The sequence below is a fragment of the Micromonospora sp. NPDC050495 genome (genome assembly GCF_040655175.1).
Taxonomy (GTDB): domain Bacteria; phylum Actinomycetota; class Actinomycetes; order Mycobacteriales; family Micromonosporaceae; genus Micromonospora.
Window position 1 is genome coordinate 633,814 of the sequence record NZ_JBFAJK010000001.1, and the last position, 53,623, is coordinate 687,436.

The following is a 53,623-nucleotide window of genomic DNA, read 5'->3' on the forward strand; positions in this document are numbered from 1 at the left end:
CGGTCGGCGTGCCGGTGGGGGAGGTGGTGGGCGATCCCGTCGGCTGCAGGCAGACGGGGGCGTTGATGGTGTTGGTGTCCAGGGTGACGGCGCCGGTCTGGGCCAGCGCGCGGCCCTGGAGGGTGGCGCCGGTGTTCATGGTGATCGAGGTCTGGGCCAGGATGTTGCCCATGAACCGGGTGCCGGTGCCGAGCGTGGCGGAGCTGCCCACCTGCCAGTAGACGTTGCAGGGGGAGGCGCCGTTGATGAACACGACGCTGCTGTTGGCCGCGGTGACGAGGGTCGACGCGATCTGGAAGATGAACACCGCAGCGGGGTCGTTCTGGCTGTTGAGCGTGAGGGTTCCGGTGAGTTGCGCGGCGCCGATCCGGTACACGCCAGGTGTCAGCGTGGATCCGCCGAGCTCGCTGGGGAGGTTGGTGAACGGGGTCCGGCCGGCAGCATCGTTGTAGGCGGTGGTCAGGTCGTTCTTCGCCTGCAGGGCGACGGCGTCGCCGAGGTGGATCTCGCCGCCGACGATTCCGGGTGGGAAGCCCGGCGCGGTGTTGCCGGGGTGCACGCCCAGGCTCTGAGCCAGGAAGCTCGGGCCGGTGTTGGTGGCGGTGGAGCCGGCCAGCACGGAGAAGTTCGCCGCCGTCCCCAGACTGACCGGTGCTTCGGCGGCGCTCGCGCCCGTGCCACTGATGACGAGTACGGCGACGGCTGCGCCGCCGGCGGCGACGGTCGTCAAGGCTGACAGGAGCGCCCGTCGACGGCGGCGGAACGAATTGAGTGTCACGACATGGCCTTTCGCGAATGCGTCTCACCTGCCGTGGCATGGCATGGGAGAATCGCACCTGCCTGAGAGTGTAGTTATTCGGACCTTCGCACATTTAACGCTCGAAAAGGGCATAACGGCGTAAGTGCATGAGTGCATCTGTTCGAGTCCGGATCGCGGCGGCCGTCCAGACTCCCGCGGCCTGTCGTCCGCACTTAGTGCACCGCTCGCCTCACCTGAAGACGTGGCCCGTGGGCCTTTCCGTGGGGCGCGAGATCCGAGGAGTCCCCATGTCGAGCGCGACTGCCTGTGCTCCCGTCATCGAATCCGCCGACACTCCGCCTGTCCGCCCGGGGAAGTCATCGATCAACTGATGGTGGTGGCATTGATGCTGGCGGCTGGGGAGACGGCGTTGCGGCTGGTCTGAGTGTCCTGGGACCCCCGGTGGTCGCCGCCTTCCTGGGTGTCGCGTTCTCGCAGGCGGCTCTCGTGGCGCACGATCTCGCGCACCGGCCAGGTGTCCGCACCAGGAAGCTCAGCGAGCGGGCGGGCCGGATCGCGGCGAACGTCGCGGTCGGGATGAGTTGCGGCTGGTGGATGGAGAAGCACACCCGCCACCACAACAACCCCAACCATGACGAGCTCGACCCCGGATGTGGCACCGGAGGTGTTGATCCGGGCCAGCGGGTCGGCCCGGGGGCGACGCGGGCTGAAGGGCTTCATCACGCGAAACCCGGCGAGGCGGATCGCTGCGGTTCGCCCGGTCACGTTGGCCATCGAGTGGCGTTAGCGCATCGGGGTCGCCGGGCGGTAGCATCCGAACACGGCCTGTTACAGGTTGTTGCCCCAGCCCTCGGCATCACGTCATTCATGCCAGGGTGAAGGCTGTGGCCCAGGTGTCCGGCGCGGATTTTGTCATCACCCTACTGACCTCCCCTCGACGCCTCACCGCCCTGGTCTGCCTGGCGGGTGAGGCCGGCATGGAGGCCGGCCCGGTGCGAGCAGCCCCGCTGCGCGGACCTGCCGGGACAGGTCGGCGTATTCGCTGCCCCGCTGGCGGTCGGCGTCCAGGCTGATGTCGCTCATCGATGGCTCCCGCTGCTCCCGCATCAGGTCACGGCCCCGCTGGCTGTCGTGCAGGCCCTTGATCCTCACCCGCCGAAACCGATGTCACGGGCGCACGCGCCGATCACCGAGGTGCTGCCACCTTCGTTGTCCCACACCGCGTACGTGTCGGAGCCGGTCGCCGCCGCAGCCCTGGGCGGAGCCAGTGCGCCGGCCAGGATGTCGGGGGCGCGCCTGAGATTGGTCGGGGCGGCGGCGGTCGCCATCGCCCACTCGGCCGCTGCGGTTGGGGTGGCGGGCGGTACCACCAGCAGGTCGACCTGGAGATCGCGGCCGGTGGTGGCGACCAGCAGGGCGGGGTCGAGGGTGTCGAACCAGCCGATCCGGATCAGGTCCGGTCCGACGGTCAACCGGCGGATCCGGCTTTTCCAGGTGTGCATGTTGAGCATGAGATGCCGGATCCGGCCGTGGCGTTCGGACAGGGCGAGGACCAGGCCGGGGAGTTCGGTGGCCGACTCCCAGGAGCGTGGCCACCACCCGCCGTCCAGAACCGCCCGGTCGTGGGGGAGGGCGAGGACGAGCCGGGGCGCGGAGATAGCCGATACGGAGGTCGTGGTGACTGGCGTGGTGACGGACATGGCTTAACCGTCCTGATTCTCTGGGCGCGGCGGCAGCGGGACGCTGGTGACGCCGGTAGCCGGCCGGTTAGTCGCACGATGCTCGGGCGCGCCGGCTTCCTGCGTGCCGCGACGGCGGCCCAGCATCCTGAGTTGCACGATCCGGGCGGTGCCGGGGAGGGCGACGAGCAGGACCCCGGAAACCGCGGCCAGCAGCAGCGCCACCCCCATCGGCAGGGTGCCGTGCGCGCCGAGGAACGACACCTCAGCGCGTTGCCCGTTCTGCAGTACGAAGACGAGCAGCAGCAGGAGGACGACCGCGAACACCACGGCGGCGACCCAGAGACCGCCGGCCCGTGAGCGCTTCACCGCCGGCCGCGGGGGCATCGGACGAGAAGCATCGGTGCCACGGTGACCGTCGTTTGGGAAGAATCGAACATGACTGTTCCGGGGTGCGGTCATCAAGAACCGCCGCCTTCCGAGAAGCATCTGGCCGGCCTGAGCGCGGGGGTGCACCGGCGCGTCCGTTGGTTGCGGACCCGTGACAGAGCGTCACGGTCCGACGTGCGGTGGGGAGGTACCTGGCCAGGAGACCCGGCGACCTGGCCGGTGGGGATGGCGTTGGCGGATGGCCGCCATGGTGACCTCGATGGGTGGGGGCGTCCGCCAGCGGCGGGCTGTCAGCCACCGGGGTCCCGAGCGACACTGTCAGCGTACGCCTCCGCGCCTCGACCGGCTCGGCAGCCGCAAGGGCCGTCGCGGTCGGGTGCGCAGCCGGTCGCGGGTCGGCGTCATCCGGCGTAGGGTGCGGTCACCGCACTGGATCTCAGTGCCCTACCGTGACGTCCGGTGCGGATGGTCCGGGTCGGAGCCAGCAGTGGACGAGGACAAGCCGCGGCGCGGCGATCCGATGACCTCCGAACGCCGGCTGCGGCTGTGGACCGTTCTCGGCGATGCCGCCCGAGGCGGCGCGATCACGATCGACCATGTCTGCGCGACGGCGGTCTCGGTCGCGGGCGTCGATTCCGCCGCCGTCGCGGTCGTCCTCGAGGCCACGCCGCGCGAACTGGTGTACGCCGTGGACCGGACCGCCGTGGAGCTGGAAGACCTGACCCTCACCCTCGGTGAGGGGCCCTGCGTGGACGCCACCACCGGTGGACCTGTCCTGGTCGCCGATCTGAGGGTGCCGGAGTGCCGGAACCGCTGGCCCGCGTTCGCGCCGGCCGCGGTGCTCGCCGGGGTCCGTGCGGTGTTCGCGTTGCCGCTACGGGTGGGTGGGATCAGCCTCGGTGTCCTGGACCTCTACCGGGCTCGCGCCGATGATCTCGCCGCGGAGGAACTGGCCGACGTGCTGGTCCTGGCGGACACGGCAGGCGCGGTGCTGCTGGACGGCGCGCTGCGCCACGGGGTGGCCCGGGACGATCAGTGGCCCGAGGGGACCGGCCTGCACCACCCCGAGGTGCACCAGGCGACCGGCATGATCATGGTCCAATTGGGAGTTCCCGCGGCGGTGGCGCTCGTCCGGTTGCGCGCCTACGCGTACTCCCAGGACCGGCGGCTGCGGGACGTGGCGACCGACGTCGTCGCCCGGCGCCTGCGTCTCGGCCAGGACACGTGGTGACCGGGATGGGTAGAACAGGGGATTGGCGCCGGGCCGGCGCCGCACGGACCACCCCGTCGGGTGACCGGTGGAACCAGCGATTGACGAGGTGACTGACATGGCCGAGCCCCAGCTGGCCGACGTGTTCGTGGAGATGGCCGACACTCTCGTCGACGACTTCGACGTTATCGAGTTCCTGCACGTGCTGACCGAGAGGTGCGTCGATCTACTGGGCGTGTCGGCGGCCGGGCTGCTCCTGACCGACCAGCGGGACAACCTGCAGGTGGTCGCCGCCTCCTCCGAACGCACCCGGCTGCTGGAGCTGTTCCAGCTGCAGACCGACCAGGGGCCCTGCCTCGACTGCTTCCGGACCGGCCAATCCCTGTCGGTCACCGACCTGAACCTGACCACTGCCCGATGGCCGAGGTTCGCCGCGGCGGCTGCCGAGGTCGGCTTCGCCGCGGTGCACGCCCTGCCCATGCGCCTGCGGTCCGAGGTCATCGGCGCGTTGAACCTCTTCGAGGTTCGGCCGGGAGCCCTCGACGAGGGTAAGCTCCGCATCGGTCAGGCACTCGCCGACGTGGCCACCATCGGACTGCTGCAACAGCGGGCCATCCACCGACGCGACATGCTGACCGAACAGCTGCAGACCGCCCTGAACAGCCGCATTCTGATCGAACAGGCCAAGGGGATCCTCGCCGAACGCCTCCAGGTGGACGTGGGTCAGGCCTTCGCGTTACTGCGCGACGGCGCCCGCAGCCACAACCGGCGGCTGTCCGAGCTGTCCCAGGCGATCGTCGACGGCTCCGAGCAGTTCGTGCCGCCACTCACCGGCTGACGACCGGTTCGACACCCGAGTGCGCTTCCCAGCGCCCGTCCGGGTGTCGGCCGGGAAGATGAGGGCGTACGGTGGCGGTGTCGCCCGGGTCCCCGGTGGCCGCCGGTCTCGCCGCCACCAGCCCGTTAGGGGCGTTGGAAAAAATGGTCACCCCCACCGTGACACCCACAGCCACCTCCTCCCCTCCGACGCCGAGCCCGGGTGTGGGGCACAGCGAACAACTGTTGCGTCAACGCGCAGCCCTGAATGTCGATGACCCCAACCGCGCACGGCTGCGGAACCAGATCATCGAGGCGAACCTGCCGATGGCGCGTCGACTGGCCCGCCGGTACACCGGTCGCGGGGAGTCCTACGACGACCTGGCGCAGGTCGGCGCGATCGGCCTGATCAAGGCCGTCGACGGGTACGACAGCAGTCGGGGCGTGCCGTTCGCCTCCTACGCCGTCCCGACCATCCTCGGCGGCATCCGGAGGCACTTCCGCGACACCGCCTGGACGATCCGGGTCCCGCGTGCGGCCCAGGAACTGGGTGCACAGGTGCCCGAGGCTCGGGGCAGGCTGGCGCAGCAACGCGGTCGCCAACCGACGGATCGAGAGCTCGCCGACGACCTGGAGGTGACCGTCGCCCAACTTCTGGCCGCCGTCGCCGCCCTCGGTGTCTATCGTCTGCCGTCGCTGAGCGAGCCACGACCCGGGGCCGTCGGCACCGATCGCCACGCGCTCAGCGGCGCCGCCGATGCGGGATACACCGCCGTGGACGATCATCTCGCCCTCACGCTGCTCCTCGCGGCGCTTCCGCCACGCGAACGCCGGATCCTGACCATGCGGTTCTACGGCGATCTGACCCAGGCGGAGATCGCCACCCGGGTCGGGCTGTCCCAGATGCACGTCTCCCGGCTGCTGACGCGCTCGCTGGCCCAACTGAGAACCGGGATGCTCCGCTGACCCGCTGCCGGCCGGGAACCGCCCGGGCATCCGCGCCGAGCCGTCGAGATCACCAGGAGGACCTCATGGCCGCCCGTCCGATCACCGCCGCTGGGCCGGCGCCACCGCCCATACCGCCACCGGTACGCACGACCATCCCGCACGACTTCTCAAGGGGGCAGACGATGAGGATCGCCAGGTACCGGATCGTTGCGGCGCTGCGCGACCGCGACCAGCAGCGCAGGGCCGACTGGGTCGAGCGCGAACTGCCGGAGCGGGTGGACCCCGCCAAGCACGTGGGGCTGCTCGCCACCCTGCGTCTCGATCCGGCCGACCTCGCCGACGCGCCGTCCCCGTGAGAGTTGCCCTGCTCGGGCCGGTCGCCTGGCGGACACCTCCACACCACTACGGTCCCTGGGAGCAGGTGACCGGGCTGCTCGCGGAAGGGCTGGTCACCCGGGGCGTGGACGTGACCCTCTTCGCGACGCTGGACTCGGTCACCTCGGCCGCCCTCGACGGCGTGTGCCCCCGCGGGTACGCCGACGATCCGGGCCTGGACGGCCGGGTGTGGGAGGCGATGCACGTCTCCCATGCGATGGCCCGCTCGTCGGAGTTCGACCTGGTACACAGCCACCTCGACTGGCTGCCGCTCGCCTTCGCCGAACACTGCCGTGCTCCGCTGCTCACCACCGTGCACGGCTTCTCCGGCAGGGGGATCCTTCCGGCGTACGTCCGGGCCCGCTCGTCCTACGTGTCGATCTCCGACGCCGACCGGAGCGCGGACCTCGACTACGTCGCCACGGTGCACCATGGGGTCGACCTCACCGGGCTGCCCTTCACCCGGAACGCCGGTCCGGGACTGGCCGCCTTCGGCCGGATCCATCCCGACAAGGGCACCCACACCGCCATCGAGATCGCCCGCCGCGCCGGCCGGCCGCTGACCATCTGCGGCATCGTGCAGGACGAGCGGTACTTCGCCGAACAGGTGGCCCCGCACATCGACGGCGACCAGGTCGTCTTCCTCGGCTCGGTCGGCCCGCGACGGCGCGCCGAGGTGCTGGGCGCGAGCACCGCCCTGCTGCACCCGATCGCCTTCGACGAGCCGTTCGGGCTGTCGGTGGTGGAGTCGATGGTCTGCGGCACGCCAGTTGTCGCGTTCGCGCGGGGGTCCATGCCGGAGGTCGTCGACGAAGGGGTGACGGGGTTCCTCGTGCAGACCGTCGAGCAGGCCGTCGACGCCGTCACCCGCGCTGCCGGGCTGGACCGGGCCGCCTGCCGGTCCCGGGCCGGGGAGCGCTTCGGCGCGGACCGGATGGTCACCGACTACCTGGCGGTCTACGACCACCTCACCCAGCGATCGTCCCGCTGAACCCGGTCACCCCCGCTGAACCCGTTCCGCCGGCCACACACGCTGGCCGGCGTGCGCCGACACCGCGTGAGGTCGTCCCCGTGTTCCGGGGCCGGCCGACAACCGGAAGGCCCGACACCCATGCTCAGCTACGGATTCCTCAGCACGCACCCACCGACCCGGTGCGGGCTGGCCACCTTCAACTCAGCGCTTGCCGCCCAGCTGACCGCCGACGGCACGGGTGGCGGCATCGTCCGGGTCACCGACCGCGGCGACGACCTGCGGGCCGGACCCGGGGTCGTGCACACCTGGTCGACCCGTACCCAGGCCGGGTGGCGGGACGCCGCGGCGGCCCTGAACGCCTTCGACGTGGCCATCGTTCAGCACGAGTACGGCATCTACCCCGGCGCCGACGGCGAGGACGTCCTGCCGCTGCTGCGCCGGCTCACCGTGCCGAGCATCGTGGTCCTGCACACCGTGCTCCGCCGGCCCACGGCCCGGCAGAAGTCCCTGCTGGAACAGATCGTCACCGCCGCCGGGGCGGTCGTCACCATGACCGATACGGCTCGCGACCGGCTGCTCGTCGGCTACACCGTACGGCCGGACAAGGTCACGGTCATCCCGCACGGCGCCGCCGAGCATGTCCGCGTACCCGCCGACCACCGTGCCCGCCCGCACCTGCTGACCTGGGGACTGCTCGGGCCCGGCAAGGGCGTCGAGTGGTCCTTGCGGGCCCTCGCGCGGTTGCAGGACCTCGAACCGACCCCCACCTACACGGTCGCGGGCCGGACCCACCCGAAGGTGGTCGAGCACCAGGGCGAGGCGTACCGGGCGGGACTGCACCGGCTCGGCGCGCAGCTCGGCATCGCGCACGCCGTGGACTACCAGGACGTCTACCACGACCAGGCCACCCTCGGCCGGCTGATCTGCTCCGCCGACGTGGTGGTGCTGCCCTACGACTCCCGCGAACAGGTCACCTCCGGGGTGCTCATCGAGGCGGTGGCCGCCGGGGTGCCCGTCGTGGCGACGGCCTTCCCGCACGCCGTTGAGCTGCTCACCGGCGGCCCCGGTCTCGTCGTACCCCAGCAGGATCCGGCGGCGTTGGCCGCCGCGATCCGGCGCATCCTGACCGAACCGGGCCTGGCCGCCCGGCTGGCCGGCCGGGTCCGGCCGCTCGCCGCTGACCTGCGCTGGCCGGCGGTGGCGGCCCACTACGGCACCCTCGCCGAACGGCTCGTCGCGGCCCGCGCCGCCATGGTCAGCGCGGCGCCGGCGTGACCGCGACCACCGGTATCTCCAGCGTGCCGGGCAGCGGTCGCCGGCACCCGACGCCCCGACCGAGCTTCGCGCACCTGAGCCGGTTGAGCGACGACACGGGCCTCTTCGAGCACGCCCGGCACGCCATCGTCCGTCGCGAGCACGGCTACTGCACCGACGACGTCGCCCGTGGCCTGGTGGTCACCAGCCGAGAGCCGGATCCGGCCGCGGCGGTGCTCGGGCTCGCGGAGCGTTACCTCGCGTTCCTCACCCACGCGCAGGACGGCCGGGGCGCCTTCCACAACCGGCTCGGCCACGACCGACGCTGGGCCGACGAGCCCGGGCTCGGCGACTGGTGGGGTCGCGCGCTGTGGGGGCTGGGCACCGCCGCAGCCCGGAGCCCGGCGTCCTGGATCCGGGAGGAGGCGCTGGTCGCGTTCAGCCGGGGCGCCACCAGACGCGCCCCGACCCCGCACGCGATGGCCTTCGCCGGGCTCGGCGCGGTCGAGGTGCTACGCCGGCACCCCGGCCACGCCGACGCGGCCGCGCTGCTGGGGGACGCGGCCACCGCCATCGGCATCCCCGGAGCCGATCCGCGCTGGCCCTGGCCGCAGCCACGGCTGAGCTACGCCAACGCGGCCTTCGCGGAGGTCGTCATCGCGGCCAGTCAGCTGCGCCACGACGGCCCACACCTCGGCGACGGACTGCGGATGCTGACCTGGCTGCGCGACGTCCAACTGCGCGCCGGGCGGCTGTCGGTCGTACCCGCCTGCGGTTGGGAACGCGGTGCGCCGCGGCGGCGCCACGACCAGCAGCCGATCGAGGTCGCCGCGTTCGCCGACGCGTGCGCCACCGCCGCCGACGTCACCGGCGACCCCGGCTGGGAAGCCGGGGTGCGGCAGTCCGTGGGATGGTTCCTCGGCGAGAACGACGTCGGCACGCGGATGTGGGATCCGGCGACCGGCGGCGGCTACGACGGACTGACCGCCCACGGGCCCAACGTCAACCAGGGCGCCGAGTCGACCCTCGCGCTGATCTCCACCCTGCAGCACGCCCGGCGGTGGTCGTGACCGGCACCCTGGCCGCCCGGCACGGCACCATCCTCGCCCCGGATCCACGCCGGGTCGTGGTCAAGCTCTTCGTCCCGGGTGAGGATGCCGCTCTGGTACGCAGCCGCGCGAGGGCGCTCATCGCCCGCGTCGCGCACCTCGACGACGAGGAGACCGGCCGCCTGCTGAGGGAAACGTTCGACCGCTTCGGTGCCCGGCACCGCGACCTGGACGACACGTTCCACCATCACTACGACCTGGTCCGGCACCGCATCGCCCGCGCCCGGGACCTGCCCCCCACCACCCGGCTCCTGATCGGCGCCTACTTCAGCCACGAGTACGCGGTCGAGGCCGCCGCGCTGTGCAACCCGTCGATGATGGTCCACCCGGATCAGGGCGGTCTGGCCGCCGGGCAACTGCGGGTCGCGATCAGCCTGCGCCAGATCGGCGAGGGGCACCTGTCGTCCATCGGGTTCGCCACCGCGGTCCTTGGACCCGGGCGCCGGCTCGCCGTCGCCGACCGGTCCGGCCCGCTGGTGGTCGGGCAGCGGATGGCCGTACGGCACCGCCGGGATCTGCTGGCCGCCGGCCTGACCGAGGTGGACTGCGACAACGAGATCACCGCCACCGTGCTGGACGCCCTGCCCGATCGCTACGACGAGGCCACCTTCGAGCGGGTGCTCGGCGAGCTGCCACCGGACCTGCTCTCCCGCAGCACCGGGTCGGACACCCTGGAACACGTCCGCCGCACCGACGCGGCCAGTTACGCGACGACCTTCCCCGCCGACACCGCCCTGCACCAACGGGTGCTCTGGCCGGCCGTCGCGGCGGAGAGCAACGGCATGGAGGACGCCCGGTTCGTCAGGTTCACCGACGACTCCGGCTCCGGGTACCGGGCCACCTACACCGCCTACGACGGACGGCACATCGCCACCCGCGCGCTGGCCAGCGGGGACCTGCGCCGGTTCGAGAGCACCCCGATGCGCGGGCCGGGCGTCCGCAACAAGGGCGTCGCGCTGTTCCCCCGTACCGTCGACGGCCGGCACCTCGCCCTGTGCCGCGCCGACGGCGAGACCATCGGCCTGACCCGCCTGGACGGTGCAAACCGGTGGCAGGAACCGGTGCCGCTGCACGCCCCCCGGGACAGCTGGGAACTGATCCAGGTCGGCAACTGCGGATCCCCCATCGAGACCGACGCCGGCTGGCTCGTCCTCACCCACGGCGTCGGCCCGATGCGCCGGTACGCCATCAGCGCGCTCCTGCTCGACCTGCGCCGACCGGAACGGGTGATCGCGCGGCTGCCCGGTGCGCTCCTGGCGCCCGACGAGGCCGAGCAGGACGGTTACGTCCCCAACGCCGTCTACTCCTGCGGCGCGCTCGTCCACGACGGTGAGCTGTGGTTGCCGTACGGGGCCAGCGACAACCGGGTCGGGTTCGCCACCGTGCCGGTGGCCGCGCTCCTCGCCGCGATGGTGGAATCCGCGCCAGCACGGGGCGGTCGGGCCGGATGAGCGGCCGCCGGCACGACGATCCCGGTGGCGTACGCCGACCGCCCGGCCGCACGTGCTGCGACAGAGCGGCGGAATCCTGCTCAGGCGTGGATGGCCCGGACCGGCGGCTCAGGCGTAGTCGTCGGAGAGGTGCCGCTGCGGCAAGCACCTCGGTCACTGGTCATCTGCCCAGGAGTCCACCATCTCCCCTCCGTCCTCCAGCGGATGCCAAGACGGGCGAACCGATGCCAACGGGGGTCACCGCGGCCGATCACTGGTCGCAATCGGAGGTTCGTGTGCTCCGGCTGTGATCCTGGGCTGGGAGAACAGGGGCGCGGGTGACGTGGGTGAAGGCGGGCCACTCCCTGCCACCCCAGGTGAACCGCAGGTCGCTCGACCAGGTCCTCGCGCCCTCGAAGCTCAGGGGATAGAGCATCGGTTGCCTAACCCGAGGCTCCGCTTGTGTCCGCAGGCCGATGACCTGCGGCTTCTGATTTTCCGCTTGCGTGTGTCGGTCGCACCGCGGCGCGATCGCTTGCTGAAGATCAGCAAGATGGGCGTTTCGTCATGCTTCACCAGTGCGACGTCGTGGAGCCGGGTGGGGTCCCGCCGCGGATGACCGCGTTTCCCGGCACCAGGAACCCCTACGGTTTGGGAGCCGACGAAGCCCGTGCTCAACGACCAGTCGGGTTGCCGGGCCTATGCTTCGGCGCGTGAGTGAGAAGCGGTGGACCGGCGTGGACCTGGGCAGGATGCTGCGCGCCGTCGAGGATGCCGCCCCGGTCGACGCGGTGGAGGCGGTGGCCCGTGGCGTCGGCGTCGACGTCGGGGCGCGTTGCGTGTCGTTCCTCGTCGCGGACATGAGCGGCCGGGCTCTCGTCCGGCTGACCCACGACGTTCCCTTCGCAGACCGGCCTGACCGACGCCGGCAGGACGAGGACGTCGCCACCGTGTTGCCGTTCGACGGCGGACCACAGGAACAGGCCCTGCGATCCCAGCGCGTGCAGGTCCGATCGAGCGGACACGAGCACGTCGTGATGGCTCCCGTCACGCAGCGGGGCGAGGCCATCGGGCTGTTGGAGGTTTCCCTGCCGTTCGCGCCCGACGCCACGGCGGTGGCCGAGATCTCCCGGGCCGCGCACGCGCTGGCGTTCGTGGTGATTGCCGCTCGCCGGCACACTGACCTGTTCGAGTGGGGCCAGCGGACGACTCCGTTCAGTCTGGCCGCGGAGATCCAGCGCCGGCTCCTGCCCTCCTCGTTCACCTGCGAAGCCGGCTCGTTCACCCTCTCGGCGTGGCTGGAGCCGGCGGCCAGCATCGGCGGAGATACCTTCGACTACAGCCTCGCGCGCAACCTGCTGCACCTGAGCATCACCGACGCGGTGGGCCACGGCATCGACAGTGCCCTGACCGCGACGCTCTGCGTCGGGAGCCTGCGCCACACCCGCCGCCGGGGTCACACGTTGCGGGAACAGGCCCAGGCCGCGAACTCCGCGCTGATCGAGAACCCGCCAGGCGGGTTCACCTTCGCCACCGGACTCCTCGGCCGTCTCGATCTACGTACCGGGGTGCTGGCGATGGTCAACGCCGGGCACCCGACCCCGCTGCTGGTGCGCGAAGGAAACGTCCAACCCCTCGCCCTACCGGTCGACCCACCGTTCGGTGTCCTGCGCCAGGGCATCTACCGCACGACGGACGTCGCGCTGCGGCCGGGTGATCGGCTGGTCCTGCTCACCGACGGCATGCTGGAACGCGACGCGGCCCGCCTCGACCTGCCCGCCCGGCTGCCGGACCTCAGTGACTTGCACCCCAGGGAGGTCGTCCGCGTACTCGGCGACGCCATCCTCGACGTCGTCGGTTCGACCCTGCCCGACGACGCCTGCATGCTCGTGCTCGACTGGCACGGCGACCACGGCGACGACCGTTCCACCAGGGCCGGCGCCGATCCCCGCTGGGCGAGCGCCCTTCCCCACCCGTGAGACCAGACCGAGGGCGTACCCGCGCTGGGGAGAGGGGCCTCGTCCTCTCCTGAGACGGCGGCGGGTCCGCCTCGGCTCGCGACAGCTCACCACGTCGAGGGCCCCGGCGCTCATGCGTCGGGGCCGGGGGGTACGGGTCTGAAACACCATTGATCGACCGACGCGTCGGCTTGTCCTGTCCGCGCGAGCCATTCGTACAGGCTGGGGTGCGAGGATCGCGTAAGGGCGACCGGAGACACCTCTCGTTCGATGAAACTGCGGTGTCCGCCCAGCCCGAACAACGCCGGTAGCGCACGATCCAACGGTGTAGAACCCTCCCTTTCCTCTGCTTACGCTGGCCGAACTCTTCGTCGGCGTGAGAGCCCCACGCAACGTCATGACTCCACACGCGTGCCGCATGCGGCGTGGAAGCGAGGCGGCGAGGATCGGTGCGGCCCGGTCGTCGTGGTCGTGAACCTCGGCGAGGTCCTTGTCGGGCGCGGTGCGGATGACGCGGCCGGCGCATTGGACGAGTAGGCCGTCGTAGGAGATCGGGCCGGCGAGGAGGAGGGTTGCCATCTCACCGGGAGCGGCGTCGCGCAGGGTGAGCGCGTCCACGATCGCCAGGCGCACCGGGTCGCCGAGCGCGGCGTGGATCCCGGCGCGCCTCCGGAGGGAAGCAAGCTCAGTGGTCAGGTTCACTCACCGCGATGGGATCGATGACGGATCATGTGCTACGGTAGCGGAGTTGCAGTTTTGATTTCCGTAGACGTTTTCCGGCGCCTGATGGGGCATCTGAAACCCATCCAGGCGCTTTTCGTTTTTCGTGTCGTTTCGACGCGGGTGATCAACGCGGCGGCGTAAGGGTCCGCACAGTGCGGTCTCTGACAGCCTGCGAAGGAGCAGACATGACTACAGGTACCGTGAAGTGGTTCAACGCCGACAAGGGCTTCGGCTTCATCAGCCCGGACGACGGCGGCGCCGACGTCTTCGCCCACTTCTCCGCGATCTCGGCGAGCGGCTTCCGCAGCCTCGACGAGAATCAGAAGGTGGAGTTCGACATCACCCAGGGCCAGAAGGGCCCGCAGGCGGAGAACATCCGCCCGCTCTGATCCACATTCTGCGAACGGCGGCCCGACTGGTTCAGCGGGCCGCCGTTCGGCGTCTCATGCGCTTACCGCGGCATAGCGAAATCGTCTGATCGGCAAGAGGCCGGCCATCTCGGTGTGGAGCCAGTTCAGTACTGCCCCGCGTTCTCCCCGTGGATCGATTAGGCCTCGGGCGCTAGTCTGCCAAGGTCGACTGTCAGCCGCCCAAGGCGCGCCTCTGGCTCATGAACGAGACAGACACAAACATCGGCCCATGCCCCTAACGTACGGTCGCGGCCAGGTTGAGCACACCATGGTCGGACTCGACGCCTTACCTCCTGATGACTGTCAGCCAGCCGGGACCCGGGTGCACGGCGTTACATCCTGAAGGGTTGATGACTATGACGACGACCTACTCGGGTCCTGCGAGGCTGATTCTGGTCGACGGCGCCTGCATCTCCGGCATGGCTTCCCTCAGCACCAACCAGCGCGGCGGACTCAACGGCTGGGGCGGCACGTTCCGTCCGGACGAGATCACGACAGACCTGCGCAACGCAGTCGAAGGGCTGCAACTGGAGCTGCCCTACGATCGGGTGGGGACAGTCACCGTCACCGGCATCCGCAAGCTACTCGCCACGCAGGTGTTGATGTCGTTGGCAGGCCGCGGACCCGCACCATTCTGATCGTGCGCCGCACGTCCGCCGCCGCATCGCCGCAGCGACGCGGTCACTCTGCCAGGAACCGTCACCTCTCCAGCCGCTGACGTCCTCGCCTGCTGGCAGACACCGGCCGCGATCCGGCACGCCGGCGTCGACCGGATCACCGCCCTGCTCCGCCGCGGGCACGTCAAGAACGCAGTCCAGGTCGCCGAGGCGATGGTGGCCGCCGCCCGGCAGCAGACCGTCACCCTGCCCGGCCAACGCGCCGCCGCCGTGGTGGTCGGCCAGATGGCCACCGAGATTCTCGCCCTCGAACAACGCGTCGCCGCTATCGAGGACCTCATCGCCGACCATCTTGATCAGCGCTCCCTCGCACCGGTCATCGGGAGCCTGCCCGGCATGGGTAACCTGCTCACCGCCGAACTGCTCGTCCACACCGCCGGCATGACCGAGTACGACAGTCCGGCGAAACTGGCCGCGCACGCGGGGTTGGCACCTGTTTCCCGCGACTCCGGAACGGTGTCCGGGAACCATCGGCCGCCCCGCCGATACCACCGCAGGCTGCGACACATTCTGTGGATGGCCGCGTTCACCGCCGCCCGAGAATGCCCTACCTCCCGTGCCTACTACGAGAAGAAACGCGCCGAAGGCAAGAACCACCGCCAAGCCATACTCGCCCTCGCCCGACGGCGCGTCGATGTCCTCTGGGCACTTATCCGCGAACGCAAGACCTTCAGCCGACCGGCAGTAACCGTCCGCGCCGCAGCCTGAAGCGGCCCGCTCTCCGCGGGCGCGAGCCCATCGCGCCGGCCGCTTCACCCTGCCCACCAAGATCGTCCGGAGTCACATAGAGACTCCTAACCCGACGCTCCGCCGGTGTCCGCAGGCCGATGACCTGCGGCTTTCCTATCGTCCCCGTTGCGTGCCGGTCGCTTCGCGGGCTCGCTGCGATCGCTTGCCGAAGATCATCTGGAACGTTGTGGGCCCTGTGGGTGCCGGCTTGACGTAGCCGCGAGTCGGGGCCGAGTCATCGTTCCTCGTCGTCGAGCAGTTCGCGGCGCCACTCCGCGAACCGGCTTCGGAGATCGTCCAGCGCTGGGCCGCTGACGCCGTACTGGGCGAAGTCGTCGGGATCGAGCTGGGTGGCTTGTCCGAGGGCGTCGGCGAAGATGCGCGGGTCGAAACCACGGTCGGCGCGCTGCGCGAGGGCGAGGAGGGCGTCGCGGGTGTAGCGGCCGGATCGGAGTGTGGCGTCGATGTCGATGAAGTCCCGGGCGAACGCTCGTCCGTAGAGGGCGCTCATCTTGTTGGCGACCGCGTCGTCGGGGTGGAGGACCGGTCCGATCGCCATGAGGATCGGTTCGTTGGCGCGCCAGTCCACACCGAGTTCGACCTTGGAGACCCGCACGCCGTCGGTGACGGCCAGCCGGGCGAACGTGTCGTACTGCCGCTCGGTCTCGACGGTGAGGCCGTCGTTCCGGTAGGCGTGCACGACGGCGGCGACCGCGGCGGTGAACTCGTCGCGGCGGTCCCAGGCGGTGAACAGGTCGACGTCCTCACTGGCCCGCTCGACGAGCCCAGCGGCCTGAACCGCGTAACCGCCGGCCAGCGCGAAGCCGTATCGGTCGGCCGCCGCGAGCCCGGTACGGGCGAGGCGTTCGTGGAAGGGGTCCACCGCTATGCCGCGTTGCTGCGGGTGGCGGCGAGTTCGGGGAAGGCGTCCTCCCAGCGCTGCCGGAGCTGGGGCGGCAGCCAGAGGGTGGGCCAGAGCCGCCGGAGGAGGTCGGCGTCGAGCCAGGTGTTCAGATCCTCGACGGTAGCGGCTTCGGTGAGTACCACCTTGTACATGGTGGCCAGGCGCGCGGTCCGGCTCAGGTCGTACTCGGCTTGCCCTGACCAGTCGAGGTGACGCGGAAGCGTCACCGTGCCGCCGGTCGGGCCGCGCAGTTCGGCAAGGGTGTCGGCCACGACGTAGGGTTTCCGGTCGCCGTAGGGTCGGTAGTCCGCTGGCGGCTGGGGTGGTGTCCTGCGCCGGCTGATGTTGGTCGCCCGCCGGACTTCCGGTCGGAGTGCCTGACGGATCGTCTCCCGGCTGTACCCGGTGACCCGCTGCAGATCCACCGGCCGCCAGCCGGCCGCGTGAAACGCCCGCAACTGCTCATCCCGTTCGGTCAACGCCTGCGCCCGCGTCGCCTCGTACCGGGAGACAACCGCGTGTAGCTCATCCTCGGAGAACCGACCCATGCAGTCAGCCTACTACGCTAGGCCCAGCACGCTTGGCTCCTCGTCATACCCGGGCAACTGGGCGGGGCCAGGCATGGTGATCGCGTTGGGATGCACTCATGTTCGGGTGAAGCCGAGGGCCCGGTATCCGGGCATGCGGCGTGGGAGTGAGGCGGCAAGGATTGGTGTGGCCGGGTCGTGGTAGTCGTGGACCTCGGCGAGGTCCTTGCCGGGCGCGGCGCGGATAACGCGGCCGGCGCATTGGACGAGTAGGCCGTCGTAGGAGATCGGGCCGGCGAGGAAGAGGGTGTCGAGGGCGGGGGCGTCGAAGCCTTCACCGATGAACGGTGTGGTGCCGATGACAAGGAGGCCGTCGCCGGCCTTGGCGCCGTCGAGCCGGTCAACGATGGCCCGCCGTTCGCGGGTGCTCATCGCGCCTTGGAGCACGAGCGGCTGATGTCCGCGTGCGGCGAGCAGGGCGGTGAGTGTCTCGACCTGGGCGACCCGGCGGGTCAGCACGAGACAGTTGCGACCGCGGGTCAGGGCCGCGGCGACATCGTCGGCGATCTGGGTGTTGCGGGGCTCGTCGAGGGCCAGCCTTCGGTGCACCTCGGCGAGCGCGCCGGGCGCGTCCAGGTCGACGTCGCCGGGTTGGAAAGTGGTCTCGTGGATGAACAGCGCTCGACGGGCTCCGGCGTCGGTGTGCATCGCGGCCGCGAGGGTGCCTTGTTCCTCGTCGGTCAGGGTGTGGCGGACGGGTCCGAGTTGCCAGGTGACGAGTTGGCCGAGGCCGTCGCGTCGGGTAGGTGTGGCGGTGAGGCCGAGCCAGAACTGCGCGGCGATCCGTTTGACCGAGTGCTCGTAGGCTGCGGCGCCGAGGTGGTGGCATTCGTCGACGATGACGTGCCCGTACCCCTGGGTCAGCGTGGCAACGTCGTCGCGCCGGGCAAGGGAGGGCAGCAGCGCGATGTCCACCGTGCCGGTGAGCTTGCGTCGGCCGCCACCGAGTTGGCCAGGCTTGATGTCGAGGAACTGTTGGATGCGGGTGCGCCACTGGTCGGCGAGGGCTTTGCGGTCGACGAGGACAAGGGTGGAGGTGTTGCGTTCGGCGATCACCGCGCAAGCCATGACGGTCTTGCCGGAGCCCGGTGGGGCGACCAGGATCCCGTCGTCGTGGGCGAGAAGCGCGCCGACCGCGTCGGCCTGCTGGCCAGTGAGTTCGGCGGTGAACGCGGTGTCGATCTCGGTCCCGGAGTTTCGTACGTCCGTGACGGCCAGCCGTGACCCGGCGCGCTCGACGATGGCGGCGATGGTGTGCCGCAGGCCCCGCGGGAGGACCAGGCGGTCATCGAGCGTCAGGTCGTAGCCCTGGATGAAGCGCGGGGTGTCCCAGGTGGACTTGCGGAGTCGCTGCAACTCGTAGAATTTCGGGTTGGCCATGGCGGCGGCGTGCTTGAACGTCGCCAGTGCGGCGGGCGTGAGCTGCCTGGCGTCGATGCTCAGCCCGGCACCGGCCTCCGCGTGGACCACCGCAGGGAGCGGAGGGTGGACCTGGGTCGCGGTGGACCGGCTCATCGTCGCGACGTCCGCGCCGGTGAGGGCGTGCTTGGCCTGCCGGGCGACGTGTTCGGCGTCGCCGGGGCTGAGCCGATCCAGCGTTGACAGGAACGCCCACTGGTCGGCGTGCGGCTCAAGGGTGCCGAGGTCGAGGAAGGTGGTCAGTCCGTCCTTGCGGCGGCGACCCTGAAGCGGCGCGGCGATGAGGTTGCCGAAGCCACCCTCGGGCAGCACGTCCTGGTTGGGGAACAGCCGGTCGTACGAGCGGAGGTCCATCGACCCGCGCAGCACCATCGCCTCACGGAGAAGGACGGTGCCGAGGGACCGCGCGGTGGCCGCAGGAACAGCGCCGGTGAAGAAGACCCACACGTGGGCGCCGCGGCCCGACTGGGAGATCTCCAACGCGGCGGGCACCGCGCTGGCCCGTGCCGCCTTCACGTACGCGAGGGCGTCGAGCACCGCCGCCGGCCCGTCGAAGTCGGCCACGACGAAGTGGCAGGTGTTGCCGGGCATCAGCGGATACAGGCCCATGAACACGTCGCCGACCAGATGCGCCGCGACCACCTCCGTCGTCCGGGGCAGGTAGGCGGCACCCCGCCGGTCCATACCCTTACGCCAACCGCCCGCGACCGCGGGCATCCAACCGGCAGCACCGGTACGGGCGTTCTCCCACCGCACGGCGTACACGTCGGCCCGGGCCCGGAACCGGTCGGCGAACAACGCCAGCTTGTCCCGGGTCGGCGAAGCCATGGTGACCAGCCCCGGCGGCTCAACCGGCGCAGACAACTGCTCCGGCGCCGCAGACGTGTCCTGGCCGCGCAGCTCCAGCAGGCGCGCCAGCCGGGCGTTCTCCGCCCGTAACCGCTCCACCTCCCGCCGAAGATCGACGAACTCGGCCACCGAACCCATGCCGACCATCCTCGCGCATCGGGCTCCGAGCACCACGGCACCGGTCCGCTATCCTCCGCCGATGGCATCGAAGGGGACCGCCGCGTTGGAGGCGATGATCGAGGAAGCCACCGTCGACACGGACGGTCACGAGGACGAGCGTGCCGGCCTGTTCGCCATGATCGAGGAGCATCTGGCGGTGCCGTTCACCACCACCGTCCTCGGCGTCGAGGTCACCGTAGGCAAGATCGAGCTGGCAGCGGACAGCATCTTCGCGGTCTGCGCCCGAGGCCGCCACCGGCAACGGGTCGGTCTTCTCGACCTGCCGCTACCCACCCCTATGCCGGACGGTGCCGCGTGGATCGACGCCTACCGGCACTGGGCCGGGAGGTAGGCCACGATGAGCGAGTACCAGTACTACGAATTTACCGCCGTCGACCGTCCCCTCACCGGCCGCGAGCGGGCCGAGCTGCGGTCGCTGTCCACCCGGGCCGACATCACTGCCACCAGCTTCGTCAACACCTACGAGTGGGGCGACTTCAAGGGCGACCCGCGCAAGCTGATGGAACGGTGCTTCGACGCGCACCTGTACCTGGCGAACTGGGGCACCCGCCAGCTCATGCTCCGGCTACCGAAACACGTACTCGACCCCGCAACCGTCGCTCAATACTGCCAGGGTGACAGCGCGTCCGCCTGGACCGCCGGCAAGCACGTCATCATCGACCTGCACGACGAGGACGAGGACGGCACCGACGAGTGGGACCTCGACGGCCACGGTCTGCTCGCCTCCATCATCCCGGTCCGGGCCCGCCTCGCCGCCGGCGACCTACGCCTGCTCTACCTGGCCTGGCTGCGCTGCGTACAGTCCGAGGAGATCGCCGACGAGCCCGAACCGCCCGTCCCCGCCGGGCTGGGCACCCTCGACGCGCCCCTCACCGCCGTCGCCGAGTTCCTGCGCCTCGACCCCGACCTGATCGCGGCCGCGGCGGCCGGGTCGGCGCCGGCCGCCTCCGGTGAACCGACCACTGCCCAACTACGCACCTGGGTCATCGGGCTGCCCGCCCCAGACAAGGACGCCATCCTGGCCGACCTGATCACCGGCGGCGACAGCCACCTACGCAGCCGACTGCTCCGCGGCTACCGCGACGAGCATCCCGCCGACGCGTCCACCCCGGCATCCACCCGCACCAGCGGGCAACTGCTCGCCATCGCCGCGGACCTGCGCGCCGGACGGGAACGGCGGGACGCCGAGCAGCGTGAACGCGACCGGGTCCGCCGGGAACGGTGCGCCGCAGCCGCCCGGCAACGGCACCTCGACACCCTCGCAGTCGACCGACCCGCCGCATGGCAGCGGGTCGACGAACTCATCGCCACGAAGAAACCCCGCGAGTACGACGCCGCCGTACAACTCCTCGTCGACCTGCGCGATCTCGGCGAGCGCGACGGGGGCAGCTCATCGTTCCGACACCGGCTGGCCGAGCTACGGGCGGTGCACGCCCGCAAGCCCAGCCTGCTCGAACGCCTCAACCTCGCAGGCCTCTAACGCTTGATTCGCCGCCCGGTGAGCTGGGCCACCATCGCCTACACGCGCTGCAGCTTTCGCGCCCGGCACCACGGCCTCAGACGTTGACCGGCGGCCTGCAACAGAGTCGGTGTGGGCGGCCATAGTGTGGTGTGAGGCATCAGGTACGGCCGGCGGACGAGGAACTGTGGTCCTCGATCGCCGCCGGTGACGAGTTGGCGTTCGGTCGGCTCTTTGACCGGTACTCCCGTCCGGTTTACAACCACGCGTTCCGGCTGACCGGGTCGTGGTCCACGGCCGAGGACGTCACTCAGGCGACGTTCCTCGTCGCGTGGCGCCGCCGACACGACGCCCGACTCGTGGACGGATCGGCGCTGCCGTGGCTGCTGGTCGTCGCCACCAACGCGGTCCGCTCCGAGTGGCGGTCGACGCGCCGGTGGCTGGCGCTGCTACGGCGGCTACCGGCGGAGCGGTTTGCCGATGGTGACCTCGCCGACGAGGTTGCTGCGCGGCTCGATGACGAGCGGCGGATGACCGAGGTCCTCGCGGTGGTCCGCCGATTGTCACCGGCCGAGCGGGAGGCGGTGGCGTTGTGCCTGTGGTCCGGCGTGTCGTACCCGGACGCGGCAGCCGTGTTGGGCATCAGCGAGGTGGCGGTGCGGTCGAGGGTCAGTCGGGCGCGCAGCCGCCTGGCCCGTCTGATGCCGCAGGAGATCCAGGAGGGGAAACGGTGAACGACATTCTCGACCTGCCCGCGGAGCGGGACCTGCCGCCAGAAGCGGCGCTCGCGATGCGGGCCCGGCTTCTCGACTTCGTGAGCCCGCCTCCGGCGCGTACTCCCCGACTGAGGATCGCCGTGGCCGTGGCGGTACTGCTGGCCGTGGCATCTGGTGCCGCGGCGGTGGTGTGGGACCGGCCGGACCGATCGACCGTGCAGATGTTGGCCATGAGGGCCGGGGAGCTGTCGCCGACGCTGCAGGATGCGGCCGAGCGGTGCCTGCAATGGAACTCCCCGCAACGGCAGAGCCGCCAAGACCCGGAAAAGCGACCCGTCCCGGTGTCCCTGACCGACCTGGCGGTGGCCACGGAACGAGGTGACCGCGCGCTGGTGTTATTCATGAACGACGTCGGCTACGCCACCTGCGACGTGGAAGGGGCGGGAACGGCCCGGGAGTCCGGCGGAGGCGCCACCGAGCCGTGGCCGCACGGTGAATGGCTGCCCGGGCCGGTGCAGCGGCTGCTGCTGACCTCCACCGAGGCCGACGGTGGGGACGTCAGCGTCAGCGGCCGGGTCAGCAGCCGCGTCCACCGGCTCGTACTCGACCACCGCGACGGCCACACCACAGCAGCCCGGCTTTCCGAGGGCGCGTTCGGCCTGATGACCAGCGACGCAAGACTCAAGGCCGGCAACGACCCTGAACTGGTCAGCTACGACGCCGGAGGAACGGAGATCGACAGGCGTCCGCTGTTCCAGGCCGAAGACCAACTCGAGCACTGCTATACAGGCCCAGACGGGAAGCGGATCTACGGCAAGCCGACCAGCAGCTGCCGTCCTGCCGAGAAGTGGGGGCGATAGCCCTGATCGGAGGGTGACCGCTGCCCCGGGGCGTGGGTTGTCACTCGCGGGTCAGCCCCGGTGGCAGTGCGTCCTCGTCGGGTCGGACCTGGCGGGCATTGGCCACGGGATCGCGTTGGAGGGTGTGGATCACGGGTGTCGGGCCGCCGACGCAGGTCCAGGTGTCGTCCCAGAGCGCGGAGACCAGCCATGACCGGTCGGCGGGGAAGAACAGGTCGGTTAGCGCGCCGTGCGGGTGGCGGATGTGCCCATCGGTGCGCCAGGTGAGGGCTTGCTCGGGGCCGGCCTGGACTAGCACGTACGGCCAGTTCCAGTAGAGGAACACCCTCGGGGCGTGGGGGAAGACGACGTCGTGGGCACCGGTGTCAAGGTAGGCCAGCCACCACGGCTGGTCGGCGGTGTGCATGGTGAGGTCCTCGACCAGGGCGTGCTCGTAGGCGGCGGCGGTGACGTCGTCGGTCTGGTACGTGGTGGCGTAGGCGTCGAAGACCGGCGGGATGGCGGTGGTGATCGAGACGCCGGCAGTGGTGTGCCCGGCGATCCAGCCCACGTCGGCGGCGGTGCCGACGCGCCAGTCCCGCCCGTCCTTTTTGACAGGCACACCACCGCTATTCAAGCCGCTGCGGCGACGGCTGGCGTGGGAATCAGGCCGGTCTCGGAGCGGCGGCCGGCGACCAGCCGTCGTGGGCCACGATGCCTTACGCCTGCCGTGCGCTCGGTGGAGCGCTGATTCTGCGCGGGGAACGCACCTCGTGTCCGGGGTGCCGGCCGGCGACGGCGGCAGGCTCGGTGTTGCGCGCCTGCAGGGACGGGGGTGGGGATGGCTGAAGTGTGTTCCGCCGTGATCGTGGCTGAGCCTCGAGGTGCCACCCACTTCTCGCTCCGCAGGCGGGCCGGGTTGAACGGGCGCGGCACCGAGAGCCGTAGACCCTGATGCCCGGGAAGTGGCGGGTATGGCTGCGTGTGTTTCGTCGAGATCGCTTGGCTCACGGTAGGAGATGCCGCCCGCCGCTTCGTCGTCTGCGAGATTCGGTAGACCGCTGATGGAGATCCGCGACCTGCGTTCGCCTCGTGAGAAGGTGCCGGCAAACCCGAACCCACAGACGACGGGCCCAACCGAGAAAACTCGTCAACGAAGGGAAGCGCGAGGGTGGCGAAGCTGTGGATCGGCGTGGACATCGGCAAGACCCACCACCACGTCGCCGCCGTCGCAAGTGACGGCCGGCTGGTCTACTCCCGCCGGGTCGCCAACGACGAGACAGCCCTGCTCACCGTCATGGCCGAGGTGTCGACGCACGGCCGTCCGGTCTGCTGGGCGGTCGACGTCACCACCGGCCTGTCGGCGCTGTTGCTGACCCTGCTATGGCGGCGCCAGGTCCAGGTCCGCTACGTCTCCGGCACCGTCGCGTTCCACATGGCCGCTGCGTTCGCCGGGGAGAACAAGACCGACGCCCGCGACGCGGTGGTCATCGCGCAGACCATCCGCCTGCGCCCCGACATCCCGATCTTGGAACCCTCCGACCGGCTGCTTGCCGAACTGACCGTGTTGACGGGCTACCGCGCGGACCTCGTCGGGCAGCGCGTCGCCACTCTGTTCCGGTTGCAGGAACTGCTCACCGGCATCAGCCCCGCCCTCGAACGGGCCGTGGACCTGAACCGGAAGGGCCCAATGATGGTCCTCGGCTGCTGGCAGACGCCGGCGGCGATCCGGCACGCTGGCGTCGACCGGATCACCGCCCTGCTCCGACGCGGCCACGTCAAGAACGCCGTCCAGGTCGCCGAGGCGATGGTCGCCGCCGCCCGGCAGCAGACCGTCACCCTGCCAGGGCAACGCGCCGCCGCCGTAGTCGTCGGGCAGATGGCCACCGAGATCCTCGCCCCGGAGCAGCGCATCGCCGCCGTCGACGACCTCATCGCCGAGCAGCTCGACCAGCACCCTCTGGCGCCGATCATCGAGAGCCTGCCCGGCATGGGTCCCCTGCTCACCGCCGAACTACTCGTCCACACCGCCGGCATGACCGAGTACGACAGCCCTACCAAACTCGCGGCTCATGCCGGCCTGGCGCCAGTTTCCCGCGACTCCGGAACGGTTGCCGGGAACCATCGGCCGCCCCGCCGCTACCACCGAAGGTTGCGGCACATTCTGTGGATGGCGGCGTTCACCGCCGCCAGGGAATGCCCTATCTCGCGCGCCTACTACGAGAAGAAGCGTGCCGAAGGAAAGAACCACCGGCAAGCCATACTCGCCCTCGCCCGACGACGCGTCGACGTCCTCTGGGCACTGATCCGCGACCGCAAGACCTTTACCCGACCGGCACCAGCGATCCGCGCCGCAGCCTGAACAGACCGCTTTCCGCCGACGCGACCCGATCGCGTCGGGCCGCCTCACCCCGCCCGCCAAGATCAACCGGAGTCACATGAAGACTCCGGGTGTGGTCCTGGGCTGGGAGAACGGCGGTCCGGGGAACGTGGGTGAACGCGGGCCACTCCCTGCCATCCCAGGTGAACCCCCAGGTCGCTAGACTGGGCCCTCGCGCCCTCGTAGCTCAGGGGATAGAGCATCGGTTTCCTAAGACGACGCTCTATCTCTACCCATAGGCTATTGACCTGCGGGTTCCTATTCTGTTTTGACGTTAGTGAGTCGCACGCGCCCGTTGCTGTGCTCGCTTGCCGAAGATTGGCAGAACAGGCGTAATTCTTGCTCAGGCCGTGCTTCGGTTGGTTCGACGCGTCCTCACCGAGATCTTGCGAAGTTGCCGCACCGCGTCAGTCTATAGTGCCGCAAGCGCTTGAGCTAGCAGCGTGGCGAGTTTGGCTGCGCCTGCCGGGTGGTGATGACCGACCCAGGTAACTCGTCCGATGAGGTATCGGGCGAAGTCGGGGTGGCCGGTCCGACTCTGCCCGGAGAGGCCGGTGCGCGCGGCGTTGTGCAAGGTCGCGCGGAGTCGGTCGTACTCGTCGCGTGGTGTGGCGGGTGGTGGTTCTAACCCGACGCTCCACCTGTGTCCGAAGCGGACGACCTGCGGCTCTTCATTTTCTAATTGCGTGTGCCGATCGCGGCGGGGCGTTGCTGTGGCCGGTTGCTGAAGATCAGCCGGGTGCGTGCGTCATGGTTAGACCCGTCAGAGAAGAGACCGCAGTCGACCATGTCTCGTGTCATCCCGTCCGAGGGAATCCTTACTCGGACTCGCTAATCCGTAGCTCCGGGCGCTGTGGTCCTCTACGGCTGCGCCGAGGTCGGCTAGCTCCTCGCGGGCGCGTGGTGGTTCCAGCTCGATCGGTTGCTGTGCTTCGCTGCTGTACCGCCGCCAGCGGGCATCTAGCACCGCCAGCGGCGAACCAGCTCCGCCCCCTCGTGTGATCACAAAAACCCGCTGCCGTACTACGCTGAGGGGCAGCAGAGATCATTGTGCGTCCACTCTGCCCCTGTCGAACATCCGCAGGAAGGTGGTCAATGATGGAGCCGCTCACCGGGGCGCTCGCAGGTAAGGCCGTTGACTCCATCTTCCGAGCGCTGGGCAAGCTCGGCGAACTCAACAGAGCAGAAAAGCTGGTCCAGCGAGCACTATCGAAAAGGAACACTAGTCTTCCCGAGCCAACCGCCCAGGAACGCCGGAAGCTGGAACGTTTCTTCGCCTTGGTGGAGACATGGTCCCTACTGATTGAGACAAGCGTGGAAGTCAGCCCCGAACTTGTTCGTGGCATAGAGCTTTGCCTTTCTGAGGACCACGACCCCGCCACCCGACACAACATCGCGACCGACTTCGCTGAACTCGCGATTTCCGAGCTTCCAGCATCGCTGGATCCTGACGATCGTGTAGTGTTGACTTCATACCAGAATAGGCATTTGTCGGATCAGGTACGTGAGATTCGTGAGCTGGTGTCCGAGTATCGCGAACCGAGGGCCCCCGCCTCACTCTCGGCCGACGTCGCCGAGTATCGACGCCAACTCGAGGTCGCGATCACAAGGCGTCGTCCAACAAACCAGTTCCCGCTCACATTTCGCGACGAAGACGCACCGGAAAAGCCGCTAGACGCCTTGCCGGAGGTGGTGGCCGCGCATCGCCTAGTAGCTATCCACGCGAAGGCGGGCTCGGGCAAGAGTGCCACTCTGGTCGATCTCGCGTCGCGACTAAGCTCAGGTGGGAACGCCCTTGTTGTTTTTATCGACCTAAAACCGTGGGCGCACGAGCGCAATAGGTATCTTGCGGATAACGAAGAAAGCCCCACTGTCGACCAGATCCTCGAAGCGTCCGCCGTTCCTGCAACCGCAGCGCTAATTCAGGGAATTCACGCGGACCTCGCAGCCGCGGATGCGAGGCAGTATTGGTTGGTGGACGGTTTGAATGAGCTCCCAAGTGGGCTTAGTAGGAGAGTGCTGGAATCTTTGGCCACTTTTTTACGTGGAGTTGTTCGATCGTCGCTGGTGGTAACTGACAGATCGCCAAATCGGTACTCCGCTCCCGAATGGTCACTAGTAGAGATCAACCCGTTGAGGCCCTCAGATGTCGATCTCCTTCTGCCCCCAAGCCCCGCCAGCCTCGAGGTAAGGAGTCCGTCATCCCGGACTACCGCCGTTGATGATTCGGGGCGACGACAACTGCTAACGACCCCGTTCTTCTTAGATGTCGCCATGACCGATGGCAGGTGGACCTGGGAGACCAGCGTTCAAGCCATCCATGGCATGTTCGAGGAACGGCTCGGCCTGAGCGAAGATGACATCGACAACCTCGCTGACTTTGCTCTTGCCATGTACACCAGAAGGGAGGGCCTCACCTTCCCCCTTCGTGACCTGGTCGCAACTGCAGGGCCGTCGGTCGCACGTCGACTTATTGAGTCTCGCGTCATGCTGCTTCCAGACGACGACAGTGCGGTCTTCTACCATCAACTTCTTCATGATTATCTCGCGAGTCGCGCTTTAGCGAGACGACCCGATGCATGGGTTCCAAAGTACTTTGACGCGCTGAGCTTTGATGCCAACACCTACGAGTCACTCATAATGGTCCTAGACCAACTCCAGTCAGAAGAGGGAATCTCCAACTACATCACCGCCCTGTATGACTGGAACTGGTTCGGGACAATCCGATGCGTCGAACGTGCCTTACGAGACGGCTGGCCGCTGCCTCGCCACCTTACGGTGGCCCTCGCCGCAATGCTAGGGGAGAAGCGCTTTGACCCAGTCAGTGGATCGCGTGCTAGAGCGGAGCAGTGGACCGAGAAGTTGGACGGAGTCACTGGGTTTCGATTCAGCAGAGCAACGACTGTTGCGGCCCTGGTTGAAGAGGTCGAGAGAGTCTCAGACGGGTCCGGCCCGGATTGGTTCACAACGTGGTACGGACTCTTTCGGCGGCTTAGGGATCCCTCTCGCCCGGTAAATGAGCTTGACATCTCAGAAGTAAGCAATCCAGATCCGTTCATCGGCTGGACGGCAGCCCAAGTCGCCAGGCATTGCAACCTGGAACCTGACGGCGCTCGGCAAATTCGAGCAATGTATCGCGGCGCCCGACATGCCTTAGATGACACATCATGCTCCATTAGATGGAGAGTTGTGCATTCACTGGGGTGCCATCCTTCGGGCGAAAACGCCCAGCTGCTTTTGGAGGCAATCGATAACGACTCGTACTCGTGGGTCGTCTACGGTGCCGTTCGCGCTCTTTTGGAAATGGCGGCACTTTCTGACGAGGACGCCACTGAGAGGTTCTTGTCACAGGTGGACGCTAGACTTTCCCAGCTTCCTGCGGAACCGTTATCGCAGGTAGCGTGGGCAACGCAGTATGAAGGCGCTTCGGTCCATTGGGCGGAGCGGGTATGGCCGCTCCTCGAGCATGCGCGTGACCTACAGGAAACTGAGGAAGGAAAGGAACTTTGGAAAGTTCGGCTAGAGGCGTTCAAGACTTGGTCGGAACGGGAGAGATCGTGACTGCGGCGCTCCCTCCGCTGGAGCTTACAAGCTTCGCCTGGCGGGCACGAGAGAATGCCAGGGTGCTAGGGAAAACCATGGTCGGTGCAGCCGTCCTAGCGGACAACGGCATCGTGTATCCCGGCTGCAATGTAGAGCACAAATTCCGATCGCATGATGTCCACGCGGAGGTCAATGCCCTCACGTCGATGATCACTGGTGGCGGCATTCGCGCGGTCGCCATAGCGATCGCGAGCACGCGGGAGCACTTTACGCCGTGCGGAAGTTGCATGGACTGGATTTTCGAACTTGGAGGTCCGCAATGCCGGGTCTATATCGCGAATTCTGAAGGTCGGATCGCCTTCGAACACCTCGCTAGAACCCTGATGCCCTTCTATCCGTACTGAACAGCGTACCTCCGCCGGAAATTAGCACGGGCCCCGCCCGACGTCGCAGTACGCGACTCGGGTGGGCTCGACGCAGCAGCCCGGAGTTCGAGCGGTTGGCGTGCCGGTGCGCACCGCCGACCAGCCGGCGCGTCAATCGTGCGGCGAGGGCAGGAAGCCCTACTCCTCCTCGACGAGGTCGTTCACGATTTGTATCGCGGCCCTGATCGTCACGCCAAACGTCGCCTTATCCAATCCTGTAGGAACGCTCACGCGGTTTGTCGAGCGAGCGAACAGTGATCCGCTGAAAACCGCGAGCGGCTCGTCGTAGCCTTGGCCGCGATGCCACCCGTCGGCCAGCCAAGCCTCGCTCCAGCACACTCCGCTGCCGCAGGGTCGGGCCAGCAGCGGCGTCCAGACCGCGAGGACCGGCCGGACCGGAAGTTGTCTGTAGGCAGTGGGTAGCTGGCTACGGTCGAGCAACCCGAGCACCTTGGCTCCCGGCTCCCAACTGAGGAAGCTCTCGCGGGTCACGGCACCCTGCCAGGATGACTCTCCGTCGTGCCAGCGGTGCCAGGCGTACGCTTCGACAGGCACGTCGGTGGGCACGGCGCGGGCCTGATAGCTCGAGGCCGTCCAGAACTTGTACTCCACCGAAAGTAGCTTGCGTCGCCCGTCTGGGCACACGAGTAGGAGGAGGTCGTCGAGCACCGCACGTTTGCCGTTAACAGTGGTGCAGGGACGATATCCGGTGCGGGTTACGTCCATCCCGATGTCGCGCAGGTAGGTCGTCAGCAACGCGCGCAGAATCCCCTCGCCCTCAGCCCTACTGACCAGACCAACCGCTGAGGTCGTGCTGGCGGTCCTTGAGTCGAAATCGTCGATAAGTGCCCGTAGTCACAGCTGAGGCATATTGAAACTCCCGGTCGGGCTGAGGTGCTGTCTGTGACCGAACGCCTGCGCGATGTTCACCGACAAAGCTCACGGACTCACGTCGATTTTGCCATTGACGCGGTCGGCTCTTCTGCCGGTGCAGACGGGCGCGGGCTTGAGACGCCCATAGCCACTGGCGTGGCGAGTCTCATCGGTGCTCGGCCTGAGGCGTTCGCCTTGGGGCATGACACCGTGTTGCGCTGCATAAGCGGGGCGTCGTAGGCATCTGTCGGCGGCCATGGCCATGGCGCGGCCGGCGGGCGCTGGCCCGTCCGGTGGTCCGGGTGTACTTCATCGGTAGTGGTCTACAGAGGTCAAAAGAATCGGCGGAGGCACCATTGCCGCTGTCTCCGCTGGGTTGCGGCCTCTCAATACACTGGACCGGGTCGTGACTACGGAGGTGCCGGGAGTGCGGGATGTCCTGCTCGCGGATCTCGTAGGCCGGGTGAGCGACTTCCAGGCGGGTGGACCCCCGCAGCGTCTACTGGATCCCGAAGGGTTGGTCGTCGCGGCCGATCTGCTGCGTCTTACGACTGATGAGGTGACTGACCGCGAGTCTGTCGACACCGACGCTCTCTACGCGGCTGCAACGTACTACCACGCGCGGTCTGTCGCGTGGCAGAACCTCGTGACGTCCGTCCAGCGCGACTCACAGGCGCCGTCCGGCGAGGATTCGCACGGCAGCGCCAAGGACGATCTTGCCACAGCTCTCGACCTGTACGGGCTACTTTTCCTGGCCGACCACAGGCGGGTACCGCGGGACCTGTGGCCCTACGTGATCCGAGAGACCGGACACGACCCGTGGCGAGATCCTCTTGACCGCGCGGCTGATCTGATCATCGATGGGGAAGACTCCGGGGATTTGGCCCCCGTCGACGAAGCAATCGTCCTCCTGCGAGCGCTCGACGATGCCAGCGATGCTAGCTCCCGCGAAACTCTGTTGGGACACGCACTGCTGCTGCGCGCCAGTGCGACCGACGCGCCGGCCGCCCGTCGGCGCGCCGACGCCGAAGCGGCAGTCAGTGCATTGAGTACCGCTTCCGCCCGCTCCGAGGCGGCAGCGGAGCTTCGGTCCACGCGCCAATCGGCACTCGGCAACGCCTACCTGATGCGGTTCGCGGTCACCGAGGATCCCGGTGACCTGCTGGCAGCCGAGTCGGCGTATCGCGCCGCGCTCGCCGACGTGGCCGCCGATTCTAGGGAGTACGCCAACGCCTGCGCCGGGGTAGGGACGGCAATCGGGAGACGGGCCGAGGTCGCCACGCGGACAGGACAGCAAGCAGTGCCACTGCTGGGTGAGGCTGCCGACTGGTTACGCCGGGCGGCCGGCGGGGGCCCGTCGCGTAACGGCGAGGCGGCCCTGGCCAACCTGCGCCGGGTCATGGCCCTGTGGATCCGTGAGAACGCCCGCACCGCCCGCACCGCCCGCACCGCCCGCACCGCCCGCGCGACCGGCGAGGCCGACTCTGCCGTGCCGGTGGCGCTTCCTGCGGGGGACGGCGACCGGCCGGCGCCGCATGCCGGCGAGGCGGACGTTCGGCAGGCCAACGCGCTGGCCCAGCTCAGTGTTCAGGTCCGCGCCCGGGTGCTGCCGGAGACCGAGGGGTTCCGCCGCGTCGTCGATCCGGCGTTCGCGCTGTCCGCCGCCGCCGTTGACCTGGTGGTCGAGGCGGCCATCGACAGGCACCGCGATGACGTTCCCGTCGACGTTGTGCTCCTGCTTCGGCTGGCCTTGGCGGCTGCGGAGAGTCGCTGGGGTGCCACTAGAGATGGTCCCTGGTGGAGGGTTGCCGATGCCTATGTCGAAGCGGTGCGGCACAGCCTGGCTGATACTCCGAGTGGCGAACGACTCGCCGATGCCCAGAAGGTCCTGACCCGGCAGCTCACACTGCTTCGCGCGCACGAAGCCGAGGAGCGCGACGAACTCTCTGGGACCCTGTTCGCCGCTGGCCTGCTGTACCTGACCCCGTATATGGCTTACATGTCGGGGCTGTCGTTCGACGGGGCGCACGGCCTGTGGCTGGCCCGGCATCGGCGCCAGGCGACGGCGTACCCAGAACGGTCCGACGATGTGGACCGTAGTCCGCTGCCATCGCCGATGGTCGCCGCCGAGCAGGCCGTCGGATACCTGGAGCGGGCGGCTGACCTGGCTCGCGGGCACGAACGCGGCCGGGCGCTCAGGGCGCTCGCGGAGGCCCGTTCCTTCCTGGCCGGGCTGCGACAGGAATCGGCCGACGAGGAGATCCGGCTGGCGTGCCGGGAGGCCTTCGCCCTCCTCAATCCGGCCGACGACGTGATCGGCTACCTGTACCTGCTGCGGATCCTGAATCGGTTCGGCGAGGTCGGTCTGCCTGACGAATTGGTCGACCTCCTACCCCTCCCACTCGCCACGATGCGAGACCGCTACGGCTTGAACGAGGCGTCCTCCGCGTTCGCCGAGGCCCTCGCACTCGCCGCAGAGGCGGTGCGCCCGGATTTGGAGGCGGAACTGCTGGCGGCAGCGGACGAGGAACTGCCCCGCCTGTGGAACGACGCGCAGCGTCGTCAGCGCTGGATGAGCGAGGTGCATCTGCTCGTCGACGGGCACCTGCCCTGCTCGCCAGCGCTTCGCGAGATCCCGGAACTGGTCGAGCAGGCGCGGGCCCTGGCGGCTGAGGACAGCTGGAGCAGAGTGGAGTTGGCCGCCACGCTCATTCACTTGGCCGCGCATTCACCCGTCGACGGTGCCCACCAACTCGGCCGGGATCTAATAGCAGAGGCACACGAGGCGGCGCCGCAGCTGTGGGACTGGCACCACGACGCCATCGACTATCTCGACGCAGGCCTCGCATACGACCTCGGCATGCAAGCCGACCGCGCCGAAGCGCACGCCGACGCGGCGCGCGAGTACGGCGCTGCGGCACTGCGCTATGCCCTGTGCGGGCAGCTCGACCTCGCACTGAACAGCCTCGATGCGGGGTTGCAGCAGGTGTTCGCCTGCGAGGACGCCACCGCCGGCCGCGCGGCCACCGCCTTGCTGCCCGCCGCGGCCGGGCTCGGCGTCGGAGCCGACGAGTCCGTGGCCTGGACGCTGCACGAGTTCTACCGCAAGTTGCTGTTCGCGTTGATCGGATCCAGCGTCGACGTCGCCGCGGTGGCGGTCGTCCACCAGGCCGCGAAGGGCCGCGGGTTCTCCTCGGCGCTGCACTCCTGCGGGCCATTGACCGCCACCCCTCAGCTGCTGCGCGACCTGCAGCGGACCCGGGCCGACGAAGCGCTGCTGCCCGGCCCGCCGCCTGACGTCGAGCTGCCTGGCGGGGCGGAGACGGCGATGGTCTGCTACGCCGGCTCCGCGGAGGCCGAGACGGAATCCGACGTCGATGCCGTGCATCGCAACCGGCAGCGGGCATCCGATCGACGCGTCAGCGACGAACTGACGGCCGCCCGCAGCCCATGGCGCCTGCCCCTGCTCACGCTCGACGAAGTGCAGGCGCTCCTGCCACCGGAGACCGTGCTCGTGTCGCTGATGCTCGGTGAGGGCCGCCGCGACGCGGCAAGCCCCCCGGTCGCCGCCCTGCATGGGCTGGCGATCACCCGGGACAGCGTCGAGCACCGCAGCATGCTGCTCCCACAATTCGCCGGCGGCCTGATCAGGTTTTACCGGGGCACCCACCACCTCACGCTGTCCCCGCTCGCGCTGCACGTCGCCGACCTTCGCCGCGCCATCACCGCTGATCCACTGCACCGCGTCGTAACCCGCGACGCCCAGCAGACTCTGGCCGAACGGCCCGACACATTCCTCGCCGGCTTCCTCGACCGTGTGCCGCACTGGCACGCGGAAGGCCGCCGGCACCTGTGTGTCTGGGCCGACGGGCCACTCCATTACGTCCCGTTCCACCTGCTCGCCGCCGGCAGCGGCACGCTCGCCGACGACTGGACCGTCACCCAGATTCCCAGCGCCGAACTGCTGCGTGGGCGCCCACCCTCGGCCCGCCACCGCTTCCTCGCGTTCGCCTCGGCGGCCGGCGGCACCCGACATGGCCTGCCGGCCGAGGATGCGCTGGAGGTTCACGCCGCACAGGTCGCCGAGGCAATGGCCGGCGCGGCGATCCTCGGCCCCGCCGCCACCCCACAGCGCTTCCTTGCCGCACTGGCCGAAGCACGGTACATCCACGTCGCCGCCCACGGCGCCCACAACGAATGGGCACCCTGGTTCCAGTGCCTGTATCTGTCACCCGGCGCCGACGACGACGGCCGCGTCTTCGCCCACGACATCCTGCGTACCGACCTGCGCGGAGTGGATCTGGTGACACTGAGCGCCTGCGAGTCGGCGTTGGGCCGATTCGACCCGAACGACAACCTCCGCGGCCTGCCGGCAGCCCTGCTGTCCGCCGGCGCGGCGGCCGTCATCGGTTGCCTGTGGCCCGTGCATCCCCAGGTTGCCACCGACTTCTTCGGCCATCTCTACCAGCGGCTCGCCGCCGACCCGGATCGGCGCGCCGCCTTCGACGCGGCCCAGCGCGCTACCCGTGACCGCCATCCCGCCTACCGTGACTGGGGCGCTTTCGTCTACATAGGAGACTGGCGCACCACGGCAACCACCGAGGAGCCAACAAGTGGATGATCACTCCACCGCCACACTTCATGAGGTCGACCTCGTACTGGAGCCACGGCTACACGCGCCCGATGCGCCACCGCGTGTTCTCGGCCGCGTCTCTCTCGGTAGTCCGGTGGTGCGTCAACTGACCGCCGCTTCGGCGACCTCCGACCCAGACTGGCGTGAGTTCCTCGAGGCTGAGGCGGAGCACAGCACCTACCTCATGCTGAGCCTGTTCTGCGCCTTTCGCGCCGCACCTGGCAGCGACTCAATCGTCGACGCGGCCGTCGGGGTGCACCTGAAAGCACCGGACGCGCCCGCGGATCGGCAGCCGATCGCCTGGTCCATCGACCCGAAGCGACGCTCCCACGCAGTGCCCCGGACCGGCCGTATCTCACTCACGGCCAAACTCACGATCATCGAATCAACCATCGAATATGCACCGGACGGCAGCGGTGAGGAACTGTTCGTCGTCGGGATGGGCGAGCACGACAGCGACCCCGAATGGCGCTTCCGGGCGGTGAGCGGCGCGCCGCTGATCGGCGACGAAGAACTCACCATCGTGGTCAAGGCGCCAGCCGGCACTCCCGCCCGAGCGGACGTCACGGTGGCCGCCACCGTCAAACACCGCCGGCTCGGGTTGCTCCCGTACCGAGCGGACCTACCGCCCGTCGTGCGGACTGTTGATTTGCCAGCCATGTAACCCTGAACCCGAGGACCACGGGGATCAAGGATGTCGACTTGCGGACACGGCTTCCCGATCTTGGAGGGCCCCGTAGCGAGCCCTGTGTCGGTAATCTAGGCGAGACCATCGACATCGCCTGGTAGGCGGAGCAGGCTTACATTGACCTGGAGGATCCGCTAAGTGCCGACACACCACGTAAACCTTGATGCCCTGATTCCCCGCGAGGACTTTGAGCTCGCTGGCAACGAGCCACTGACGCAGCCGTCGATCCTTAGTACAAGTCTAAAGGTTACGGATCTCGTGGCTGAAAGTCTCATCTACAATGTATTGAGAAAACCCGACTTTCAGCGGGAGACGGCCAGCTGGCCGCCGGACAAGGTTGCAGAATTGGTCCGTAGTTTCCTGGAAGGGGACCTCATACCGTCCGTCATCATGTGGCGATCGCCCATCAGTGGCAGCATTTTCGTCATCGATGGAGCACATCGTTTGAGCGCATTGGTCGCCTAGGCTCACGATGACTATGGTGACCGGCATACCTCAATAGAATTTTTCAATAACGTGATTCCGGTCGAACAGCGGAAAGCGGCCGAAGCGACCCGTTCTTTGATCGCGGAAACAGTCGGTTCGTATCGGGACCTCAGTGTAGCCCTACGAAACCCAGAGGCTGTTTCTAAGGAGCGCCTTCGCCTGGCGCGTAACCTGAGCGCCTTCGCAGTAAGCCTCCAATGGGTGATGGGCGAAGCCGACAAGGCGGAGAGTTCGTTCTTCCGCATCAATCAACAGGCGACTCCTATCGATCAGGCCGAGCTGGAAATGATCAAAGCGAGGCGCAAGCCGAACGCTGTGGCGGCTCGTGCCTTTATCAGAGCAGGAACCGGGCACAAATACTGGTCCTCGTTTGGCGCTCAGACGCGCTCTGAGATCGAGCAAATCGCCAAAGAAGTTTACGACCTAATTTTTAAGCCCTCGCTGGATACCTCGATACGCAGCGCGGATCTTCCTGTGGCTGGTCGCGGGTACTCTTCGGATAGCGTGAAGATGGTTTTCGAGCTCGTAAACTTCGTAAATGGCATTTCGCCAGAAACTTGGCGTAGGGGCAAAGTTTCTACGACTAAGCCTGGCTCGGAGGCGGCCGGTAGAGCGGAACTAGCTGACGATCACGACGGCGAGCACACCCTACGCTTCATGAGAGCGGTCCGAAAGGCTGCCTCGCGCATTGCTGGAAATGACCCTGCCTCGCTTGGACTCCACCCTGCCGTCTACTTCTATAGCGCGACGGGGCGGTTCCAACCGGCTGCTTTCCTCTCTGCTATCAGCTTCGTGACGAACTTGGTAAATCGGCGGCGCCTCAACCAATTCATGGCCATTCGCGCCGACTTCGAGGAATTTCTGGTCACACATAAGTATTTCCTGAACCATATTGTGCGACGACACGGTAGTCTGACGCGGTCTGTTTCGCCCATAACTGTTATGCTGGAAACCACCTTTGAAGCTTTGACTCAAGGTGCAGATACGCCGCAGATCGTCAACATTCTCAAAGATCAGCCGGACCTAAGGACGGCCCTAAGGGAAGTAGATGGCGTCAGAGGTGAGCGTGGAAGAAGCTTCTCAACGGAGACTAAGAACATGGTTATTCTGAGAGAAATTATCGACACGGCCCCCAAGTGTAGAATATGCGGCGCGCGCCTACCGCTTAGCGCGGCATCCTTCGACCATATCGTACGGAGGGCTGATGGGGGCTCCGGGACGCGCGAAAACGCGCAGCTAACTCACCCCTACTGCAACACCGGGTTTAAGGAATCGATTCATTCTCGCGAGTCTGGAGTCGCCTCTCACGGGACAGTGGCCCGAGCCTAGGGAGTAGCGGCTACGTCGAGCGGAGATTGAGCTCCAGCAGGCCACTTCGCATTGGCCGGCTATCCTTCTTGTAATCCCAGCCACACGCCCTGCCCGGTCAGCGCGTTGCTTGAGCCTTAGGGGCGTCGACGCAGCGGGCGGACCGCGTACCTCACTTCGATGCCACATCGTGCCCCGATGGCCTCGTTCCGATGCCTGTCACTCGCGTCGATCTCCGCGTCGATGCGGACCGAAAGGGCGACTCCGGGGCGACCGCTCTCTGTGGCGCCGATGGTCAGGGCTGCCCAGAGAAGATCTTTGAATTGATTGGGCGGTCCCCAGCAGAGGTAGCGCTGGGTCTTGCCGTCCGTGGCCAGGCAGTGAGGCGGTTTGTCGGCCTGGCTGTCCGGGATGTAGCGCCATTCTGGTCCGAAAACTGGTCCGATGAAATCGGCTGGAGGGGCATAGTGCATCGCGGTGAACTGCGAGAACCTGCCCATATTCTCAAGCGCTCGGGCGTACTCTTTGAGTGGGACCTCCTTGATCCACAAATGTGGGTTCGAGACGAACCTCGAAAGGAGGCCGCCGATGCGAGGGTCGTCGACCCAGCGGTTGTACTGAGCCGTTTTTGCCTGTGCTGGAAGGCGCTCCCAGTCAAGGCTGTCGGCGTCGGTGTAGAGAAGTTTCACTACCTCGTCCCGGACACTGGCCGGGATGGTTGGAGTCGCCGGCATCTTTCAACTGCCTGTCTCAAGGGTGGCGGGAAACTGTAAGCGGTGCTCGTCGTAGGCGGTCTCGAGGCTCGCCGCGTCTTTGATCCACTCCTCCATCAGCGATTCGACACGTTGATCAGAGAAGGTGATCGTGGATTCATGGCCCAGCGGCAGCGTCTCGACGTCGTCAGCGTCTATGTCGCGGCGCAGTTTCAGGGTGGCGGCGATACGGCGCAGATCACTGACGAAGTCGAGGACGGCGACGCGGTCCTTGCCTTCTCGCAGCCGCAGGCCGCGACCGAGTTGTTGGACGAAGATGCGCCGGCTGTGGGTGACGCGGGCGAAACAAAGGATGTTGACGTCGGGAATATCAACACCCTCGTTGAGGATGTCGACGGCAGTGAGGACTCGAGTCTCACCTGCTCGGAAGGCCAGCAGCCGCCGCTGTCGTTCTCGCATTGGCAGGCCGGCGTGGATAGCTTGGCTGCTGCCCCAGGGCGGAGAGTCGTTGAGCATGTCGGCCATTCGTTCGGCGTGCTCGATGGTGCGGCAGAAGACTAGGGCACGGGGTCGTGGCGTACGGTTCCAGGTGGCAGCGAGTTCGTCGCGGATCGCCTCGTCGCGCTCTGGCAGGAACAGTCTGGCGTTGAGCTCTTTGAGGCTATAGCCGTACTCGCTGGCCGTGCGGACGACGTCCCAGTCGATGTTGTCGACGAAGAGCCGGTATTCGACCTGGGCGAGGTAGCCGCGGCGCATGCCCTCTTCGATGCCCAGGGTGTAGCTGGGCTCACCGAAGTGCGTGGTCAGGTCGTAGCGGTCGCCGCGCCAGGGGGTGGCGGTGACGCCGAACTGCCGCGCTGGCGCGAGTCGGTCGAGGAGTTCGGCGAACTGGCCGTCTTCACCGACGTGGTGTGCCTCGTCGATCATGACGAGGTCAGGTTTGTAGCCGATCCGGACGACAGCGAGCGCTGAGGCGACCGTGGCGCAGGTGACCCCAGCGAGGTCGTCGGGGCGATCGTCGCCAGTGAGGAGCCGGGTGCGAGCATGCTTTGGGAGATGTGTCCAGAGGGCTCGTTCGAGCTGGGCGACCAGGTCGCGGGTGTGCGCGACCACGAGAACGTTGGCGCTGGGTGCGTGCCGCAGGTGTTCGGCGATGACGGACCCGCCGACGACGGTCTTGCCCATGCCGGTGGCCAGGATGAGCATGGCTCGACGCCGGTCGGCCAGGTCAGCGTTGATGGCCGCGGCGGCGTCGCGCTGGTACGGGCGCAGGGTGACCGGTGCGAGGTGGCTGGGGGCGCGGTCGTACGCGCGACGTAGCACCTCCCCAGTCCAGAACTTGACGGGGCGGGTGATCGCGGCGAGTTCGTCGGCACGGCGGATCGCCTTAGGGCCGGGTGCACTGGTCGTAACCACGGCGGCCTCATCGGCTCCGTAGAGCTCTCGGGCGCGCTGGACCTCATCGACGGCCTCGGCGCCGATGAGCCCGTTGAGCTTCCACTTGCATTGCAGGACCCAACCGCGGCCGCCGTGCCAGCCGAGGACGTCGGCGCCGCCGTCACCGGATCCGTCGATGGTCGCGAGGTCGGTGAAGCCGAGGTGCATCAGGAGGCGTTCGACCTGACGGGGGAACTGACGTGGTCCGACGTCGCGCAGGAAGGAGGCATCCATGAAGTTCATGACGTGTCCGCCTACGCCGCGTCGAGTTCACGTTCGACGAGGTCACAGCTGAGTCGCATACGCTGCAGCTCGTCGATCTCGAGACGTGGCGTGTGGTCGGCCATGAGGGCGATCTCGTTGACGAGGCTAGTCACCCGGGATAGGCCGAGCGCGCGGGCGGTCTCGTCGGTAAGGGTGCCGAATCGCCGACGGAATACGCGGCCGTCGAGGAAGGCGTCGGGTCGACGTTCGATGAGACGCACGATGGCCGAGGCCGGTACGTAGTGAACGAACTCCCCGGTGTCGATCGCGTCCTCCCAACCGCCGCTGACGCGCTCCAGGGCGAATCGGCGCTCGGCCTCGGCTGTCTCGCCGGGCAGCAGCATCTCCCAGTAACCGGTTGGCGAGCCCTTGATCTCGTGCAGCATGAGGGTTCTGATGCGGTCAAGCAGGTCGCGTGATCGCTTGGCGAGGGAGTCGACGGTGATCCGACGATCGTTGGACGCACGAAGCTTGATCTTCTCGAGGACCGTGATCAGCGGCTGCCGCGCGCCGGGGGTCCTGGCGATGAGGAACTCGGCGAGGATGACCTGGACCAGCTCGGTGAGGTCGACACCGAAGTCGGTCAGCATGGGGTGCCTGCGGGCGAGGTAGACCTCTACGCGGGGCGCCCGGGTGAGATGGGCGAAGATCGCTACCGATCGTCCGGTCGGGTCGACCAGTTCGGCCTCGTCGACGGCATAGACGGTGACATCAGCCTTGCCGAGCTCGGCGGCGTCGAACTTGCCGCCGAGCGCAGGCGCTAGCGTGGCGGCCTCGCGGTAGCGGCTGAGCCGTTCATCGACGGTCTCCGGCCGAGCGGGGGACACCGCCGGTGTCGGCGAAGGACCGGTGGTGGGGCGTGCGCGCTTGTCGTCGCTCGAGATTCCCGGTCCGCTGGTTGTGCCGCTACCCGTCGTGGGCTCGGTCAGGCCCATCTCGTCGAGGACGTCTCCCGGTTCCCGTTGGGTGGGTACGGTCAGGCCCTTGTCATGTTGCTCGGCGGCCTGGTACCAGATGTCATCGCTCTGGTACGCGGCGTCGCCCTTGCGGAATCGGTCAACCCAGTCGGTGACCTTGTCGCGCAGGGCCGTCTGACCGTTGCCGGGGATGAGGTATTTCAGGCCGGGCTTGTCAGTGCGGAAACCGGTATACAGCAGGGCCAGAGGGCTGCGGTTCTCCTCGAAGCCTCGCCTTCTCGCGATGTTCGGTCGTAGCGGGGCCTCTCCGCGGACGGTCCGGACTACCTTCTTCCACTCGCGAGTGTCGTATTCGAAGGCGGTCTTCTGGTAGTTGACGGCGACGTGGTCGCAGTGGATCTCGCCGACGATTCGGCCCTCGTTGCGGGGGTTGTCGACGGGATACTCCTTCTCGGGGTCTTCGTTTCCAGTTGGGTCGACCCAGTTGAAGATGTTGTGATCGCGCAGAAGGATCTTGCGGCCGTTGCGGAGGAAGTCGATGCCGTAGTCGCTGGAGTGCAGGTAGCGTTGGATGCCGATCCATCCGTGGATGCGTTGTTCTCGGATCTCGAGCCGGCCGCCGTTCGGGCAGAACACGCAGGTCTCGTGGTCGGCGGCCTGCCACTTGCCGCAGACGGCGCAGGCCTTCATCGTGCCCATCGTGACGTCGATGCGCTGCACGGCTCGGATGTCGACCCCGTTGCGGGTGACATACCGATCCTCGCCCCAGATACACGGTCGCCGCGGTTCGACCTTCCGCCGGTTGACGGTGAGTTCGAACTCGTGTTCGCGCAACAGGTAGCTGTAGACGTCACCCAGCTTGGTGCGGATAGCTTGGTGCCCTTGTAGCAGGGTCAGTCGCTCAGGGCGCAGCGCGCTGATGATGACCTTCGTGCCGTGGTCGGCCGGGTCGTCCTTGGGTTCGTAGGTCACCGGAACGTCGTAGGTGTTACCAGTGCTGAGACTCGGCAGGTCGAGCGTGACCAGAGTCCAGTGTGGGTCACCGGCGCGGGTGGTTCGTACCTGAGTGCGTTGACCGAGCCGAGCAGTGGCGATGTTGAAGCCCATACCGAACAGGCCAAGCGCCCCGTGCGCGTTGTTGGAGGTCCAGCCGGCGCGGATTGCGTTGTTCAGCGTCGCGAGGTCCATGCCGCGACCGTTGTCGACGACCCAGACCTCGGCGCTCTTCAGGTCGCTGCCCTTCGGCGGCAGGGAGATCTGTACCGTTGGTCTCTCTCCGCCGGCGTGGCCGGCGGAGAGGAACTCGTCGAAGGCGTTGTCGATGAGTTCCGCCAGGCACTGCCACGGGCTGAACTCGATGTCGCCCAAGACCGTGAGGATCCGCGGATCCGGTGTCACGTCGATAGCCTCGATCGCCACTCACACCCCCAAATTGATCACGCCCGCCGCAGCGGCGATGACGAAGGGCACCCGTCGACCGATATCGACGCCGACCCGGTGCGGAGCGTATCGGATAACCCGCTCCGCGCGCATCCCAATCGGGGCGGTGGAAAGACCAGTCGCGGCGACGAAGGCGTATGCCGCCATAATTGGAGGCGGTTCTTATATCACGCCTACGGCTAGAGAATAACAAGCCGGTTCAGAGTCGGTCAAGCAATCACCACGGATGGACCTATAAGCCTCTAAACGGGCAATTCTATCCGTCGTTGGGCTAACGCTAGTGAAACAGTTTCGAGAAACGCCCCGCCGGCGAATGTTTGTCGCACCTGTGTGTTCTCATCATTCGTCTAAGGACAGACGCGAAGATGCGGAGGCCTGGCCATGCGTGAGGAGCTGGTCGCGAGAACTGTCGAGGTACTCGCCGAGGACGCTGATCGCCTCGGCGAGTTGACGTGGGACCACTTCGTGGGGATCGTCAGTCGGCGACAACTCGACGCCGATGAGGTGTCCAGTGCCCTCGCCGAGCTCGCGCGTCACGGCTTGACCGTTGAGCGAGAACGCGACGAGGAGCGACAGCTCGAGGAGTCGCCCGGGCTCGCCCGCTCTTGGCGTTTGCCTGCTCAGATGCGGCGTCATCGCATCTTGACGGCGGAGGAGGAGGTGGCGCTCGGTCGGCGGATTCAGCTCGGTATGGCGGCTAGGGAGCGGCTTGAGGAGGACGGTGGCGACGCGTCGGCGCGGCGCTTAGTCGAGGATGGATGTCAGGCTCGCGACGAGCTGGTGCGCTCGAACCTGCGGCTGGTGGTCAGCATCGCGCAAAGGTACGGCCCCAGCGCGGGCGATCTCGACTTCGACGATCTTGTTCAGGAAGGGACCTTCGGGCTTCAGCGTGCGGCCGAGAAATTCGATCCCGCTCTGGGGTATAAGTTCTCGACCTACGCGACATGGTGGATCAGGCAGTCTATTGGTCGCGGAATAGATATGACCGGCTCCCCTATCCGCCTGCCCGTGCACATCTGTGAGAAGGTTCGGAAGATCAATGGTTATGCCCGTTCATTCGAATCCCGGAACGGGCGGCCTCCCTTTTTGTCAGAGCTCGCGGAGGGGACCGAGATGGACGCGGCCGACGTTCAGGCTCTGCTGGACATCTCACGCCCCCTCATTCGACTCGACACGCCGGTAGGCGATGATGGCGGAGTAAGCACACTGGGTGACTACCTGATGAACGATCCAATGCCCGCGCCGGACGATGTCGTTGCCGCCGAGAATGTCTCCGCACAAGTCACCGGTATTCTCCAGGCGAATTTCGACCCTCGCTCGGTCGACATCCTCGAGCGTCGGTTCGGACTCGGCACCGACGAGCCTGCGACGCTCGAGGAGATCGCACAGGTCCACGGAGTCACCCGCGAACGCGTGCGGCAGATCGAACTGAAGCTGCTCATGACCCTGTCATCCGATCACGTGATCCTGGACCTCGCCCAGTCTTGGGGCCTTCGACCGCAACCGAACTCACCCGCCGCCAAGCGCGCGGCCGTGGCGGCATCGTCCGGCCGGTCGACGCGCGCCAAGGCGACCACCTCACAGGAGGGCAAATGATCGACCACAAGGAACGCTTCGTCCAGTGGCTGGACCAGCGCGTCACCAGCGCTGGACTGGGCACCGACGATACGACCAGCACCGTCGACCCTTCCGGGGTGTTCTGGCTGGGGCGTCTCGCGCCGGAAAAGGAGGCGATGGCGGAGACCCGCAGGGAGCGGCGAATGGACCCGTGCTCCGTCGGAATACGGTTCAAACCCGCGACGTCTGGGCCGTGGTCGTTCCGGGTGCGGGTACGCGCTCGGGGATGGAACCGGATCACGGCCGGATCCAAGGATCTCGACACACCTGAGGAGTGGGAGAAGTCTGCGGTCGCGGAGGCGACGATCGACGTCACGGCGCACGGGAGCATGCGCCCAACTGACTTCGGCGCCGAGCTGCTTACGTCGGCCCTGCGACGGGCCGGCATCGGTACGGCCACGGCTGTGGTGCAGGTGTCGGACGAGTCCTGGCGGGGCACACCAGAACTTGTCGTAACGGTGGTAAACACCACTGCCGAGTCGGGCCAGCCAAAGGGCGAGCGTTACCTATTCGAGGTGGAGCTCGCGGTCGAGGGGCTCCCTACCGCCCCATTTATCCTCGAATCGCTGCCAGACAGCTTCCGCTACGAGCGCGAGCTGCCAGCGCTAGGCATCAACTGCGGCGTCGAGAGGCGGGGGACGACGTTCGTCACCACGGACACGGTGGTCGTGTCGACCAAGCGGCCCACCTTTCGTTTCGGCTACACCGCCGAGGACAAACTGGACCTGTCGTTCGCCGGGCTCACCGATGACCCCCTTCCCCGGCTACGCCAGCTCGTCGACGGATACGCCCAGTGGGGCCAGGACGCTTGGTCACCCGAGGCCCTGGCGCGGCTGCAAGGCGACGGCCCGGCGTGGACACCGGAGATGATCGCCGAGGCCGACCGTGGCCGGGCGGCGTACGAGGCGGAACTCGATCGCCTGCGCCGCGGCCTCGCCGCCCTGGAGTCCTCACCGCAGCTACTACGGGCCTACCGCCTGATGAACAAGGCCATGGGACGCACGGCAAGCCGCCGCGGCATCACGGCCTGGCGCCCGTTCCAAGTGGGATTCCTGCTAGGCGTACTACCCAGCCTCGTCGAGGGCCGACGCGATTGGAACACCGTCGAGATCGTCTGGTTCGCCACCGGTGGCGGCAAGACCGAGACCTACCTCGGTCTGTTGGTTCTCGCTGTCTTCCACGACCGGCTCCGCGGCAAACACTCGGGGATCACCGCCTGGTCTCGGTTCCCCCTGCGCCTACTGTCGTTGCAGCAGACTCAACGTTTCGCCGACGCGCTCGGTGCTGCCGAACTGGTACGCAGAGAGCACCGCGTCCCCGGCGACCCGATCGCTCTCGGCTACTACGTCGGCAAGAGCAGCACCCCCAACGAGATCCCGGTGGAGCCGACCAAGGACAACCCCATCGACGTCGAGGACGACACCATGCCAGCACGCTTCAACGTGCTGTTGCGCTGCCCCCTCTGCGCTGCCCGCGATGTTTCCACACGATTCAACCGGCGGCATTGGCGCCTCGAACACTTCTGCTCCGCGCCCGACTGTCCATCGATCGGGGAGGCGCTGCCGCTGTTCGTGGTCGACAGCGAGATCTATCGCTTTCTGCCCAGCGTCGTGATCGGCACCCTCGACAAGGCCGCGCTGATCTCCATGCAAGCCGCCATGCGCGGTTTCATACACGGTCCCGCCGGACGATGCCGGCGCCCCGGCCACGGCTTCACCTACGCCAAGCGCGGCAGCAGACCAGCGGGCTGCCTCGTACCTGGCTGCAAAGACCCAAGCGAGACCATCAAGTCACACGACCGCGCGATGTTCGCGCCGTCGTTTCGACTACAGGACGAGCTGCACCTGCTGCGGGACTCCCTCGGCGCGGTCGACTCACACTACGAGTCGATCCTCGACGACCTGCAGGTCAAGAACACCGACACCGACCCGCCAAAGATCATCGCCTCCTCGGCCACCCTATCCGGCTACCAGAGGCAGACCTCCACGCTCTATGGCCGGCACGGACGGGTCTTCCCGGCGCTCGGACCGTCGGTCCACGAGAGCTACTGGAGCGCCGCAACACCGGCGACACTGCGCCGATACGTCGCCGTCTGGCCCCGCGGAGTGACCCTCGAATGGGTGTCCGACCGCACCATCACCGTCCTCCAGCAGTCCGTACGAAGACTGATCCGCGAGCCCGACGTGGTATGCGCCCAGGCCGAGATCGAGCCAATCCACGTGCCCGAACTCCTGGATCTCTATGGCACGAACGTGATCTACGGCAACACCGTCAAGGACGTCGAGGCCGCCCGCCGATCCATGGGCACCCAGGTAGACGTCAACCCGCTCAACACCGTCTCCCTCACCGGCCAAACTCCCTTCGACGACGTGCGCACGGCCATCGCCGAACTCGACAGGCCTGCGGCGGACTTCGACGAGCGCGTCCACGTCGTCGCCGCGTCATCCATGTTCTCGCACGGCGTGGACATCGACCGACTGAACATCATGACCGTCCTGGGCGTGCCGCTGACCACGGCCGAGTTCATCCAGACCACCGCCCGCGTCGGCCGTACCCACCCCGGCCTCGTCTACGTCGTTCACAAGATCGGACGCGAACGCGACGCTAGCGTCTACAGCCACTTCCAGGCATTCGTCGAGCACGGCGACCGCCTGGTCGAGCCGATCCCCGTGACCCGCAGCAGCCGACGCGTCCTCGACCTAACCAGCGCCGCAGCGATCGAGGCCCGACGACTGTTCTTCCACGAACCCCGCTCCGAACGGCTCAAACTCACTACCGCCGACCTACTGCGCGCCCACCACCGCACGGTCGTCACCACCGTCGACGACGAAACCAAGGCCTTACGCGAGATGCTCGGCATCCGCGACGACGAGCACCTACTCGACGAGGACCTACGCCGTGCCGTGGAGATCTACTTCGCCAAACTCAACGACCTTGGCTCCGGCGCCAAGTGGCCCCGCGACATCCTGCACCGCCGTCCGATGACCTCCCTGCGAGACGTCGAGACCCAGATCCCGATCAGCGACGACTAAGGAGCACACCACTGTGAAGGACAAGCGCAGCGGCACCCAGGTGCTCTACGGCCTACTGCCCGAACAAACCGCCGACCTGCAGGGCGGGATCTGGAAGACCGTCGAGTGGCGCGACCCCATCAAGGTCGACGTCGATGAGGCGGCGATCCGGCAACGACTGGAGACCGAGATCCTCGGCTGGACCAGAGACGTCGGTGCCGTCCACGCCTCCCGCACCCTCGACGTCGAGGTCGTCAAGGTCAACGACGCCCGGGGTGTCAAGGTCGAGCGGTACCCCGAGATCTATATCTGCCGCCACTGCCGGCGTATCGAGTTCGTACGCGACAGGACCTGCGTGTGCGGTCAGAAAAGCTGGCAGCAGAGCCACTTCGTCGGCTACCACGAGTGCGGCCGTCTCGAGGCCCCCCGCATCCCTCGCTGCGAACGGCACAACCAGGTGCGCATGGAGTACCAGCCCACGATCGACGCCAGCAAGATCCTCTTTAAGTGCCCGATTTGCCAGACGACCCTGCAACGAGGCTTCTCATACCGCCGCTGTCCGTGTGGCCGCCGCTGGCCTCAACGAGACTCCCACGCTCTGGCCTACACCGTGCACCGATCTGCCAGCGTCTACGCGCCCCAGAGCTTCGTGCTCATCAACCCGGGGACCAAACGCCGCATCATCGAGATCACTGAGTCCGGTGGTCCGCGCCGCGCCCTCACGTGGGTTCTCAACGGCATGCGGGAAGACCGCCCGAGCGAACGCCAACACACCACCAGTTCCTTGATCGATCAACTCGTCGCGAGCGGTGTGTCCCGTGCGGTCGCCGAGCAGATGGCCGGGGTGGCCGCCAGCCATGGTGAACTGACGAGCGAGGACGACCTCGGGACCCTCGCCGTCGCGCCCCACGAGCGGCTGCTTCAGGCTGAGCGCGAGGCGGTGGACCTCGCGCTGGCCACCTTTGACGGCCGGGTTCGGGTGCCGGACCTGATCAGTGACGGCGTGCCCGTCGCCGTGCGGGACCGATACACGAACGCCTACCCCGAGGCCATGCGGCGTGCGGGGCTAGAGACCGTCGAGCTCGCCGACCGTTTCCCCGTGATGCGCGCGGTCTACGGGTTCACTCGTGGGGGCACTGTGCCGGGCGCGGTGAACCTCAACCTATTCAGCGGGAAGCGGGGCCGCCGCGTCTACGCCGACCCGCAACAGTCTGAGGCCCTGATGTTCCGGCTGAATCCCACGCTTATCGCCCGCTGGCTGCGTCAACGGGGACATGACCTGCCCACCGCGCCCGACGACCGAGGCCTACGCGCCGCGATCGCCAGCGCCATCGATCTGCCCGACAGGTTCAACGAACACACGGGCCACCCGACACCTGGCTCGGACCTCCTGACGCTGGTGCACTCCTACGCGCACCGAGTCATTCGTCAGCTGTCCGTATTCGCAGGCGTGGACCGCGAGAGCCTCGGCGAGTACCTCCTGCCCAGCCACGGCGTGTTCTTCGTGTTCGCCGCCGCGCGAGGCGACTTCGTGCTCGGCGGCCTGCAGGCGGTGTTCGAGAACGACCTGCAGACGTTCCTCGACGCTGTCGTCAACGCCGAGCACCGCTGCCCTCTCGACCCCGCGTGCGAGCGCAACGGCGGCGCCTGCCACGCCTGCGCGCACTTGGGGGAACCGGTCTGCGGACACTTCAACCGGTACCTTGGCCGCGGGACGCTCTTCGGTCCAACCGGCTACCTCGGGCAAGTGAGCTAAAGATGATCCGACAGGGTGCGGGCCGTTGCGACCGCGGCTCGCACCCTGTCAGCCGCGACCTCAGCGTCCTCGTGTTCCCAGATCCGCAGGACCGTCCACCCCGCCTCCCGCAGCCGGAGATCCGTCTCGACATCACGTCTGCGATTGCCCTCAATCTTCGACGCCCAGAATTCCGCGTTGAGGCGCGCCGGCCGGTAATGCGCCGGACAGCCATGCCAATAACAGCCATCTACGAACACCGCGACCCGCGCCCTCGTAAAGACGAGGTCCGCAGTGCGTCGCAACGACGGTATGGGGCGGATGCCGACACGGTAGCGCAGGCCCATCGACCACACCGCGCGGCGAACGCGCATCTCCGGTCGGGTATCGCGACCACGATTTCCGCGCATCACCCGTGTGATCGCGTCCGACGAAGCGGCTGGCGACGGCAGCGAGCTAGCGTTGAGCCGCATCACGGTTGTAAGGTCCGCGCCTTTGGTCGTCTCGTCATCCCTTCGGCCTCAACTGAGCCCGCACGGAGTCACCTACGACCTTCGCCAAGTCCACGGGCACCGCGTTGCCCAACTGGCGCATCTGGGGACCCCGCGAACCGTCAAGCTTCCACTCGTCGTCGAAGGTCATCAACCGTGCCACCTCACGAACGGTCAAGTAACGGTATCGCCCCAGCCTGTCGATGACGGTGAGCTCACCACCAGCGACCCCGTGGACACCGGCCTTGATCGTCTTCGAGGGCATGTCGAGATCGCTGGGCTGATGGCCGCGATACATCCTCGCCCCAGGCCATCCGACGTGATGCAGTGGACCGCCGGAGTGCTTCCGGTCAAGCGTGGGCTCGTCGAGGCCCTTGATCCCGTCCCGTACGGTCCGCCATGGTGCCTTGTCGTCGGGCAGCATCTCCGTCAAGGACTCGGTCAGTTCCTTGCGGGGAGGAATCCCGTGCCTTTGCCAGTACTCACCGTTGAGGAGATCTCGGATCAGGCTTGAGCGGCTATGAGTCGGCTTTGGCGGAACCCATTCCACGTTTAGGCTAGCCCGAAAGGCGACGATGAAGAGGCGCTTCCTCAGTTGCGGCACGCCGTAGTCGGCGGCGTTGAGCGGCACACCCTTTACTACGTACCGATCCTCGTCAGGGACGTCCTTCGCCTTTATCCGCTTGCGTAGGCGTTCATGATGATGCCGCCAGTGCTCACCTTCGAGACGTTCCTCGTGGGGTACGCGAAGGCCATCGAGGATGTATTCGTAGTAGTCCTTGAAGGATGGACGTGTTAGGCCGATCACGTTCTCGGCGATGATGACGTCGGGGCGAGCCTCGTGGGCGGCACGGAACATCTCCGGCCAGAGATTGCGCTCCCCGCCGATCTTCTCCTCGATGTCCTGCGATTTGCCGGCAATGCTCCACGGCTGGCATGGGACGCCGCCGGCAAGAACATGAACTTTGCCGGAGAAAGGATGGAACCCTACATCCTGGACTTTACCCTCATAAAGCGGCCACGGATCGTTGGCCGCCGGCACCGACTCGGCGGCGGCGGCGGGATCCGCGCAATCCACCGCTCGGTTATACCGAAGAGACTCGCAGGCTCGATGATAGGACTCAACGGCCAGAAGATGGCGAAAACCTGCTAGATGCAGACCCTCAGCGAGCCCTCCGGTACCAGTGAACAACTCGACGCTGGTCAGAGGATCGTCGTCGCTTCCCGCTTGGGCACTGCGAATAGAGCGCTCGTCCACAACCATCCCCGGTACCGTACCGCCGCCACAGCAACAATGAAGCCCCACATGGCTTCCCGCAGCCGGGCTGGTCCCATCAAACAGGGTGACACCCCGTCTTGCCAAGTCACTGGCCGACAACATCCCGGCGGCAACGGCCGGCTCGCACCAACGAGCTCACCCTAGCGAATCGTCGAGCGACCGCAGGGATCCATCGCTAGGGGGGCGGCCTCGCGGGCGGCACGACATGCTGCGTGATGGCTGAAGCGGTCAGAGTCGACCTGCCGCACTTGAGAAGTTCAACACTTGATCAGTGCCAGAGCCCGTGTGAGGCGGCGTTGACACGTTGGTCGTCAGGGGATGGCCGGTGGGGTGTCGGTGTTACGCGGCGTGTCGCCGTGATGTGATCGGTCTTCGCCGGGGTCCAGGATCAGGCAGTTCGGTAGCCGGGGCTGGCTTGGGTGTCGTGAACCAGCCGATGAAGTCCCTGCTGCGTGGCGTTGGTGGTCTTGGTGCCGCTTCGTGGCGTACCGGCAGGGGTGCGGGGTTGGCGGGGCGTGTGGCTGTTCGGGCGAGTGTGAGCGCTCGGCGGGCGTTGGATGCCGCGGTGCAGATGCCGGTTTGCCCGGCGCATTGCAGGTTGCGGCAGTTGCCGTCGTGTTCGGGTTGGTGGGCGGCGAGGACGCCGATGGCGAGGCGCCATAGCAGGGGGTCGGTGATGTCGTCGGGTACTGCGGCGAGGCGTCCGGGTCGTTCGCGGTGAGGCTTGGGCATCGGTAGGCCCTTCGTCGGGGGCACCTTCATGGGCGGTTGCCGGATGCGCGGTGGTCACGGTGTCGCCGCGCGTCGGCTCTGGCGGGAGCCATCCACGCTCACCTCTTGGTGAAGGTCAAGCCGCCGGGGAGGTCACCGCCGCCTTGGTCAGCTCGGCGGTTTGTGGGTGGTGGGCGGGGTGGAGGTGGTGGTGGCGAGGTCGGCGAGGGTGAGTGGGCCGGGGTGGCCGTGGAGTTGCCAGATTGGTCCGGCGGGGCTGTGGCGGGTGTGGGTGGCGTGGTCGCGGCTGGCGGTGGCTACGGGAACGGTGAGGGGGGTGGCGGCGAGGTGTTGGTGGAGGTGGTGGGCGCGGGTGGCGGAGTGGAGCCAGAACAGCACCGGCCAGCGGGGGCCGCCGGCGGCGGCGAGTTGTGTGTAGCCGATGAGTTTGCGCATCAGTTCGGTCAGGGGTTCGGTGCCGGTGTCGTATTCGAGGAAGAACGGCAGCTGTGCGCCGTGGGTGGTCCAGATGCCGTGGCCGTCGGGGCGGATCGGGGCGGCCAGGGCGTGCAGGGCTACGGGGTCGCCTGGTCGGGCGAACGCGCCGGTTTGTGCGCAGCGGGACTCGGACCACCAGCGGATGAGGGCGTGTGCTGGGTGGGTGCGGGCGTGGCCGGCGAGGTCGGTGAAGAAGCCGTTGACGCCGAGTCGGTGGTTGAGGGTGCGGGCGGCGGTCCACCGCCGCCGGTTGGTTTTGGCGTGGCCGGGGCGGGGTGGGGGTTGGTCGCGTTGGGCGGCGACGACTTCCGCGCCGAGTTGGTCGATGACGTAGTGGAAGGGGAACGAGCCGCCGTCGGGGCGGAAGGGCCGGAAGCGGTCGACCACCCGTAGTGCGGTGAGTCGGGCGAGTCGGTGTTGGGCGAAGTCCAGGGATGGGAACAGGGCGTGGGCGAGTTGCGGGGTGGTGAAGACGCCGTGGTCGGTGAGCCATTCGAGGAGGAGATGGTCGCGGGTGGTGAGGACGGACTGCACGCGCAGGACGTGGTCAGGCACGAGGGTTTCCTTCCGAGTTTCGCGGTAGGGCAGAGATGACACCGGTGGTGTCTCTGAGCACCGGGCCGGGACTGTCACACCGGCCCGGTGCTGCGCTGACAGACGCCGGTGCGGGTCCGTGTCACCGTCCACCTGAAGCGGGACCCCGAACTGGTGGGCAGCGCGGACTGGAACACGGACAGCAACCCGGACCGAGCCGAACACAGCGCTGATGACCCGTCGAGGCAACGCCTCGCGGGAGACACCTGCAGGGCAGGGGAGCGCGGTGAACCTCGGGAGGAGCTCGTCCTCCCGTTCGGGTCAGCGGTGATCGATGAGGTGTCAGCGCATCAACGTGGCGCGGCACCCGAGGCGCCCGGTCCCGTGTCGGCCATCTGTCCCGGCCCGGCGGCGGAGCGGAACCAACCCTCCGCATGGCGCCGTGGTGGCGCTGGAGGAGTTCCGCACCCTCAAACCGGCGTTTGTGAGCCGTGGCGAACACCTGCCGGTCCCACAGCGCTCCGACACGACCTTACCGATGTCTGACAGCCGTGGTCAGCGGCCCGGTCTGACGCTCATGTCGCTTCGGGGCGGACCGCTGTGGGCGTCGGCGCGGGAGTGCCACAGCCGCCGAGCGTCGTCCGATGGGCGTCACTGTCAGGTCGGTGAGGTTCCCGACTGGCGATCCGACAGTGAGCGCGACGACCTTCCCGCACCGGGGGTGGGCCGGTCGTCGCGGGTGGGAAGTGTCGGTTCGTCGTACGCGGTCGCGGGCCCGACCAGAAGGTCGGTCTCGCGCCGGGACCGCCGGCGGGGATGGCCGGCGGTCAGGCCGCCACCAGCGTCAGCGCCGCGTACGGCGCCGGGCGGGCCCAGGTTGACCCGGTCGCGCAGGGCGGTCAGGAAGGCGGTGAGGATCTCGGCGTCCAGGTCGCGGGCGTCGCCGGCCCAGCCGGTGTGCAGTCGGCCGGCGTAGCGGCGCAGCGCGGGCGGCGCCAGGGCGACCGCGGTGATGGCCCAGGCGGGCCCGTCGAGGCGGGCGCGGCGGATCAGCTCCTGCCACACCACGTCCCGCACCCTGCAGGCACGCGGATGGTCCAGTAGCCACTGCCGCAACGCCGGCAGCGCGATGACACCCCCGGGCAGACCGCTGTCGTCGCCGAGTTGCCCGGCCAGCGTGTCGAGGTCCAGTGACAGCGGGTCGGGGTCGCAGGTCAGGTCGGCGAACGCGGCGTCCACTGCGTTCAGAGGCGAGTCGGGCCAGCCGGCGGCGGAGGTCATGTCACGATCTCCTATGTCAGCGGCAAACGTCGAGGACGGGCCGGAGCGGTACGGCCGGCACGCCTGACCGTCGTTGCGCCACCGTGGTCTCACGGACTTCTGACAGCGCAGGCTGCGTAGGCACGGACACCGCGTCGGCGGGGTCAGCCGCCCGGCGTGCACCGCTCACTGACGATCGACGTCGACGTGCGTCATCGTTTCGACAAAGCCACGCTGACCTGCCCGTTGACACGATCTCACAGCGCCATAAGGCGCAGCGGTGTCAGACCGCGACCGGCTTCACCGCCGCCTATCGGCATCCCCTCGGGCGCCGCGCGTCGGCGTGCCCGGCTGGCAGCGTCCGCCCGGCTGGCCGTGACGGTCTGACGAGCCGCCGTCCGACTGGCAGGCCCGGAGCCAGCGTCCTCGGTGACGCCGCTGCCGCCCTGGGTTACCCGGACAGTGGTCTGACAACCTCGGCCAGCACCCCTATGCCATCGGCGTACGTCGCTGTCATGGTCGAGGCGGTCGTAACCCTGGGTGTCTGACAGAGCTGGCTTGATGGTGGGCTCTGACAGTCTCCTGACGCTGATCCGACGTCGTGGCGCCGGCGTCTGCAAGGGTGTCCCCGGGGGTCAGGACAGCCATGCGGACGAAAACCCGCTGTCAGACATCTGCGAGATCACCGTGAGAGGGGCAGGTGTTCGCCACGGCTGACAAACACCGGTTTGAGGGTGTCAGCGCACCACGGCGCGGCGCGGAGCCGACACCACATGAGCGAGCACACGCCGCAGCACCACAACCCGCATCCCGATCCCACCGCCGACACCGGCCCGCCGGCCGGGGTCGATCCGACACCGACCGACCTGGTCGCCGGCGACCCGCCGATACCGCTCATTGGTGCACCCTTGTCTCACTCGAGCTGATGTTGGTTCGAGTGCACCGGTGACCGTCGGGCCATCGCCCTGCTCGCTCGACTCGTGAGG

General features: G+C 67.8%; 42 protein-coding genes. 27 read left to right on the forward strand and 15 right to left on the reverse strand.

The features are described from left to right. A partial coding sequence (locus AB0I11_RS03100) for an ice-binding family protein (protein ID WP_357309783.1) occupies positions 1-730 on the reverse strand: 730 nt, incomplete at its 3' end. Positions 731-1,246: 516 nt separating this feature from the next. On the opposite strand from AB0I11_RS03100, the gene AB0I11_RS03105 reads away from it, so the two are divergent. Beyond that, positions 1,247-1,639, forward strand: a complete 393-nt coding sequence (locus AB0I11_RS03105) for a fatty acid desaturase (RefSeq protein ID WP_357310382.1) — start codon at positions 1,247-1,249, stop codon at positions 1,637-1,639. Between the two features lie 269 nt (positions 1,640-1,908). Here the strand turns inward: AB0I11_RS03105 and AB0I11_RS03110 are convergent, their stop codons facing one another. Together AB0I11_RS03110 and AB0I11_RS03115 are read right to left on the reverse strand one after the other, a co-directional pair. Next, on the reverse strand, positions 1,909-2,460 hold the full coding sequence (locus AB0I11_RS03110) for a DUF5994 family protein (protein WP_357309786.1): 552 nt from the start codon (positions 2,458-2,460) through the stop codon (positions 1,909-1,911). A 3-nt stretch (positions 2,461-2,463) separates the two neighbouring features. After that, positions 2,464-2,769, reverse strand: coding sequence for a LapA family protein (locus AB0I11_RS03115; RefSeq protein WP_357309789.1), 306 nt, complete (start codon positions 2,767-2,769; stop codon positions 2,464-2,466). 547 nt (positions 2,770-3,316) lie between these two features. Between AB0I11_RS03115 and AB0I11_RS03120 the strand changes: the two genes are divergently transcribed. The 12 genes from AB0I11_RS03120 to AB0I11_RS03175 all read left to right on the forward strand — a co-directional run bounded on the left by AB0I11_RS03120 (position 3,317) and on the right by AB0I11_RS03175 (position 15,420). Beyond that, positions 3,317-4,060: a GAF and ANTAR domain-containing protein gene (locus tag AB0I11_RS03120; RefSeq protein ID WP_357309792.1), complete on the forward strand. Its 744-nt coding sequence runs from the start codon at positions 3,317-3,319 to the stop codon at positions 4,058-4,060. Positions 4,061-4,157: 97 nt separating this feature from the next. Continuing rightward, positions 4,158-4,877, forward strand: coding sequence for a GAF and ANTAR domain-containing protein (locus tag AB0I11_RS03125; RefSeq protein ID WP_357309795.1), 720 nt, complete (start codon positions 4,158-4,160; stop codon positions 4,875-4,877). A 203-nt stretch (positions 4,878-5,080) separates the two neighbouring features. Next, positions 5,081-5,821, forward strand: a complete 741-nt coding sequence (locus AB0I11_RS03130; RefSeq protein WP_357309799.1) for a SigB/SigF/SigG family RNA polymerase sigma factor — start codon at positions 5,081-5,083, stop codon at positions 5,819-5,821. Between the two features lie 164 nt (positions 5,822-5,985). Continuing rightward, the gene (locus AB0I11_RS03135) at positions 5,986-6,159 is read left to right on the forward strand and encodes a hypothetical protein (RefSeq protein WP_357309802.1); all 174 of its coding nucleotides are present in this window, start codon (positions 5,986-5,988) and stop codon (positions 6,157-6,159) included. Next, positions 6,156-7,169, forward strand: coding sequence for a glycosyltransferase family 4 protein (locus tag AB0I11_RS03140; RefSeq protein ID WP_357309805.1), 1,014 nt, complete (start codon positions 6,156-6,158; stop codon positions 7,167-7,169). The genes AB0I11_RS03135 and AB0I11_RS03140 overlap by 4 nt, the downstream gene beginning before the upstream one ends. Positions 7,170-7,289: 120 nt before the next feature. Beyond that, entirely contained in the window at positions 7,290-8,426 is a 1,137-nt protein-coding gene (locus AB0I11_RS03145; protein WP_357309808.1) for a glycosyltransferase, read from the forward strand. After that, complete coding sequence (locus AB0I11_RS03150; protein ID WP_357309811.1) at positions 8,423-9,475, forward strand: glycosyltransferase; 1,053 nt, start codon at positions 8,423-8,425, stop codon at positions 9,473-9,475. The genes AB0I11_RS03145 and AB0I11_RS03150 overlap by 4 nt, the downstream gene beginning before the upstream one ends. Further along, positions 9,472-10,965 (forward strand): glycoside hydrolase family 130 protein, encoded by a 1,494-nt coding sequence (locus AB0I11_RS03155; RefSeq protein ID WP_357309814.1) that lies wholly within the window; start codon positions 9,472-9,474, stop codon positions 10,963-10,965. The genes AB0I11_RS03150 and AB0I11_RS03155 overlap by 4 nt, the downstream gene beginning before the upstream one ends. A 692-nt stretch (positions 10,966-11,657) precedes the next feature. Beyond that, positions 11,658-12,923: a PP2C family protein-serine/threonine phosphatase gene (locus AB0I11_RS03160; RefSeq protein WP_357309818.1), complete on the forward strand. Its 1,266-nt coding sequence runs from the start codon at positions 11,658-11,660 to the stop codon at positions 12,921-12,923. An 887-nt stretch (positions 12,924-13,810) separates the two neighbouring features. Beyond that, positions 13,811-14,014, forward strand: a complete 204-nt coding sequence (locus AB0I11_RS03165) for a cold-shock protein (protein WP_013283833.1) — start codon at positions 13,811-13,813, stop codon at positions 14,012-14,014. A gap of 377 nt (positions 14,015-14,391) precedes the next feature. After that, the gene (locus AB0I11_RS03170; protein WP_357309822.1) at positions 14,392-14,673 is read left to right on the forward strand and encodes a hypothetical protein; all 282 of its coding nucleotides are present in this window, start codon (positions 14,392-14,394) and stop codon (positions 14,671-14,673) included. Positions 14,674-14,865: 192 nt separating this feature from the next. Further along, entirely contained in the window at positions 14,866-15,420 is a 555-nt protein-coding gene (locus AB0I11_RS03175; RefSeq protein WP_357309825.1) for a transposase, read from the forward strand. A 256-nt stretch (positions 15,421-15,676) separates the two neighbouring features. Here the strand turns inward: AB0I11_RS03175 and AB0I11_RS03180 are convergent, their stop codons facing one another. The 3 genes from AB0I11_RS03180 to AB0I11_RS03190 form a co-directional block, all read right to left on the reverse strand. Next, positions 15,677-16,324: a nucleotidyl transferase AbiEii/AbiGii toxin family protein gene (locus tag AB0I11_RS03180; RefSeq protein WP_357309828.1), complete on the reverse strand. Its 648-nt coding sequence runs from the start codon at positions 16,322-16,324 to the stop codon at positions 15,677-15,679. Between the two features lie 2 nt (positions 16,325-16,326). Further along, on the reverse strand, positions 16,327-16,893 hold the full coding sequence (locus tag AB0I11_RS03185) for a hypothetical protein (RefSeq protein ID WP_357309832.1): 567 nt from the start codon (positions 16,891-16,893) through the stop codon (positions 16,327-16,329). Positions 16,894-16,989: 96 nt separating this feature from the next. Then, positions 16,990-19,338: a DEAD/DEAH box helicase family protein gene (locus AB0I11_RS03190; RefSeq protein WP_357309835.1), complete on the reverse strand. Its 2,349-nt coding sequence runs from the start codon at positions 19,336-19,338 to the stop codon at positions 16,990-16,992. A 61-nt stretch (positions 19,339-19,399) separates the two neighbouring features. Here AB0I11_RS03190 and AB0I11_RS03195 point away from each other — a divergent pair, with 61 nt between their 5' ends. The 4 genes from AB0I11_RS03195 to AB0I11_RS03210 all read left to right on the forward strand — a co-directional run bounded on the left by AB0I11_RS03195 (position 19,400) and on the right by AB0I11_RS03210 (position 22,415). Next, positions 19,400-19,711, forward strand: a complete 312-nt coding sequence (locus AB0I11_RS03195) for a hypothetical protein (RefSeq protein WP_357309838.1) — start codon at positions 19,400-19,402, stop codon at positions 19,709-19,711. Between the two features lie 6 nt (positions 19,712-19,717). After that, positions 19,718-20,860 (forward strand): hypothetical protein, encoded by a 1,143-nt coding sequence (locus tag AB0I11_RS03200; protein WP_357309841.1) that lies wholly within the window; start codon positions 19,718-19,720, stop codon positions 20,858-20,860. A 131-nt stretch (positions 20,861-20,991) separates the two neighbouring features. Next, on the forward strand, positions 20,992-21,573 hold the full coding sequence (locus AB0I11_RS03205; protein WP_357309845.1) for an RNA polymerase sigma factor: 582 nt from the start codon (positions 20,992-20,994) through the stop codon (positions 21,571-21,573). Next, a complete protein-coding gene (locus tag AB0I11_RS03210) occupies positions 21,570-22,415 on the forward strand; it encodes a hypothetical protein (RefSeq protein WP_357309848.1) in 846 nt (281 codons plus the stop codon). The genes AB0I11_RS03205 and AB0I11_RS03210 overlap by 4 nt, the downstream gene beginning before the upstream one ends. Positions 22,416-22,455: 40 nt before the next feature. Here the strand turns inward: AB0I11_RS03210 and AB0I11_RS03215 are convergent, their stop codons facing one another. Beyond that, on the reverse strand, positions 22,456-23,016 hold the full coding sequence (locus AB0I11_RS03215) for a hypothetical protein (RefSeq protein WP_357309851.1): 561 nt from the start codon (positions 23,014-23,016) through the stop codon (positions 22,456-22,458). Positions 23,017-23,565: 549 nt separating this feature from the next. Here AB0I11_RS03215 and AB0I11_RS03220 point away from each other — a divergent pair. The 3 genes from AB0I11_RS03220 (at position 23,566) to AB0I11_RS03230 (ending at position 28,721) form a co-directional block, all read left to right on the forward strand. After that, complete coding sequence (locus AB0I11_RS03220; RefSeq protein ID WP_357309856.1) at positions 23,566-24,756, forward strand: IS110 family transposase; 1,191 nt, start codon at positions 23,566-23,568, stop codon at positions 24,754-24,756. Positions 24,757-25,872: 1,116 nt separating this feature from the next. Further along, positions 25,873-28,335: a hypothetical protein gene (locus tag AB0I11_RS03225; protein WP_357309859.1), complete on the forward strand. Its 2,463-nt coding sequence runs from the start codon at positions 25,873-25,875 to the stop codon at positions 28,333-28,335. After that, positions 28,332-28,721 (forward strand): hypothetical protein, encoded by a 390-nt coding sequence (locus AB0I11_RS03230; protein ID WP_355111864.1) that lies wholly within the window; start codon positions 28,332-28,334, stop codon positions 28,719-28,721. Before AB0I11_RS03225 ends, AB0I11_RS03230 begins: the two co-directional genes overlap by 4 nt. 159 nt (positions 28,722-28,880) lie before the next feature. On the opposite strand, the gene AB0I11_RS03235 is transcribed toward AB0I11_RS03230, so the two are convergent. After that, positions 28,881-29,498, reverse strand: a complete 618-nt coding sequence (locus AB0I11_RS03235) for a hypothetical protein (protein ID WP_357309864.1) — start codon at positions 29,496-29,498, stop codon at positions 28,881-28,883. A 580-nt stretch (positions 29,499-30,078) separates the two neighbouring features. Here AB0I11_RS03235 and AB0I11_RS03240 point away from each other — a divergent pair. From AB0I11_RS03240 to AB0I11_RS03255, 4 genes are all read left to right on the forward strand, one after another. Further along, positions 30,079-34,236, forward strand: a complete 4,158-nt coding sequence (locus AB0I11_RS03240; protein WP_357309867.1) for a CHAT domain-containing protein — start codon at positions 30,079-30,081, stop codon at positions 34,234-34,236. Next, entirely contained in the window at positions 34,229-34,912 is a 684-nt protein-coding gene (locus AB0I11_RS03245) for a hypothetical protein (RefSeq protein WP_357309872.1), read from the forward strand. Before AB0I11_RS03240 ends, AB0I11_RS03245 begins: the two co-directional genes overlap by 8 nt. A 282-nt stretch (positions 34,913-35,194) precedes the next feature. Next, positions 35,195-35,401, forward strand: coding sequence for a DUF262 domain-containing protein (locus tag AB0I11_RS03250; RefSeq protein ID WP_357310390.1), 207 nt, complete (start codon positions 35,195-35,197; stop codon positions 35,399-35,401). 225 nt (positions 35,402-35,626) lie between these two features. Then, positions 35,627-36,751 (forward strand): HNH endonuclease signature motif containing protein, encoded by a 1,125-nt coding sequence (locus tag AB0I11_RS03255; RefSeq protein WP_357310403.1) that lies wholly within the window; start codon positions 35,627-35,629, stop codon positions 36,749-36,751. A 116-nt stretch (positions 36,752-36,867) separates the two neighbouring features. Here the strand turns inward: AB0I11_RS03255 and AB0I11_RS03260 are convergent, their stop codons facing one another. From AB0I11_RS03260 to AB0I11_RS03270, 3 genes are read right to left on the reverse strand one after another with little or no spacing between them, the layout of a single operon-like run. Next, positions 36,868-37,419 carry a hypothetical protein gene (locus tag AB0I11_RS03260; protein ID WP_357309877.1) on the reverse strand — a complete coding sequence of 184 codons (552 nt, stop codon included), beginning with the start codon at positions 37,417-37,419 and terminating at the stop codon, positions 36,868-36,870. A gap of 48 nt (positions 37,420-37,467) precedes the next feature. After that, positions 37,468-39,123, reverse strand: coding sequence for a DEAD/DEAH box helicase family protein (locus tag AB0I11_RS03265; RefSeq protein ID WP_357309884.1), 1,656 nt, complete (start codon positions 39,121-39,123; stop codon positions 37,468-37,470). 11 nt (positions 39,124-39,134) lie between these two features. Beyond that, positions 39,135-41,480 carry an ATP-binding protein gene (locus AB0I11_RS03270; RefSeq protein WP_357309892.1) on the reverse strand — a complete coding sequence of 782 codons (2,346 nt, stop codon included), beginning with the start codon at positions 41,478-41,480 and terminating at the stop codon, positions 39,135-39,137. Positions 41,481-41,882: 402 nt separating this feature from the next. Between AB0I11_RS03270 and AB0I11_RS03275 the strand changes: the two genes are divergently transcribed. Genes AB0I11_RS03275 through AB0I11_RS03285 form a run of 3 tightly spaced genes read left to right on the forward strand, consistent with a single transcriptional unit; the run spans position 41,883 to position 47,885 of the window. Beyond that, on the forward strand, positions 41,883-43,097 hold the full coding sequence (locus AB0I11_RS03275; protein ID WP_357309919.1) for a sigma-70 family RNA polymerase sigma factor: 1,215 nt from the start codon (positions 41,883-41,885) through the stop codon (positions 43,095-43,097). Beyond that, on the forward strand, positions 43,094-46,150 hold the full coding sequence (locus AB0I11_RS03280) for a helicase-related protein (protein ID WP_357309924.1): 3,057 nt from the start codon (positions 43,094-43,096) through the stop codon (positions 46,148-46,150). Before AB0I11_RS03275 ends, AB0I11_RS03280 begins: the two co-directional genes overlap by 4 nt. A 13-nt stretch (positions 46,151-46,163) precedes the next feature. Further along, a complete protein-coding gene (locus AB0I11_RS03285; protein WP_357309929.1) occupies positions 46,164-47,885 on the forward strand; it encodes a hypothetical protein in 1,722 nt (573 codons plus the stop codon). On the opposite strand, the gene AB0I11_RS03290 is transcribed toward AB0I11_RS03285, so the two are convergent. The 4 genes from AB0I11_RS03290 to AB0I11_RS03305 form a co-directional block, all read right to left on the reverse strand. Beyond that, positions 47,882-48,337 carry a very short patch repair endonuclease gene (locus tag AB0I11_RS03290; protein ID WP_357310410.1) on the reverse strand — a complete coding sequence of 152 codons (456 nt, stop codon included), beginning with the start codon at positions 48,335-48,337 and terminating at the stop codon, positions 47,882-47,884. The genes AB0I11_RS03285 and AB0I11_RS03290 overlap by 4 nt on opposite strands. A 34-nt stretch (positions 48,338-48,371) precedes the next feature. Beyond that, positions 48,372-49,619: a DNA cytosine methyltransferase gene (locus tag AB0I11_RS03295; protein ID WP_357309934.1), complete on the reverse strand. Its 1,248-nt coding sequence runs from the start codon at positions 49,617-49,619 to the stop codon at positions 48,372-48,374. Positions 49,620-50,513: 894 nt separating this feature from the next. Next, entirely contained in the window at positions 50,514-51,398 is an 885-nt protein-coding gene (locus tag AB0I11_RS03300) for a replication-relaxation family protein (RefSeq protein WP_357309939.1), read from the reverse strand. A 636-nt stretch (positions 51,399-52,034) separates the two neighbouring features. Beyond that, positions 52,035-52,658: a hypothetical protein gene (locus tag AB0I11_RS03305; protein WP_357309944.1), complete on the reverse strand. Its 624-nt coding sequence runs from the start codon at positions 52,656-52,658 to the stop codon at positions 52,035-52,037. Positions 52,659-53,623 lie beyond the last annotated feature (965 nt).

Coding starts and splice junctions, on each gene's coding strand:
- AB0I11_RS03110 (WP_357309786.1), bottom strand. CDS start 2,460: ATGTCCGTCACCACGCCAGTCACCACGACCTCCGTATCGGCTATCTCC.
- AB0I11_RS03125 (WP_357309795.1), top strand. CDS start 4,158: ATGGCCGAGCCCCAGCTGGCCGACGTGTTCGTGGAGATGGCCGACACT.
- AB0I11_RS03135 (WP_357309802.1), top strand. CDS start 5,986: ATGAGGATCGCCAGGTACCGGATCGTTGCGGCGCTGCGCGACCGCGAC.
- AB0I11_RS03145 (WP_357309808.1), top strand. CDS start 7,290: ATGCTCAGCTACGGATTCCTCAGCACGCACCCACCGACCCGGTGCGGG.
- AB0I11_RS03165 (WP_013283833.1), top strand. CDS start 13,811: ATGACTACAGGTACCGTGAAGTGGTTCAACGCCGACAAGGGCTTCGGC.
- AB0I11_RS03170 (WP_357309822.1), top strand. CDS start 14,392: ATGACGACGACCTACTCGGGTCCTGCGAGGCTGATTCTGGTCGACGGC.
- AB0I11_RS03175 (WP_357309825.1), top strand. CDS start 14,866: ATGGTGGCCGCCGCCCGGCAGCAGACCGTCACCCTGCCCGGCCAACGC.
- AB0I11_RS03185 (WP_357309832.1), bottom strand. CDS start 16,893: ATGGGTCGGTTCTCCGAGGATGAGCTACACGCGGTTGTCTCCCGGTAC.
- AB0I11_RS03190 (WP_357309835.1), bottom strand. CDS start 19,338: ATGGGTTCGGTGGCCGAGTTCGTCGATCTTCGGCGGGAGGTGGAGCGG.
- AB0I11_RS03195 (WP_357309838.1), top strand. CDS start 19,400: ATGGCATCGAAGGGGACCGCCGCGTTGGAGGCGATGATCGAGGAAGCC.
- AB0I11_RS03200 (WP_357309841.1), top strand. CDS start 19,718: ATGAGCGAGTACCAGTACTACGAATTTACCGCCGTCGACCGTCCCCTC.
- AB0I11_RS03225 (WP_357309859.1), top strand. CDS start 25,873: ATGGAGCCGCTCACCGGGGCGCTCGCAGGTAAGGCCGTTGACTCCATC.
- AB0I11_RS03255 (WP_357310403.1), top strand. CDS start 35,627: ATGGGCGAAGCCGACAAGGCGGAGAGTTCGTTCTTCCGCATCAATCAA.
- AB0I11_RS03265 (WP_357309884.1), bottom strand. CDS start 39,123: ATGAACTTCATGGATGCCTCCTTCCTGCGCGACGTCGGACCACGTCAG.
- AB0I11_RS03275 (WP_357309919.1), top strand. CDS start 41,883: ATGCGTGAGGAGCTGGTCGCGAGAACTGTCGAGGTACTCGCCGAGGAC.
- AB0I11_RS03280 (WP_357309924.1), top strand. CDS start 43,094: ATGATCGACCACAAGGAACGCTTCGTCCAGTGGCTGGACCAGCGCGTC.
- AB0I11_RS03290 (WP_357310410.1), bottom strand. CDS start 48,337: ATGCGGCTCAACGCTAGCTCGCTGCCGTCGCCAGCCGCTTCGTCGGAC.
- AB0I11_RS03295 (WP_357309934.1), bottom strand. CDS start 49,619: ATGGTTGTGGACGAGCGCTCTATTCGCAGTGCCCAAGCGGGAAGCGAC.
- AB0I11_RS03305 (WP_357309944.1), bottom strand. CDS start 52,658: ATGACCTCCGCCGCCGGCTGGCCCGACTCGCCTCTGAACGCAGTGGAC.